Annotated in this window: 36 protein-coding genes and 3 pseudogenes (2 of these 39 running past the window's edge); 23 read left to right on the plus strand and 16 right to left on the minus strand. The window is 71.2% G+C overall.

All coding sequences use genetic code 11. The annotated features are described in order from the left end of the window. The 4 genes from ACIRR8_RS02730 to ACIRR8_RS02745 form a co-directional block, all read left to right on the plus strand. Positions 1-640, plus strand: the 3' portion of a protein-coding gene (locus tag ACIRR8_RS02730; protein ID WP_404058165.1) for a type 2 lanthipeptide synthetase LanM family protein. Its footprint begins 2420 nt before the window's first position; only the last 640 of its 3060 coding nucleotides appear in the window; its start codon lies off the left edge, out of view; its stop codon occupies positions 638-640. Positions 641-807: 167 nt separating this feature from the next. Then, entirely contained in the window at positions 808-1002 is a 195-nt protein-coding gene (locus ACIRR8_RS02735; protein ID WP_404058167.1) for a hypothetical protein, read from the plus strand. A 71-nt stretch (positions 1003-1073) separates the two neighbouring features. Further along, complete coding sequence (locus ACIRR8_RS02740) at positions 1074-3989, plus strand: AAA family ATPase (RefSeq protein ID WP_404058169.1); 2916 nt, start codon at positions 1074-1076, stop codon at positions 3987-3989. A 165-nt stretch (positions 3990-4154) separates the two neighbouring features. Further along, complete coding sequence (locus ACIRR8_RS02745; protein WP_404058171.1) at positions 4155-6038, plus strand: BTAD domain-containing putative transcriptional regulator; 1884 nt, start codon at positions 4155-4157, stop codon at positions 6036-6038. 72 nt (positions 6039-6110) lie between these two features. Here the strand turns inward: ACIRR8_RS02745 and lanKC are convergent, their stop codons facing one another. The 3 genes from lanKC to ACIRR8_RS02760 form a co-directional block, all read right to left on the minus strand. Continuing rightward, positions 6111-8672, minus strand: coding sequence for a class III lanthionine synthetase LanKC (gene lanKC, locus ACIRR8_RS02750; protein WP_404058173.1), 2562 nt, complete (start codon positions 8670-8672; stop codon positions 6111-6113). Positions 8673-8683: 11 nt separating this feature from the next. Then, on the minus strand, positions 8684-10009 hold the full coding sequence (locus ACIRR8_RS02755; protein ID WP_404058175.1) for an MFS transporter: 1326 nt from the start codon (positions 10007-10009) through the stop codon (positions 8684-8686). Between the two features lie 212 nt (positions 10010-10221). After that, positions 10222-10383, minus strand: coding sequence for a hypothetical protein (locus ACIRR8_RS02760; RefSeq protein ID WP_404058177.1), 162 nt, complete (start codon positions 10381-10383; stop codon positions 10222-10224). Between the two features lie 325 nt (positions 10384-10708). On the opposite strand from ACIRR8_RS02760, the gene ACIRR8_RS02765 reads away from it, so the two are divergent. From ACIRR8_RS02765 to ACIRR8_RS02810, 10 genes are all read left to right on the plus strand, one after another. Next, the gene (locus ACIRR8_RS02765) at positions 10709-11776 is read left to right on the plus strand and encodes a radical SAM protein (protein ID WP_404058179.1); all 1068 of its coding nucleotides are present in this window, start codon (positions 10709-10711) and stop codon (positions 11774-11776) included. After that, on the plus strand, positions 11773-12519 hold the full coding sequence (locus tag ACIRR8_RS02770; RefSeq protein WP_404058181.1) for an iron-containing redox enzyme family protein: 747 nt from the start codon (positions 11773-11775) through the stop codon (positions 12517-12519). The genes ACIRR8_RS02765 and ACIRR8_RS02770 overlap by 4 nt, the downstream gene beginning before the upstream one ends. 47 nt (positions 12520-12566) lie before the next feature. After that, positions 12567-12749 carry an aroma-sacti cluster domain-containing protein gene (locus ACIRR8_RS02775; RefSeq protein WP_404058701.1) on the plus strand — a complete coding sequence of 61 codons (183 nt, stop codon included), beginning with the start codon at positions 12567-12569 and terminating at the stop codon, positions 12747-12749. 167 nt (positions 12750-12916) lie between these two features. Beyond that, a complete protein-coding gene (locus ACIRR8_RS02780; protein ID WP_404058183.1) occupies positions 12917-16081 on the plus strand; it encodes an adenylate/guanylate cyclase domain-containing protein in 3165 nt (1054 codons plus the stop codon). Between the two features lie 3 nt (positions 16082-16084). Then, a complete protein-coding gene (locus ACIRR8_RS02785) occupies positions 16085-16993 on the plus strand; it encodes a S8 family peptidase (protein WP_404058185.1) in 909 nt (302 codons plus the stop codon). Next, a complete protein-coding gene (locus ACIRR8_RS02790) occupies positions 16977-17570 on the plus strand; it encodes a GAF domain-containing protein (protein ID WP_404058703.1) in 594 nt (197 codons plus the stop codon). The genes ACIRR8_RS02785 and ACIRR8_RS02790 overlap by 17 nt, the downstream gene beginning before the upstream one ends. Positions 17571-17754: 184 nt before the next feature. Next, a complete protein-coding gene (locus tag ACIRR8_RS02795) occupies positions 17755-18543 on the plus strand; it encodes a sugar phosphate isomerase/epimerase family protein (protein WP_404058187.1) in 789 nt (262 codons plus the stop codon). A gap of 375 nt (positions 18544-18918) precedes the next feature. After that, positions 18919-23007 (plus strand): LamG-like jellyroll fold domain-containing protein, encoded by a 4089-nt coding sequence (locus tag ACIRR8_RS02800; protein WP_404058705.1) that lies wholly within the window; start codon positions 18919-18921, stop codon positions 23005-23007. A gap of 486 nt (positions 23008-23493) precedes the next feature. Next, positions 23494-29973: a polymorphic toxin-type HINT domain-containing protein gene (locus ACIRR8_RS02805; protein ID WP_404058707.1), complete on the plus strand. Its 6480-nt coding sequence runs from the start codon at positions 23494-23496 to the stop codon at positions 29971-29973. Between the two features lie 6 nt (positions 29974-29979). Further along, positions 29980-30369, plus strand: coding sequence for a hypothetical protein (locus ACIRR8_RS02810; protein WP_404058189.1), 390 nt, complete (start codon positions 29980-29982; stop codon positions 30367-30369). 229 nt (positions 30370-30598) lie between these two features. On the opposite strand, the pseudogene ACIRR8_RS02815 reads toward ACIRR8_RS02810, so the two are convergent. The 4 genes and pseudogenes from ACIRR8_RS02815 to ACIRR8_RS02830 form a co-directional block, all read right to left on the minus strand. After that, positions 30599-31787, minus strand: a pseudogene (locus tag ACIRR8_RS02815) (tyrosine-type recombinase/integrase). Positions 31788-31796: 9 nt separating this feature from the next. After that, a pseudogene (locus ACIRR8_RS02820) lies at positions 31797-31970 on the minus strand (helix-turn-helix domain-containing protein); the annotation flags it as partial. Next, on the minus strand, positions 31963-32295 hold the full coding sequence (locus tag ACIRR8_RS02825) for a replication initiator (protein ID WP_404058191.1): 333 nt from the start codon (positions 32293-32295) through the stop codon (positions 31963-31965). The gene ACIRR8_RS02825 and the pseudogene ACIRR8_RS02820, both read right to left, overlap by 8 nt. A 52-nt stretch (positions 32296-32347) precedes the next feature. Continuing rightward, positions 32348-33117, minus strand: a pseudogene (locus tag ACIRR8_RS02830) (transposase). Between the two features lie 379 nt (positions 33118-33496). Here ACIRR8_RS02830 and ACIRR8_RS02835 point away from each other — a divergent pair. Next, positions 33497-35329, plus strand: coding sequence for a glycoside hydrolase family 3 protein (locus ACIRR8_RS02835; protein WP_404058193.1), 1833 nt, complete (start codon positions 33497-33499; stop codon positions 35327-35329). Between the two features lie 60 nt (positions 35330-35389). Here the strand turns inward: ACIRR8_RS02835 and ACIRR8_RS02840 are convergent, their stop codons facing one another. The 3 genes from ACIRR8_RS02840 to ACIRR8_RS02850 all read right to left on the minus strand — a co-directional run bounded on the left by ACIRR8_RS02840 (position 35390) and on the right by ACIRR8_RS02850 (position 41356). Then, positions 35390-36877, minus strand: coding sequence for an aminopeptidase (locus ACIRR8_RS02840; protein ID WP_404058195.1), 1488 nt, complete (start codon positions 36875-36877; stop codon positions 35390-35392). A gap of 113 nt (positions 36878-36990) precedes the next feature. Then, positions 36991-37359 (minus strand): hypothetical protein, encoded by a 369-nt coding sequence (locus ACIRR8_RS02845; RefSeq protein WP_404058709.1) that lies wholly within the window; start codon positions 37357-37359, stop codon positions 36991-36993. Positions 37360-37603: 244 nt separating this feature from the next. Further along, positions 37604-41356, minus strand: a complete 3753-nt coding sequence (locus tag ACIRR8_RS02850; RefSeq protein ID WP_404058197.1) for an ABC transporter ATP-binding protein — start codon at positions 41354-41356, stop codon at positions 37604-37606. 109 nt (positions 41357-41465) lie between these two features. Between ACIRR8_RS02850 and ACIRR8_RS02855 the strand changes: the two genes are divergently transcribed. Next, positions 41466-41846, plus strand: a complete 381-nt coding sequence (locus tag ACIRR8_RS02855; RefSeq protein ID WP_404058711.1) for a helix-turn-helix domain-containing protein — start codon at positions 41466-41468, stop codon at positions 41844-41846. Positions 41847-41879: 33 nt separating this feature from the next. Here ACIRR8_RS02855 and ACIRR8_RS02860 read toward each other — a convergent pair whose 3' ends face one another. From ACIRR8_RS02860 to ACIRR8_RS02870, 3 genes are all read right to left on the minus strand, one after another. Then, entirely contained in the window at positions 41880-43562 is a 1683-nt protein-coding gene (locus ACIRR8_RS02860) for a thiamine pyrophosphate-binding protein (protein WP_404058199.1), read from the minus strand. Beyond that, positions 43559-44542, minus strand: a complete 984-nt coding sequence (gene speB, locus ACIRR8_RS02865) for an agmatinase (RefSeq protein WP_404058201.1) — start codon at positions 44540-44542, stop codon at positions 43559-43561. The genes ACIRR8_RS02860 and speB overlap by 4 nt, the downstream gene beginning before the upstream one ends. A gap of 129 nt (positions 44543-44671) precedes the next feature. Continuing rightward, a complete protein-coding gene (locus tag ACIRR8_RS02870; RefSeq protein ID WP_404058203.1) occupies positions 44672-46168 on the minus strand; it encodes a sodium:solute symporter in 1497 nt (498 codons plus the stop codon). 141 nt (positions 46169-46309) lie between these two features. Here ACIRR8_RS02870 and ACIRR8_RS02875 point away from each other — a divergent pair, with 141 nt between their 5' ends. Both ACIRR8_RS02875 and ACIRR8_RS02880 read left to right on the plus strand, forming a co-directional pair. After that, a complete protein-coding gene (locus tag ACIRR8_RS02875; RefSeq protein ID WP_404058205.1) occupies positions 46310-47869 on the plus strand; it encodes a PucR family transcriptional regulator in 1560 nt (519 codons plus the stop codon). 753 nt (positions 47870-48622) lie between these two features. Then, positions 48623-50827: an acyltransferase family protein gene (locus tag ACIRR8_RS02880; RefSeq protein ID WP_404058207.1), complete on the plus strand. Its 2205-nt coding sequence runs from the start codon at positions 48623-48625 to the stop codon at positions 50825-50827. Positions 50828-50927: 100 nt separating this feature from the next. On the opposite strand, the gene ACIRR8_RS02885 is transcribed toward ACIRR8_RS02880, so the two are convergent. Further along, on the minus strand, positions 50928-51281 hold the full coding sequence (locus tag ACIRR8_RS02885) for a PRC-barrel domain-containing protein (RefSeq protein WP_404058209.1): 354 nt from the start codon (positions 51279-51281) through the stop codon (positions 50928-50930). 329 nt (positions 51282-51610) lie between these two features. On the opposite strand from ACIRR8_RS02885, the gene ACIRR8_RS02890 reads away from it, so the two are divergent. The 4 genes from ACIRR8_RS02890 (at position 51611) to ACIRR8_RS02905 (ending at position 55420) form a co-directional block, all read left to right on the plus strand. After that, the gene (locus ACIRR8_RS02890) at positions 51611-52180 is read left to right on the plus strand and encodes a MarR family winged helix-turn-helix transcriptional regulator (protein WP_404058211.1); all 570 of its coding nucleotides are present in this window, start codon (positions 51611-51613) and stop codon (positions 52178-52180) included. A 144-nt stretch (positions 52181-52324) separates the two neighbouring features. After that, entirely contained in the window at positions 52325-53482 is a 1158-nt protein-coding gene (locus ACIRR8_RS02895; protein ID WP_356836139.1) for an acyl-CoA dehydrogenase family protein, read from the plus strand. A gap of 34 nt (positions 53483-53516) precedes the next feature. Further along, on the plus strand, positions 53517-54404 hold the full coding sequence (locus tag ACIRR8_RS02900; RefSeq protein ID WP_404058213.1) for an acyl-CoA thioesterase: 888 nt from the start codon (positions 53517-53519) through the stop codon (positions 54402-54404). 47 nt (positions 54405-54451) lie between these two features. Then, positions 54452-55420: a cation diffusion facilitator family transporter gene (locus tag ACIRR8_RS02905; RefSeq protein WP_404058713.1), complete on the plus strand. Its 969-nt coding sequence runs from the start codon at positions 54452-54454 to the stop codon at positions 55418-55420. A gap of 3 nt (positions 55421-55423) precedes the next feature. Here the strand turns inward: ACIRR8_RS02905 and ACIRR8_RS02910 are convergent, their stop codons facing one another. Then, on the minus strand, positions 55424-55858 hold the full coding sequence (locus ACIRR8_RS02910) for a YdeI/OmpD-associated family protein (RefSeq protein ID WP_404058215.1): 435 nt from the start codon (positions 55856-55858) through the stop codon (positions 55424-55426). Positions 55859-55963: 105 nt separating this feature from the next. Next, positions 55964-56788, minus strand: coding sequence for a phosphatase (locus tag ACIRR8_RS02915; protein WP_404058217.1), 825 nt, complete (start codon positions 56786-56788; stop codon positions 55964-55966). A gap of 352 nt (positions 56789-57140) precedes the next feature. Between ACIRR8_RS02915 and ACIRR8_RS02920 the strand changes: the two genes are divergently transcribed. Further along, positions 57141-57671 carry the start of a glycosyltransferase family 2 protein gene (locus ACIRR8_RS02920; RefSeq protein ID WP_404058219.1) on the plus strand. It continues 1188 nt past the right edge of the window, so the window shows 531 of its 1719 coding nt (coding positions 1-531); it begins with the start codon at positions 57141-57143; the stop codon falls past the right edge of the window.

The raw sequence follows: 57671 nt of genomic DNA on the forward strand, positions 1-57671 counted from the left end.
ACTGGTCTCCCTGCTCGCGGTCCACCGCACCACCGGCCGGGCCGAGGCCTGGCGCGGAGCGGAGCGGTGTGCCGAGCGGATCTCCGTGGCGCCGCTCCCGGAGGCCGGAGGTTTCGCGGAGGGGGCCGCGGGCATCGGCTGGGCGCTGCTGCGCTTCGCCGCGGCGGGGGGCGGTGAGCAGTACCGTACGGCGGGACTGCGGGCCCTGCGCCGGGCGGCCGTGCAGGTGACGGGGGGCCGGGCCTGGTGCGAGGGCGGCGTCGGCGTGGGCCTCGCCGTCGCGGACAGCCCGGACGCGCTCACCGACCCGGATCTGTCCGGCTGGCTGGCGGAGCGGACCGGCGAGCTGGCGGACTGCGCCCCGCTCGCCGACGACAGCCTCTGCCACGGCGAGCTCGGCCTGCTCGAACTGCTCGGCCACCCGGCCCTGACCGGCGACCGCACCCCGTGGGTGCGCCGTTCCGGGACGCTGCTGGCCGCCGCCGACCGGGAGGGCCCGCGCTGCGGGACGCCCGGACACGTACCGCACCCGGGTCTGCTCACCGGCCTCTCGGGTATCGGGCACGGACTGCTGCGGGCGGGATTCCCCGACCGGATCGGCTCCGCGCTGCTGCTCAACCCGTCTGCGGTGACCGCGTGATCCTCCGGCCCACGGACAGCTCCACTCGTATCACCCGGCCTGCCGACCCACCGTCAGAAACCTCACCTACCAAGTTCCCTCCGTACAGCGCCACTTCGGTACAGCGCTCCTTCCGTACAGCGCCCCTTCCGTTCAGGATTCAGCACCCAGCAGAGAATGAGGCAGAGATGACGCACATCAGCGAATCGGCGATGCGGGGATCCGGCGAGCTCGCCCACGAGGGCGCGTACGACCACCCGGCCGGGCAGATCTCCCTCGGCATCGGCGGCGGGCTGGGGATGCGCAGCCGGCTCCTCAGCGCCTCGGAGGGCGAGACCGGCAACACGATCGACCTGCCGTGGACCACCATGATTCCGCTTTAGGCACACCTCCGCCCGGATTGTGGCGCATTGGGGCACTGCCGCATGAGTTACGACTCAAGTAGCCTGCGCCCATGCGCGCCACTTCGCCGGTCATCGTCGGGCGGGACGAGGAGATCGGCCTGCTGAGCAGCGCCCTGGACGCCGTGCGACGGCGTTCGGGGCGCGCTCTGTTCTTCCTCGGCGAGGCGGGGATCGGCAAGTCCCGGCTGGTGGGTGAAGCCGCCTACCGGGCCTACGGGCTCGGTATGCCGGTGCTGCGCGGCCGGGCCACGTCGACCGGTCTCGTCGTCCCTTTCCGGCCACTCGTGGAGGCGCTCTCCTCCCGTTTCCGGGCCGCCGGCACACCGACCGATCCCGAGCTGGCGCCGTACCATCCCGCACTGGCCCGGCTGGTTCCGGAGTGGCGCCAGGAGGCCTCTCCCGGCTATCCGGAGACCGTCGTCGAGCTGGCGGAGGCGCTCCTGCGGCTGCTGTCCGTGCTGGGCCGGGAGTCGGGCTGCGCGATCCTGCTGGAGGACCTCCACGACAGCGACACGGAGACCGTCGCGGTCGTCGAGTACGTCATCGACAACCTCGCCGATCTGCCGATCCTGCTGCTGGGCACCCTGCGCCCGGAGCCGGGCGCCGCGCTCGACCTCGTACGGTCCGCGGAGCGCCGGCAGGCAGCCGTCGTCCGGGAGTTGAAGCCGCTGGCCGATGAGCAGATGCGGGCTCTGACCGGCGCGTGTCTGGAGGCGGCGCCCGAGGAGATACCGCCGGTGGTGCACCACCGACTGGCCGAACGGGCGGGCGGAAACCCGTACTTGGTGGAAGTGCTGCTCGCGGATCTGCTGGACACCGGCCAGTTACGCAAGGCGGAGAGCGGCTGGGTGGCGGCCGAGCATCCCGGCGGACCGGTGCCTTCCGGCATCGTGCGGACCTGGACCCGGCGGCTCGACCGGCTGGACGAGCCGGTCCGGGACCTCTTACTGGCGGCGGCCACGCTGGGCGGCCAGTTCTCGGTCTCCGTCCTCCAGACCGTCACCGGTTTCGAGGACCGGGCCCTCTTCACCCATCTGCGCTCCGCCGTCGAGGCGGGCGTGATCGCGCCCGACGGCGCCGCGCCCGACCGGTACGCCTTCCGGCACTCGCTCACCGCCGAGGCCCTGATCTCCTCGCTCGCCCCGGCCGAGCGCGCCTCGCTCGCCCGCCGGGCCGCCGGAGCCATCGAGCACTCCGGGCAGCCGCTCGACGAGGACGGCCAGCAGTTGGTGGCCTCACTGCATCTGGCGGCCGGCAACCGGTCGGGCGCGGCCCTGAGATTCGCGGAGGCCGGAAGACGGATGCTCGCCTCAGGAGCCCACGGTTCGGCCGTGGTGCTGCTGGAGCGGGCCTGCCCCCTGGCCGCCGACGCCGACCGGGCCGCCATCTCCGAGTCCCTGGCGGTGGCCCGGGCCGAGGGCGGGGACCTGGACGCGGCACTGGAGCTGGCCGAGGCGCTGCCACCGGTTCCGGCGCGGACCGAGGCCGCCGACCGGCGCGGCGAGGTCCACATCAAGATCGCCTGGGTGGCGGTGATGGCCGAGCGCGCGGCCGACGCGGCCCGCCAGATCGACGCCGCCCGCACGCTGCTCGGCCATGAGCCGGTCCCGGGCCGCCGGGCCGCGCTCGCCGTCGCCGACGCCCACCTCGCCCTGCTGCCCGGCCAGGAGCACCGGCGCCCCGGCGAGACCGAACGGGCCGCGCGCGAGGCCGCGGAGATCGCGGAGGCGGAAGGTCTGCCCGTAGTCGCCTGCCAGGCCTGGCAGTTGCTCGCGCTGCTGCTGCGCGAGAAGGGGTTCGACGCGGCGGACGGCTGCCTGGAGCGGATGCTCGCGCTCTCCACCGATCACGATCTGCCCGTCTGGCGGGTGGAGGCGCTGGTGCGGCTCGGCGCGAACGCCTTCATGCGGACCGGCGACGCCTCCCGGCTGCGCTCGGCGCGGGCCGCGGCCATCGAGCTCGGCGCGCTGCTGCTGACGCAGACGGTGGACGGGCTGCTCGCCATGAACGCGGTGCTGTGCGGGCGTTGGGACGAGGCGCAGGAGATCATCGACCGTTCGCTGGAGGCCAGCGCCCGGGTCGGCAACCACTCGGCCCACCGCTATCTGCTCCTCTCCACCGCCACGATGGCCGCGCATCGGGGGCGGCGGCGGGACATGGACCGTGCGCTGGCGGCGTTCCGGCGGGCCGGCGGTGAGCAGTCTCTGCTCGTGCCACACCAGTTGGGGCTGTGCAAGGCGATCGGCGCGCTTCTCGAGGAGGACCGGGAGCGGGCGCTGGAGGGCCTGGACGCGGTGCTGGCCTGGGAGCGGGACCACCCCAGCTACTTCTACCTGAGCGGGAGTTACGGGCTGCGGCCCTTCCTGCGGGTGCTGGCGGGAGCGGGCGACCGGGCCGAGTACGAGACCGTACGCGCCTCTCCCGGCGCCCAACTCGCCTGGAACGGGCAGTTCCTGGAGCTGGCGGAGGCGGTGCTGCTGGGCCGGTCCGGCGACCGGTCCGCAGCCGCCCGCCTGGTGGCCTCCTTCGACGCCCGGTCCGAGCCGTTCCCGGTCGCCCGCCATCTCGGGCTGCGCCTGGTCGCGGACGCTGCCGCCGCCGACGGCTGGGGCGAGCCGGTGGCGTGGCTGCGGCGGGCCGAGGAGTTCTTCTACGGGGTCGGCGTGCAGCCGGTCGCCTCCGCGTGCCGAGCCGCGCTGCGGCAGGCCGGAGCGAGCGTCACCCAGCACCGGGGCGGCTGGGACCGGATCCCGCTCTCGCTGCGGACCAGCGGCGTGACCCCGCGCGAGTACGAGGTGTTCGTGCTGCTCCCGGAGCGGCCCGGCAACCAGCAGATCGCCCGACGGCTCTCCATCTCGCCGCGCACGGTGGAGAAGCACATGGCCAGCCTGCTCTCCAAGACCGGGCGCGCGGACCGCTCGGCGCTCTGCGAGTTCGCGGCGGAGTGCGCGGTGGAGCCGGCCTGAGCCGCGTCCGGCGCCCCCACAACATGGGGGCACCGGACGCTTTCGGTCGGGTGTGCGGGCGGAACATACGCGCAGTGCCCCGATGTGCGCGGGGCGTGACCCCGACAGGATCGGAAACGTGCGTACGGCAGTCTGCCGCCCGTCCCCGCTTCCGGAGGCCCGCTGATGATCCGACCTCCCGCCCGTCCGGCCGCAGCCGGTGCGGTGTACTTCTCGCTCCTCGGCCCGCTCACCGCCGTACGGGACGGCCGCCCGCTCCCGCTCGGCCCGCGCAAACAGCGCCTCGTCCTGGCCACGCTGCTCTCGCGCCCCAACACCCCGGTTCCGGTGGACGTGTTGACGGACGCGGTCTGGCCCGACGACCCGCCGCGCACCGCGCGCAAGAACCTCCAGGTGTACGTGAGCGCCGCCCGCGCCCTGCTCGGCTCCTCCGGCGACGACGGCCGGGACCGGGTCGTGCACGGCTGCGGCGGCTACCGGCTCACCATCGACGAGGGCGAGCTGGACACGCTGCGCTTCCGCTCCCTGGCCCGCGCCGGCCGGGCCGCCGGCGAGCGCGGCGACCTGCGCACCGCCGCCCGGCTGCTGCGCGAGGCGCTGGACCTGTGGGAGGGGCCGCCGCTGAACGACCTGCGGGACTCCACCGGCGTGGCGGAGGAGGCCGATCGGCTGGAGGCCCGCTGCCTGACCGTGTACGAGGAGTGGGCCGAGACCGAGATCGATCTCGGCCGCGCCGCCGTCGCGGTGGACGGCCTGCGCGATCTGGTGGAGCGTCACCCGCTGCGGGAGCGGCTCCGGGTGGCCTGGATGAACTCGCTGCACCAGTCCGGGCGGCAGGCCGAGGCGCTGGCGGTCTACGACGACTACCGGCAGCTTCTGGCAAGGGAGTTGGGGCTGGAGCCGAGCCCGGCGATGGCAGCCCTGTACCGGGCGATGCTCGGTCGCGGCCGCACCGCCAGGACCGCCGCGGGCACCCGGGAGGGCGCGCACGGTACGGCGCTGCCCGCCGCGCCGAAGGACTTCACCGGCCGCCGGGAGGAGCTGCGGGAGCTGCTGGCGCTGCTGGGCTCGCCGGACGAGCGGGTGGTGGTCGTCTCGGGTCCCGCGGGCTCCGGAAAGTCGGCGCTGGCCCTGCGGGCGGCGCATCTGCTCGACGACGGCTTCCCGGACGGGCGGTTCCACGTGCAGGTGCGGCGGGAGGACGGCTCGGCCCGTACGCCGGCCGAAGTGCTGGGCGAGCTGGGGCGGTTGTGCGGGGTCCGCGTGCCGGTGGTTCCGGCGGACCCGGTGGATCCGGCGGTGCACGCCGGTTCAGCTGTACGGGCCGAGGCGGAGAGCGGTCCGGCGGAGAGCGGTCCGGCGGAGGAGGCCTGGCAGAGGTGGCTGGCGCTGCACCGGGCGTTGATCGTCCTCGACGACGTACCGGACGAGGCCTCCGTACGCGGGCTGCTGCCCCGCTCCGGGCCGTCCTCGGTGGTGCTCACCGCGCGCGGACAGCTGGCCGGGCTGGCTCCCGTACACCGGATCGCGATGGCGGCGCTGGCGGACGGCGAGGCGCTGGAGCTGCTCGGCAGGCTGATCGGGACCGGGCGGCTGCGGACCGATCCGGGGGCGGCGCTGCGGATCGTCCGGGCCTGTGGCGCGCTGCCGTTGGCGGTCGGCGTGAGCGGGATGCGGCTGGCGGTGCTGCGCCATCTGCCGCTGGCGGAGTACGCGGACCGGCTCGGCGATCCGTCGGCGGCGCTGGACGAACTGGTCGCCGGGGACATCTCCGTACGGCTGCGGATGGCATCCGGCTGGCAGGACCTGTCGGCGGACGACCGGCGGGCGCTGGGACGGCTGGCCGGGACCGCGCAGGACGGCGGCTTCACGCTGGACGGCGCGATGGAGGCACTGGGGTGCGGGGAGCGGGCCGCGATCCGTACCGTCGAGTCGCTGATCGACGCGGGAGCGGTGACCTCGCCGACCGGAGAGGTCACCGCCCATGCCGCGCTGTACGAGGTGCCGCGGCTGCTCTGTCTGTACGCGCGCGAGCAGGAGGAGGGCTGACCCAGCCTGTACGCGGGCGAGCGCGAGAAGGGCTGACCAGGCTGTACGCGCGCGAGCGCGAGGGGGGCCGGGTCAGCCCAGGGTGAGCAGCTCCAGCAGGCCGGGGCCGGGGGCCTCCGACAGGAAGTGCAGGGCGAGCAGCAGTCCCGCCGCTCCCGTCGCCAGGTCGGCCGAGCAGCGGCGCAGCCGTGATCCCGGGACCAGCAGCCGGTCCTCCTGGGCGATCAGGTGCCAGGAGAGATTCCGTACGGAGGCCAGGACGTCGGGTTCCCTGCGGCTCCTCGGCGACAGCTGGCCCGCCGTGGCCACGAGTCCCGCGCGGCCGGTGAACAGGCCCGGCTCGCGGACGAATTCGAGGACGCAGCCCTGCCGTACACCGGGCAGCAGAGCGGCGAGTTCCGGTGCGGCTCCGCGCGCCAGATACGCCTGGGCCACCAGCGCGACGCCGCCGCTGCCCTGGTCCAGGTAGAGGAAGTGGCGCCGCCCGTCCTTCACCTGGACCGTGCCGCCCGGCATCGTCACACAGTGCCCGGCCTCCCGCTCCAGGGCCCGGCCGGCGGCCCGCAGGAACCGTTCCTCGCCGGTGAGGGCGTGCAGTTCGAGGTGGAGCAGGGCCGCACCGCTCAGCCCGCGCAGCAGCCCGGCCGATGCGGGTGCGGCCAGGCCCGGTACGGAGTCGCCACGCACCAGGCGGTCCAGGTCGCCGGCGGTCCGTACGGCCAGCTCCAGCAGGTCCTGGTCCTTCGCGTCGGGCCCGGCCAGCCGCAACGCGGCGAGCGCGAGGCCCGCGCGGCCGGTCAGCAGGTCGGCCGAGGCGGACGGCGGCGCGGCGGCGGCCCGCTCGAAGAGTTCGCGGCCCTCCTCCGGCCGGCCCAGCAGCGAGAGCACGACCGCCGTGCCCGGCAGTCCGTCGTACAGGCCACCCGGTGCGCCCGGGTCGCGGCGCCCGGCGGCGGAGGCGAGCCACTCGGTCCAGGCGGGGTCCACCGGCGCGCCGACGCGGTGCAGCGCGTACAGGACTCCGGCCGCGCCGTGAGCCACGTCGGCCCCTCCGGTCGTGAAGGCCTGCGGGTCGCCGGGGAAGAGGCGGTCGGTGCGCTCCGGAGTCGCTCCGGCGCGGATGCCCGCGAGCAGCCGCGTCCGCAGCTCCGCCCAGTCGGGCTCCGGACCCTCCAGCAGCGCGGCGACCTCGCTCTCACCGCCGAGGCGGCTCTCCGCCGCCCGCAGCGCGGCGGGACGCGGCGGGCCCGCGTCGGCCGCCAGGCCGTACCTGCGGCGGGCCCACCGCTCCAGGGTCAGCGCCTTGGTCCGGTCGTGCCCGGCCATTTCCATGAGCGGCATCAGCATGGAGAGCCAGGTCGCCCAGAGCGCGTACGCGTCGGCCTCGGCGCCCGGAGTCCCGGTCGGCGCCTGGAGACCCGGCGCGCCCGCCACCGGGGTGTCCCGGTCGTCGAGCGCGGTGGCGTACTCGAAGTCGACGAGGACCAGGCGGCCGTCGGGCCGGATGACGACGTTGGACGGGTGGAGGTCGCCGAAGCGCAGACCGCGCGCGTGGATCGCCGCCAGCGCCTGCGTGAGCCGCTCGGTCACGGAGTCCACCCAGGCGACGTACGTGGCGAGTTCGGCGTCCGTGCCCGAGCCGTGGAGGAGGGCGAAGCGGGCGACGATCTCCTCCAGGAGCGTGGCTCCCTCGATGTGCTCCTCGATCAGGAAGTGGTGCTCCCAGACGCTTCGTACGCCGTACACCTCCGGTACGCAGTCGAGCCCGGCCAGCACGGTCAGCGCCCGGTGCTCGCGGTGCAGCCGGGTCACCGCGTCGTGGCCCACCGCGTCAAGACCGCAGTGCGGCCGGGCCTCGCGGAGCACCACCTGCCGGCCGGTCCCGCGGTGCCGGGCCCGGTAGATGCCGCCCGCGTTGGAGAACTGGAGCGACTCCGTGACGGCGTAGGGGAAGGTGCTGTCTCCGGCGGCCGCCCGCGCGGCGAGATGCGGACGCAGCGCCTCCGGGACGGTGACCCACGGCGGCACCCGGAACACCACACCGCGCTCGTCGGGCACCAGCTCGCCCGACGGATGCCGCAGCGCGTGCACCCGCTCGCCGTCGGCGTCCAGGCACCAGCGGGCGACGAAGGCTCCGTACCGTACGTAGACGGGCGCGTCGCCGATCCGCAGATCGCTGAGGATGTACGGGCCGCGGCGGCCGGCGAGGGCCTCGGCCAGCTCGTCCACCACCCGCAGGAAGACGGTCTCGTCCGGCGGGTAGAGCGTGAGGAACTTGCCCGCGCCGGAGCGGGCCATGTACTTGTCGGACATCAGCAGCAGCGCCTGCTCGCTGCGGAGGAACTTGAACGGCACGTCGTGCGCGTGGCAGATCCGGGCGGTGTCGCGCAGGGTCGCCTCGGCCTCCTCCGGGACGGTGGAGACGTGGATCTTCCAGCCCTGCTCGGCGAGTTCGCGGCCTTCCGGGAGCAGCGAGGTCCACAGGCCGCCGCGGACCCGGCGCCAGCCGTCGGGCGGCAAAGCGGAGTCGAGCGGGTAGCGCGTCCTCGCGTCCGGGAGGCGGGCCGGGGTCTCGTAGTAGACGGGGTCGGCGAGGCAGTGGAGCTGGGTCTGCTGGATACCGGAGACGGACACGGTGGGCCTCCTCAGAGTGCGCCGGGACCGGCGGCGTCGTGGGCGGTTCGGGCGGGGGCGGGCCGGGCCCCTTCGGGAACGGCCGGCTCGAAGGGCACGTCCGGCTCGAAGGGGGCGTCCGGCTCCTGCTCCGGTACGGCCGCTCCGGACCGGACGGACGGCGCGAGGGTCACGATGACCGCCGAGACGGCCAGCACACCGCCGATGATGCCGAAGGCGGAGCGGGTGCCGAGCAGCGTGAGCAGCGCGCCGCCCGCGAGCGGCCCGAACGGCTGGACGACCGACGACAGGAAGCCCGCCGCGCTCTGCACCCGTCCGATCCGGTCCTCCGGAGTGACGATCAGCAGCGTCGAGAGGAAGCCGATGCTGGCGGTCATGGAGAGGCACATGCAGAGCGCGCAGAGCACTCCGGCGAGCAGCGCGCTGCTCAGCCAGGACAGCGCGCCGGCCGTCAGGACACAGCTCCAGCAGGTGGCGATGATGAGGGCGCGGGCATGGCGGTCCGGGGAGATCCGGGGGGCGAGCAGCGCACCGGCGAGCGATCCGGCCGAGACACAGGTGATGACGAAGCCGCTGCCGAGACCGGAGGTCCCGTTGTCGGAGAAAACGGCGAGCGCGGTGAAGGTGAGCGCGCCGAACGCGAAGTTCATGCCGAGGCCGAAGACGAGCAACACCGTACGGAGGTAAGGCAGTTGCCAGAGGAAGGTGAGGCCTGCGGTGAGTTCCCGGCGGCTGAGGACCGAGCCGGCCCGGGTCCTGGCCTCGGAGCGGGTGCGGACGAGCGCGATGCAGATGGTGGAGAGCAGCAGCCCGAGGAACTGGGCCGCGAAAGGCAGCGCCTCATGGATGCCGAAGAGCGCGCCGCCGACCAGCGGGCCGGCCATCTTGACCGTGGCGGTACGGGCCTGGAGCCGTGCGGTGGCCGTGCCCATCTGGTCCGGTGGCACGACCGCGCGTATCAGGCCGAAGGCGGCGGGAGCGTAGACGCTGCTCAGGACGGCGCCCGAGGTCGCGACCAGCAGGACGAGCACCATGGGGGCGTGCCCGTACCAAACCGCGACGGTCAGAGCGGTGATCGCGGCCAGACTCCCCGCGTCGCACAGCCGCATCAGCCGGCGGCGCTCGACCCGGTCGGCCATGACCCCGCCCGGCAGCATCGTCACCAGCAGCGCGCAGACGGAGACCGTGCCGACGGCACCGGCCTGCACGGCGGAGCCGGTCGTCTTCAGGATCAGCAGCGGCAGGGCGAGGGCGCCCATCTGGCTGCCCAGAACGGCGAAGAGGCCACTCAGCCAGAGCAGCCGGAAGTCCCGGTTGGAGCGGAGCGGCGTTGCCATCAAGGTCTCCTGTCTCTTCCTGCGCGAGCTCTTCCGCGCGGGTCTCTTCCTGCGCGGGTCCCTTCCTGCGCGGGTCCCTTCCTGCGCGGGGGCACACGACGGGCGGGGCGGCCTCCGTGGTACTCGGAGGCCGCCCCGGCTCCGGCCGGGCGCCACGGCGGCGGGGCACAAGGCCCGGCCGGTCATGGCGCACGACCCGGTGGTCCGGCAGGTCAGCCCAGGACGAGGCTCACGGTGCTGACGCAGTTGCCGGGCACGATCTCGCGGTCGACGACACCCGGCGTCTCCTGGAGGTCCAGCACGGAGTGCGCCTCGACCTCGGGGGTCTCGGCCTCGTTGTTGTCGTCGGCCGCGGGCTTGGTGTTCTCGGACATGGTGGTCTCCGTCCACTCGTCGTGAGCCGGCCCGGCCTCCGTGGCGTGTGCCGCGGCCCGGTACCTGCCGTTGCCGAGAAAGCTAGGAGTGGCCGCCTGCGGGACGGTTCGGCGCCGGTATGGGTCCGGTATGGGGCCAGGACGGCACGGCCGGACGGCCGCCGCGGCAGGGCTCCGGGAGGGCTGCGGACCTCGCTCACCTGCGGACATACCGGTTCCGAGGCGGTGGCAGACCGCCGGTGAACCGGTACGGCACAGGCTGTGCGGGTGCGCACCGGCCCCTGAAGCTCCGGCCGCGCCCCAGCCACCGAAGGAGGCGGCCCGTATGGAACTCGCCGAACTCGTCGGACTCCGGCCCTTCCCGGCCGCCGGTCTGCTGCTCGGCCTCACCCGCCGCTGCCCCCTGCGGTGCTGGCACTGCTCCACCGGATCGGACCTGACCGTGCGCGAGGAGCCGGACGCCGCTCAACTGCTGCGTTTTGTTGGCTCGTTCACCGCCGAGAACCGTCCGGACGTGGTCATGCTGACGGGCGGCGAGCCGCTGCTCCTGCCGACGCTCGCCGGCGAGCTGAGCTTCCTGGCGCGCCGCGCCGGATCGCGTACGGCGGTGCTGAGCGGGATGTTCTTCGCCCGCTCGAAGGAGATCCCGCCCGCGATCCTGCGGGCGATCGCGCAGGTCGACCACTTCTCCGCGAGCCTGGACGTCCACCATGAGCGGGAGGTGGCGCGCGCGGACGTGTTCCGGGCGCTGCACCGCATCCGCGACTCGGGCGTCTCCGTCAGCTTCCACCTCACCGGGACCGGTGCGGACGACCCGTATCTGGCCGACATCACGCGCGCCATCGACAAGGAGTTCGGTGGCCGGGTGCCGTCGCTGGTCAACGAGGTGCGGCCGTTCGGCCGGGCCGCCTCGTGGGCGCGGCCCGCGCGGACCGGCCCGGACCCGTCGGCGGCGGCGCCGTGCTCGATGGCCGCCTGGCCGGTGGTCGCCTTCGACGGTACGGTGCTGGCCTGCTGCAACCAGGACACGGTGGACCGCCGCCCGGCCCCGGCCCATCTGGACCTCGGGCACATCGGCACCGATGACTGGGAAACCGTACGCCGACGGGCCCTGGAATCACCGGTGTTGCGGATGATCCGGACGGTCGGGCCGACGCATCTGGCGGCCCGCTCCGGCGCCGCGCCGCACCCGGGCTCGTACTGCGACGGGTGCCGGGCGCTCGGGGGCGACGAGGCGGTGGCGGCCGGGGCGCGCGCGGTGGCGGCGGGTCCGGCGGGTGCTCTGCTGGACCTGGCCGCCGCGCAGCGCGGTGCGCGGGGCGGGCCGGAAGGCGTCGTCCGGCGGCACGGCTGCTCGGCGTACGCACCGCTGGTGGCGGGGAGCGCTCGGTGAGCATCACGTGGACGAGCACCACCGCCCCCGGGAAGGCTTCGACGCGCCTGCGCACCAAACTCCTGCTGCTGGAGCCGGAGTTCAGAGGAGCGACCACGCACATGTGGCGCCCCGACGACCTGTTGCCGCGCTACCGGACGTATCTCTGCACCATGCACGCCGTGATCCGGGCCTCCGTTCCGCTGATGGAGCTGGCGCTGCGGCGGATGGCGGACCGGCCCGGCGATCCGCTGTCCGAGCCGCTGACCGCGTATCTGGCGGAGCACATCCTGGAGGAGGCCGGGCACGACGCCTGGCTGCTGGAGGATCTGCGCGCGGCGGGCGCGGAACCCGAGGACGCGCTCGGCCCGCAGCCGCCGCCGGACGTGGCCGCGCTGGTGGGCCCTCAGTACTACTGGATCGAGCACCACCACCCGGTGGTCCTGCTCGGCTACATCGCGGTGCTGGAGGGGTACGCGCCGGCGCCCGGCCTGACCGACCGGATCGCCAGGCTGACCGCGCTGCCGGCCGCCGCGCTGCGGACCGTACGCGAGCACGCGGCACTCGACACGGACCATCTGGACGAGCTGTACGCGCTGCTGGACCGGCTGCCGCTGACCCGGGACCAGGAAGCGGCCGTGGCGGTCGGCGCGCTGCACTCCCTCGACGCGCTCACCCGGCTGTTCGTCCGGCTCGGGCGCTCCGCACCGGCGCCGTCGCTGCGGGGAGCCGGACCCACCTCACCGACGGGAGTCACCCGATGACCGGACCACCAACGCCACCGAACCCGAGCGGCCCCGAACAGCGGCCGATGGAGGCCGTGTTGCACGAAGCGGGCTTCCCGGTGGACCTGCTCACCCAGGAACAGCGCCTGGTGCTCAGCGAGTTGACGCCACAGGAGCTGACCCTGCTGCTCGACGTCAAGAGCCGGCTCGACGCGGTGGGCCCCGAGGTCCAGGCCCACGGCGAGATCGCGGGCGGCGCGCTGTTCTAGGCCTGTCGGCAGTTCGACGACACACCCTAGGGCCCCTTCCGGCCTTTCGGGAGCGCTCGCGCCAGGACGGGGGTCCGGCGCGGGCGGTCCCGGGACCGGATCAGCCGCTGTACCGCCACCGTCCCGTCTCCCAAGGCGAGTTGGACCAGAAGAGTTGAGGACCCGCCATGACCTGCCCCTCGTGCCGACAGGAGCTTCCTGCCACGGCCCGGTTCTGCTCGTCCTGCGGGACGCCGTGCGCCGGTCCTCCGCCGGCCCCGGAGCCGCCGCCGGAGGACGAACGCAAGCCGGTGACCGTGCTGTTCTGCGATCTGGTGGGCTCGACCGCGCTGTCGGGCGTGCTGGACCCGGAGACGCTGCGCACGGTGACCCTGCGGTACTTCGAGGCGATGAGCGCGCAGATCGTGGCGCGCGGCGGCACTCCGGAGAAGTTCATCGGGGACGCGGTCATGGCGGTGTTCGGCGTACCGGTGGTCCGGGAGGACGACGCCCGGCGCGCCCTGGCGGCGGCGCTCGGGATGCGCCGCGCGCTGGACGCCCTCAACGAGGAGCTGGACACCGCGCTCGGAATCCGGCTGACCACCAGGGTCGGCGTCAACACCGGCCAGGTGGTGGCCGGTTCGGACGCCACGGCCCGGCAGGCCCTCGTCTCCGGCGAAGTGGTCAACATCGCCGCACGACTTGAGCAGAACGCCGGCCCGGGCGAGATCCTCATCGGCCCGCAGACCCTCCTGGCCGCCGGCCCCACGGTCCAGGCCGAGCCCACCGGACCGCTCCACCTCAAGGGCAAGCGCGAGAGCGTGGAGGCGTACCGGCTGCTCGCCCTGGGAGCGGACGACCCGGAGCTGCTGCGCCGCTTCGACGCGCCGTTCGTCGGCCGCACCACCGAACTGGGCTCGCTGGAAAGTGCGTTGGCGGCGACCGTACGGGATGACCGGCCCGGACTCCTGCGGGTGACCGGTGAGGCGGGCATCGGCAAGACCCGGTTGGTACGGGAGTGGCTGATGCGGGGCGGTGAGGCCTTCGCGTACGGGGCGGGGCGCTGCCGCAGCTACGGGGACCACGGCACGCTGGCGCCGCTCGCCGACGCCGTACGCCCGCTGCTCCCGCCCGCCCTCTCCCCGGTGGACGACGCGACCGCCGACGCGATGGCCCTGCTCTCCGGCGGCCTCCTGCACGATGGCACGCCGAACGCGCCGTTCGAGGACATGTGCGCCGCACTGACCGTGGTCCTGAAGCGGACGGCCCGGGACCGGCCGGTGGTCCTGGTGCTCGACGACTGGCACGCCGCGGCGCCGCTGCTCATCCGGACGGTGGACCGGCTGGCGGGCGCGGGCGGTCCTGGGCGCACGCTGGTGATCTGCGCGGGCCGTCCGGAGGTCACCGGCGCAGCGCAGGAAGCGCGGGACCACCTCCAGCTCACCGGTCTCCCGCGCGCGGAGGCGGCCCGCCTCGCCGCCGGACTTGCCCGGCTCGACGGCCGCCCGGCACCGGCCGACGAACGGCTGCTGGCCCGCTCCGAAGGCAATCCGCTCTACCTGGAACAGCTCCTGGTCGGCGACGCCACCGCCACCACGTCCGTCCCGGAAGGCGAGCTGCCGCCCACCCTCCAGGCCCTGCTCGGCGCCCGGATCGGCGCGCTGGCCCGGGCCGAGCGCGGGGTGGTGGACCTGGCGGCGGTGATCGGCAGGGAGTTCGCGGCGGCGGAGCTGGTGCGGCTGGAGCTGGCGGTCCGGACGGCGGAGCGGCCCGGCGCCACCGACCCCCAAGGCCTCCGCCGCGTGGACGAGGCGCTCGCCGCGCTGGCCCGGCGGCGGCTGGTGGAGCCGGCGCCGTCCGGGGCCGGGGACCCGTCGGCATACCGGTTCAGCAGCGGCCTGGTCCACGAGGTCGCCTACGCCTCGCTCTCCAAGCGGGCCAAGGCGGAGCGCCACGCGTGGGCGGCCGAGCTGCCGAGTGTGGCGCGGACCGGCGACGGCGCGGTCGGCGGCCATCTGGAGCGCGCCTACCGCTACCGCACCGAGCTCGGCCTGCTGGACGACCGGGCCCGGTCGCTGCGGGACCGCGCCGCCGCCGCGCTCGGCCGCGCCGGGGCGCAGGCCGCCGCCCGCTCCGACCTGCACTGGGCGCACGGGCTGCTGGAGCGGGCGGTGGAGCTGCGGCCGGACGCGGCGGGCGCGGTGCTGAGGCTCGGCGAGGTACGGGTGGCGCTCGGCCAGGTCGCGGAGGGCGCCGAACTGCTGCGCACGGTAAGGGACTTGCCCACCGCACCGGTGGAGTCCGCGCACGCCCGCCTCGCACTGGCGGTGCTGGATCCGGCGGCGAGCCCCGGTCCCGCCGCCACGGCGCGCGCGGTGCTGCCGGTCTTCGAGGCGGCCGGAGACGCGGTCGGCCGGGCCCGCGCCCACCTCCGCCTCGCTCAGCAGCTCCAGCAGTCGGGCCGCCACGAGGAGGCGGAGCGCGACCACGCGCGGGCCCTGGAGCACGCGGTGGCGGCCGGAGCCGAACCGGAGCGGGCCGGGGCACTGGGCGCGATCGGCATCTCGCTCTGGCGCGGGCCCGTCCCGGTACCGGAGGCGGTGGAGCGCTGCCGCACCCTGCTGGCGGCCCACGGTTCGGGCCGGCCGACGGTGCGGGTGACGCTCAACTGCCCGCTGGCCGTGCTGTACGCGCTCCAGGACCGGCCCGGCGAGGCGTACGCGTGCCTGGCGGAGGCGGAACGGCTGGCCGGGAAGCTGGGGTTCGCCGAGGCGGAGGTGTTCCTTCCGGTGTTCCGGGCGACGGTGGAGGGGCTGCTCGGCCGGGACGCGGAGGCGCTGGAACTGCTGGACCGGGCGGACGCGGCGGCCCGGCGGATGGGAGCGGCGGGCATGCGGACGGCCGTGGCGCTGGACGCGGCCCGGCTGGAGCTGGACGCGGGGAGCGCGGAGCGGGCGGCGAGGTGGCTGGCGGGCATCGGCGACGGATCGGGGCTGAGCCGAGCGGACGCCGTCGACCTGGAAGGGCTGCGTGCCCGGCTGGCGGCCCGGGCCCGTCCGGACGAGGCGCTCCACCACGCCGAGCGGGCCGTACGCGCGTCGCTGCTCACCGACTCACCGCTCGTCCAGGCATCCGCCGAGCTGGACCGGGCCCGCACGCTCGCCGCGCTGGACCTCCCGGCGGCCGCGGAGGCGGCGGCCCGGAGCGCCGGGGCGTACTTCGCGGGCAAGGGGCACCTGCCGGGGGCCCGCCGGGTCGCGGCTTTCCTCACGGCACACCGGGACCGCCCGGTGACCGCCATGGTCACGACGAGTGCGGCGAGTTCGACACGTTTCACGAGGGAAGGGAGCTGACCGATGGGCACCGCGGCAGAGATGACGCCCCCGGGGCTGGGCCTGACCTGGAGCCTGCGCGGACGCGGCCCGGAGGACGTCCCCGTGCTGGGCGATCCGGGACCGCCGGACGGACGCCCCACAGGTCCCGCCACCGGTCGCGGCGTACGCGTCTGCGTCGTGGATTCCGGCGTGGAACGGGACCATCCGCTGGTCGGCGACCTGGCCGCGTCCTGGGTGGTCGTCAAGGACGGGGAGAGCGGCGCGATCACGGTCGAGCCGACGACCACCGGCGACACCTGCGGCCACGGCACCGCGTGCGCGGGCATCATCCGCCGGACCGCGCCGGAGTGCGAGATCCACAGCGTCCGGGTGCTGGGCGAACGGTTCTCCGGCACCGGAGACGTGCTGATGGCCGGGCTGCGCTGGGCCGTCGAGCAGCGCTTCGACGTGGTGAACCTGAGCCTGTCGACCACCCGTACCCGCTTCGCGCAGGAGCTGCACGCCCTCGCGGACAGCGCCTACTTCGCCCGTACGGTGATCGTCGCCTCGGCCCACAACACGCCGGTGGAGAGCTTCCCCTGGCGGTTCGCCTCGGTGATCTCCGTCGGCAGCCACCAGGAGGACGACCCGGACCTGCACCTCTACAACCCGCGGCCGCCGGTGGAGTTCTTCGGCCCCGGCCAGAACGTCTCCGTACCGTGGCTGGGCGGACGGACGATCCGCACCACCGGCAACAGCTTCGCCACGCCGTACGTCGCCGGGCTCTGCGCGCGCATCCTGTCGGCGCACCCGCGCATGACGGCCTTCCAGCTCAAGAACGCCCTCTATCTGTCGGCGGCCAATGTGCGCCACGAGCCGAGCCCTTCACGCCCGCGTCCCGCGACAGCGCCAGGAGACACAGGAGATGACCACCATGGTTCCGAGAACTGAATCCGCTCCCCTGTCCGCCCCCGCTCCTGCCGACGCACCGCGCGAGGAGCTGCTCCAGTCGATCGTCGACGTGGCCCGGGCCATCTTCGGCGCGGCGGCCGGCTCGGTCCTGCTGCTCGACGAGGAGAGCGACGAACTGGTCTTCCGGGCGGTCTCCGGCGAGGGCCAGGAGTTCCTGGTGGGCCGCCGGTTCCCGGCCGGGCGCGGTATCGCGGGCTGGGTGGCGACCTCGGGCGAGCCGATGGTGGTGGACGACCTGACGAACGACCCGTCCTTCGACCGCTCGCTGGCGGAGTCCACCGAGTACGTCCCGAACTCCTTGATGGCGGCCCCGCTGATCAGCGACTCGCGCGTGCTCGGCGTCCTGGAGGTGCTGGACGCCTCGCCGCAGGCCCGGAGCAGCGTGCGGGAGCTGGACCTGCTGGCGATGTTCGCCCGGCAGGCGGCGGCGGCGCTGCGCGTGATCACTCCGGAGCCGGTGACCGCGCCCGTCGGGCGGGCGCTGGAGGGAGCGGAGCGGGCGGACGCGCTGCGGCTGCTCGGTAGCCTGGAACAGGTGCTGCGGGGCACCGGCTGACCCGCTTGCGGTACGGATCCACGTACGGGACCGGGTACGAGTACGGGACCGCGTACGAGCCCGGGCCCGGTACGGGTACGAGCTCGGGCTCCGGCTCGGCCGTGCGTAGCGGCTCCGGCTTCGGGAAGGAGCCGGGGACAGGCGCCGGACACGTCCCGCGCGGTCACGATGGAAGGACACGCACGTGAAGCTCGCTTTCTCCACGCTCGGGGTGCCGGGAATGCCGGTGGCCGAGGTCGTCCGGCTCGCCACCGAGCACGGTTACGAGGGCGTGGAACTGCGCGCCCACCCCGACGAGCCGGTACACCTGACCCTCTCCTCCGTCGAACGGGCGGACTTGGTCGAGGAGTTCAAGGCGGCCGGGGTGGAGATCCTGGCGGTGGCCGGGTACGTCCAGGTGGCCTCCGACGAGGACGACGAGGAGATCTCCACGGAGCTGGCCGAGCTGGTGAAGCTCGCACGGGACCTGGGCGCGCGGTACGTCCGGGTCTTCCCCGGCGGCGGCGACCAGGACGAGGCGGACGCGGACGCGACGGCCGCCCGCCGCCTGGGCGCGGCCGCGCCGGCCGCCGCCGACATGGGCGTCAGCATCCTGCTGGAGACCCATGACACGCACAGCGCCGGCGCCGACGTGGCCCGGATCGTGGGCACGGTCGGCCACCCGAGGATCGGCGCCATCTGGGACGTCCTGCACACCTGGCGATCCGGCGAGGACCCGGCCGCCACCCACGCGGTACTGGCCCCGCACCTCGGCTACGTCCAGGTGAAGGACGTCGCCTCGGCCACCGACCTCACCCCGCTCCCCCTGGGCACGGGCGTCCTCCCGCTGGCCGCCTGCCTGGAGCCGCTGGCCACGGAGACCTGGGTGTGCTGGGAGTACGAGAAGCGGTGGTACCCGGGCGCGGCGGACCTTCCGGGCCTGCTCGGCGCGGGGCGGGAGCATCTGCTGCGGCTGGGGGCGCCGAAGGGGTGACAGGCGCCCCAAAGCAGGTGAAGTGACATAGCCCACAGACCGGATGCCCGGTTTTGGCTGCTTGGTATCCACATAAGTCCCTGGTCATTCACACAGCATCTTCATAGAGTCCCGCACAGCTCCTCACATACGAGGGGGGCATCACGGGTGGGCGGGGTGGGCATGGTGTGGTGGCGGCTGCGTGGCCGTAGGGCAACCGGACTGGTCGCGGGGGGTGTGGGGCTTGCCGTACTGGCCACCCTCGCACCCCAGGCAGCCGCCACGCCGGCGGCCCCGCCGGTCGCTTCGGTGGGAGAGGCCGGGGAGTCGCGCACCGGCGCCGACGCCGCACTGACCGAGGCGAAACGAACCGGGCGGTCCGTTGAGATCGCCTCGATGCGCGGTGAGCGCAGCGAGGTCTTCGCGACGCCTGAGGGCAATTTGGAGGCGCGGGAGTATCTGCGTCCGGTGCGGGCGCGGGTGAAGGGCGCATGGCAGCCCATCGATACCGGCCTGACCCGTTCGGTCGACGGCAGTGTCGCGCCGAAGGTGACCACGGTGGGCCTGGCGTTCTCCGGGGGCGGCACCACACCGCTCGTACGGATGCGGAAGGCCGGTCGTGAGCTGGCCCTGTCGTGGCCGGAGAAGTTGCCCGCCCCCGTGCTGGAAGGCCCCAGGGCCACGTACCGGGAGGTGCTTCCGGATGTGGACCTGCGGATGGAGGCGCAGGAGGACGGGTTCACGCAGCTGCTGGTGGTCAAGTCGGCTGAGGCAGCGGAGAACGAGAAGCTGTCGGAGCTGCGCCTGAAGCTGGCCGCGGACGGCATGGACGTACGCGAGATATCCGGCGGCGGTCTGGAAGCGGTCGACAAGGGCGCCCAGGGGGCCGTGTTCGAGGCGCCACGGCCCATGATGTGGGACTCCAGCACGCCGACCGAAGGCACATCGGCCGCGGGTGCCAAGGCCACGGTGGCCCGAGCGGGTGCTGGCTTGGAAGCGTCGGGCCCGGACGGTTCCGGTGAGCCTGCGCCGACGGAGTCGGGGAAGCTCGCTCCGGTCGGTGTGACGCTCCCGGCGGGTGGCAAGGAGCTGGTGCTGACCCCGGACGTGGACGTGCTGCGGGGCACGGACACCACATATCCCGTCTTCATCGATCCGCAGTGGTATTCGCCGGATGCTACGGCGTGGACGATGGCGTCGAAGTACTGGGCGTCCTCCCCGCAGTGGAAGTTCAACGGCGAGTCCGATGCGGGTATGGGTTTCTGCAACTGGAACTACTGCCAGCCGAACGACACCAAGCGGTTGTTCTACCGCATCTCGACCGCCGCGTTCGCGGGAAAGTCGATCCTGTCCGCCGAGTTCGTAGTGCCGAACACCTGGTCGGCATCCTGTACGGCCCGCGGTGTGGAGCTGTGGCGGACGAAGGACATCTCGTCCTCGACGACGTGGAACTCGCAGAACGCCTCCGGATTCTGGATCAAGCAGCTCGCCTCGAAGTCGTTCGCCTACGGCTACAACGGTTGTTCAGCCAAGGACGCCGAGTTCGACGTGAAGTCGGCGGTGCAGGAGGCGGCGAACGGCAAGTGGTCCACGATGACGTTCGGCCTGCGGGCGTCGAGCGAGTCGGACGGGCTGGGCTGGAAGCGGTTCTCGGACAAGGCGTTCCTGCGCGTGGAGTACAACCGGCCGCCCCCGCAGCTGAAGATGTCGCAGCTGTCGATGCAGTACGGCGGTGTGTGCAAGGGCCCCGACAGCGCTCCGCGGGTGCGTACGCTGGGCACGATCAACATCAACGATGTCACCGACCCCGACGGTGACAACATCGCGATCCAGATCCAGGCGACGTGGGACGCGGGCGACGGCAAGGGGTCGATCGTCCGGTGGAAGCCGCCGCTGACCTCATACAAGAAGTCGGGGCGCGCCAGCTGGACTCTGAGCCTGCCCACGTCGATCCCGCAGAACAGGACCGTGGCCTGGCACGTCCGTTCCTACGACAGCGCCCAGTACTCCCCGTGGTCCTCGGCCGGTGATCCCACGGCGTGCTACTTCGTGTACGACAGGACCGTCCCGGCGGCGCCGTCGATCGTCTCCGATCAGTACCCGGAGTCCCAGCCGGAGGATCCGAACGACCCGTGGCTGGACGGGGTGGGCCAGTACGGCACGTTCACCCTCGACACGGCGTCGAGTGATGTGACGCGCTACTGGTACGGCATCAACAGCGATCCGTCCTCGGCCCGCCAGCTGACCACGAGCGCCGGCGCCCCCAAGAGCATCCCGTTCCTGCCCTCCAAGCCCGGGCTGAACTTCATCACCGCTCAGGCTTTCGACGCGGCCGGGAACGGTTCGGAGATCCGCACGTACCAGTTCCGGGTCAAGGCCGGACAGCCCGAACGCGCCACCTGGCAGCTCAACGAGGAGTCGGGAGCCACCGAGGCACAGGGCTCCACACCACCCCGCACCCTCGCACTGCACGGAGGTGCGACCACCGGCGCGGCCGGGACGAAGGGCACCGCCCTCGAACTCAACGGCACCGACGGCTACGCATCCTCAGACCTCTCGGTGGTCGACACCACGCAGGGCTTCACGGTCTCGGCATGGGTGAAGCTGTCGAAGATGCCCACCAGCGCGGCGATCATCGCGGCCCAGCCGGGCAACCACAGCCCGAGCTTCGAGCTGTACTACTCGGCAGCACTGGACCGGTGGGTGTTCAACCAGTACGAGACGGACACACCGGGTGCGAACGTCATCCGTGCAATGGCGGCACAGCCGGGCGGTGTGAGCGCGAACGCGTGGACGCACCTGACCGGTTCGTACGACAGCGGCGCCAAGAAGCTGCGTCTCTATGTCAACCGTCAGCTCGTCGGTGAGACGGCGCTGCCGAACGCGTGGAACGCACGTCGCGGTCTTCAGATCGGTGCCGGCTCCTACAGCGGCGTCACGAAGGCGTTCTTTCCCGGGGCCATCGACGAGGTGCAGATCTTCGACAAGGTGATCACCCAGGGAGAGGTCGACAAGCTGTACGCCATGCAGGCTGTCGGCGACCCCGGCCGTCCGGCCATCGCCGTCTTCCCGCTCGACGAGGAGGCGGGCTCCACGGAGATCCGGGGACACGGCGACGTACTGCCGGCGAAGTACAACGGCGGCGTCACCACCGGCGTCCCCGGCGTGGCCGGGAAGGCCGCTCAGTTCAACGGAACCACCGGGTACGCGAAGATCGGCCAGACCAGCGGCCCGCATGTGAACACCTCGCGCAGCTTCACCGTCAGCGCCTGGGCGAAGATGGACACGGCCAAGCCGAAGGCCGGGGCCGTCATCACGTCCCAGAACGGCAGCTTCGCTCCGGGATTCGAGCTGTACTACTCGGCCACCTATGACCGGTGGGCGTTCAGCCAGTACTCCGCCGACACGGCCGACGCCACGCCCGTACGGGCCATGCAGCCGGACGGAACGACGGCCCGCGCCGGTGAATGGGCCCACCTCGTCGGCGTGCACGACACGGTCGCGAAGACCCTCACGCTGTACGTCAACGGCGCGAAGGCAGGTTCGGTGACCTTGGCCGACGCCTTCTACGCCGACCAGTCCATGCTGATCGGAGCGAGCGCCTCCGGACAGAGGATCAGGAGCTTCTTCCCCGGCGCGATCGATGACGTGCGGCTGTTCTCGCGGCCTGTCTCCGGCGAGGAGGTCCAGCAGATGTTCCGCCAGCGCCCCATCGTCAAGAGCAGGTGGAAGTTCGAGACGGCCGGCGCGACAACTCCGCCCACCACGCCGGACGCTTCCCCGACCGGCGCCGACCTGAGCCTGCACAACGGGGCCAAGGTGGGATCAGGCTGGGTCGACGGCGGGCTGGAGCTGGACGGTGTCAACGACTACGCCGCAACGGTGAGCGCCACGCCCCCCGTCGACACCTCCGGAAGCTTCACCGTCAGCGCCTTCGCACAGGCCGCGGCAGTGCCGACCAGACCGGCCGTTCTGATCAGCGCCCCCGGAACCAACAAGAACGCCTTCGAAGTGCGGTACGTCCCGAGCGCCACACCCCAGACCGACGGGGGCCGCTGGCGCATCAGCACCAGTCAGGCCGACACCGCATCAGCATCCGGCAGCAACGCGGCGTACGGACCGTTCTCCGGTGTGGACGAGTGGCATCACATCGCCTTGGTCTACGACGGATTCGCCCGGGAGCTGCGGCTCTACGTCAATGGGGCGCTGGAGGAGACGACGTGCACCGACGCCGACGGCGATGGTGAGGCGGACGAGCCGACCTGTGAGGAAAGGATCTCTCGCGCCGAAAACGTGATCACGTTCAAGGCCGCGCAGGGGCTCAACATCGGCCGGACCAAGACCGGCGCGAGCACGTGGGGCGAGTACTGGCCGGGTGCGGTGTCGGACCTGTGGGTCTTCCAGGGGGCGCTGAGCGAGACCGCCATCGCCCACCTGTCCCAGGGCGTCCCCGGCACAGACACCACCCTCCCGGGCAACGACTGACCGTGTGGGGGTTCGACCGCGTCGTCGGGCCCCCACGCCCCACCCCACCTATGCGGTACGGATCTCGTGCGGCCAGCTGTTCCCCACGCCATTTATGCCAGATGTGCACGACGAAGGATGAGGATGAACGGTAGACAACGGACCCGGGTCCGTTCCCTGCGCCGCCGGATAGCACTGGCCTCGGCCGTGGTCATGCTGGGGACTCTGCTCCAGGCAGCGACTCAGCCAGTCGCCTCGGCTGTCAGTTCTGATACAGGTCGCCCCGACCTCCCCGCCTCGGAGAAGCCGGTCCCGGTCACACCGGTCCCCTTCATCCCCCGCGATGCCACGCAGCCAAGCTCTCCCGTGAAGGTCCCAAGAGCCGTGTGGCCGGCGGCGGGCACGGTGACCGTGGACGTACCGAAGAGCGGCTCGTCCGTCGTCCGCGCGGGGAAGCTGCCCCTTGCTCTGGGCAACTCCCAGACATCCGGGTCCGTACGAACCAGGATGTTCGACCGCCAGGCGGCCCGGCTGGCGGGATCGAACGGGCCTGTGTTCAGTCTGGAGGCCGCCGGAACGACCACGTCGAAGACATCCGTCCGTGCCCGTCTCGACTACTCCTCCTTCGCCGGAGTGTTCGGTGGCGGCTATGCCGGCCGGCTGAAGCTGGTCGAGCTGCCGGCTTGCGCACTGTCCACGCCGGAAAAGACCGAGTGCCGTTCCGCCAAGCCGGTCGACACCGTCAACGACACCGAGAAGCAGACCCTCACCGCCCCGCGTGTCTCCCTCGCGTCCTCCGGCGCCACGGTGCTGGCCGCGGTCGCGGCCGACGCCGGTATGGGCGGCGACTACAAGGCGACCCCGCTCTCACCCTCTGCGCAGTGGAGCACGAGCCTCAACACCGGTGACTTCTCCTGGTCGTACGCCATGAATGTGCCGGAGGTTCCCGGTGGACTGGCGCCCAGCGTCGGTCTGTCCTACTCCTCAGGGTCCATCGACGGGCGCACCGGCAACAGCAACAACCAGGCATCGTGGGCCGGGGACGGGTTCGACCTGTGGCCCGGATCCATCGAGCGCCGCTACAAGTCGTGTGCCGATGACGGGGTCGAGCGCCCTGACGGAGGCAAGCCTGCCGACCTGTGCTGGGCCTACGACAACGCGTTCATCTCCTTCAACGGCAAGGGCGGCGAACTCGTACCGACCGGCACCGACACCTTCCGGTTGCGTGAGGACGACGGCACAAAGATCGAGCGCAAGCGAGGAACAAGCACGGACGTACGGGCGAACGGCGCCCGTGACGATGAGTACTGGCAGGTCACCACACCTGACGGGGTGCGGTACTTCTTCGGGTACAACCGTCTGCCCGGCTGGGCAACCGGCAAGGAAACCACCGACTCCACCTGGACCGCCCCGGTCTTCGGTGACGACGCGAACGAGCCCTGCCACGCCTCCACGTTCGCCAACTCCTGGTGTCAGCAAGGCTGGAGCTGGAACTTGGACTATGTCGTCGACCCGCACGGCAACGCGATCGCCTACTACTACGACAAAGAGTCGAACTCCTACGGCCGCAACCTGGACGAGAAGGCCAACACCCGCTACGTCCGCGGCGGCTCCCTCGACCGCATCGAGTACGGGCTGCGCTCCGACAGCATGTACTCGGCCAAGGCCCTGGCGAAGGTCGACTTCACCAACGGCAAGCGATGCCTGCCCTCGGGCAGTACCACCTGCCCCGAGGTGGAGACGGACGCCTTCCACTGGAAGGACACCCCGTGGGACCTGAACTGCGACACCGGTGCGACCTGTGATCGGGGCCGACTCGCACCCGTCTTCTTCACCACCAAGCGGCTCGCTTCCGTCGCCACCCAAGTCCTGCGGAACGGCACCTACGCGGACGTCGACTCGTGGACGCTCGGCCACCGCTGGGGAATGGCCGACACCGATTACCAACTGCTGCTGGAGTCCATACAGCGCACGGGCAGGAGCGCCACCCCGGCCATCACCCTGCCGAAGACCACCCTCGGATACACCCAGCTCGTCAACCGCCTCGACAGGCCCGACGACGGCTACGCCCCCTTCGTGAAGGAACGCCTCAGCTCTGTCTCGGACGAAGCCGGCGGCCAGATCAACGCCAACTACTCGGCTGCCGCGTGCAACGCGGAAGCGCTGCCCACCCCTCAGACCAACACCACCCGGTGCTTCCCTCAGACCATCGGAGCCACCAGCACCGACGACGGCGAGCTGCATTGGTTCAACAAGTACGTCACCTCGACCGTCACGCTGACCGACCGCACCGGTGGCTCGCCCGACCAGGTCACGATGTACGACTACCTGGGTGACGCCGCATGGCACTACGACGACGATGACGGGCTGACCAAGGAGAAGACCAAGACCTGGTCGCAGTGGCGCGGCTATGGTCACGTCCGCGTCAGGACGGGTGGACAGGGCGGCGCCGCCGCGATGAGGTCTCAGGCAGACAGCTACTTCCTGCGCGGAATGAACGGTGACCGCAAGGCGCCGTCCGGCGGCACCAAATCCGTCACCGTCGCGCTCGGTACCGGAGAGGGCGACGCTCTCACCGACCACGAGTCGGCCGCGGGCTTCGAGTACAAGACCGTGCAGTACTCAGGCCCTCAGGGCCGCATCCTCGGCAAGACCGTGAGCCGCCCCTGGCACCACGAGACCGCGAGCAAGGTCCGCTCCTGGGGCACAGTGACGGCCAACTTCACCGGCACTGCACAGACCCGGTCCTGGACCTCGCTCGATGACGGCGCCGGCAGCCGGTGGCGGACCACCACGACCTCCAACACGTTCGACACCGTCGCTGGACGCATCACCCAGATCGACGACCGCGGCGACGACTCCACCACCAGCGACGACAAGTGCACCCGCACCTCCTACCCGACGGCGGGCACGATCCTCGCGCTCCCTTCCCGGGCGGAGGCGGTCTCCACAGCATGCACCACCACCCCCGCACGTCCCGGCGACGTCATATCCGACATCCGCACCGCGTATGACGGCCTCGGCTACGGAGCCACGCCTACCAAGGGCACCGCCACGGCAACGGCGATGCTGAAGACGCACGACGGCACCACGGCCACCTACACCGAGGCAGCGGCCACCTACGACAGCTACGGCCGCAAGCTCACCACCAAGGACCTGAGCGGCACCGTCACCGTCAAGAACGACACGATGACCCGGACCCCGCGCAGCGACGGCCTCGTCACCACCACGGCCTACACACCGAGCTCCGGCTTCCCGGCCTCGGCCAAGGTCACCACTCCGCCGGTCAAGGGCACGGACAGCGCCACCGCTCATACGACCACCACCGTCCGGGACCCGCTGCGCGGCATGCAACTGAGCATCACGGACACCAACGACAAGGTCACCAACTTCGCCTACGACGCACTCGGGCGGAAGACCAAGGTCTGGCTCGCCGACCGCCTCACCGGCGAGACCCCCACGTACGAGTACAGCTACACCGTCGCGGAGAACCAGGCGATCGCCGTCGGTACCAAGACGCTCGGCAACAACAGCGGCCAGGACACCTCCTACGTCTTCTACGACGGCTTCCTTCGCCCGCGCCAGACGCAGGCCCCCGGCCCGGAGGGCGGAAAGCTGCTCACCGACGTCTTCTACGACGAACGCGGCCTGTCGACCAAGGAGTTCCTGCCCTATTACGCCACCGGCAAGCCCTCCACCACCCTCGTCAAGCCACAGGACGCCTTCGGCGTGGAGACTCAGAACCGCTACACCCACGACGGACTCGGCCGGCAGACGGAACACCGGCAGATCTTCGGCAACGGCGACGGCGGCCAGGTCCTCGGCATCACCCGGAACATCTACGGCGGCGACCGTGTCACCGTCATCCCGCCCGTCGGCGGAACCGCCACCACCACCCTGACCGACGCTCGCGGCCAGACCACTGAACTGCGCCAGCACCACCAGCGCACGGTCGACGCCTCGTTCGACGCCACGAAGTACGACTTCACCCCAACAGGGGTTTTGGCCAAGGCCACCGACCCCGCAGGCAACCAGTGGACCTACAAGTACGACCTTCTCGGGCAGCTCAAGGAGACCACGGACCCCGACAAAGGCATTTTCACGTACTCCTACGACGACCGGGGGCGCCTCACCTCCACCGAGGACGCCCGCAAGACCAAGCTCGCCTACACCTACGACGGACTCGGCCGCCGGACCGAGATCCGCTCCGACTCGTCGAGCGGCTCCCTGCGAGCCACGTGGACGTACGACACCATCAGCGGTGCCAAGGGCCATCTCTCCGAATCCACACGGTACGCGGACGATGGCGAGGCCTATGTCAACAAGGTGGTCGCCTACGACAAGCTCTACCGGCCACTGCGCACCTCCGTGACGATCCCGGCCACCACCGCCAACGCCGGACTCTCCGGCACTCACCTGTCGAGCGTGACCTACAAGCCCTCCGGAGTGGTCAGCGGGGTCGGCCTGCCCAAGGCGGGCAGCCTGGCCGCCTCGTCCGTCGTATTCGTCCACGAGGACGCGACGCTGCGGCCGATCGCCGTAGACGGCCGGGAGGGCATCAAAGCCACGACCTCCTACAGCCTGACCGGCAAGCCTCTGCAGCACGAACTCTCCAACGCGGGAAGCAAGAAGACCTGGGTGACCAATGGGTACGAGGCCGGTACCCAGCGGCTTTCGTCCACCCGGGTCGACCGCCAGGACGTCGCGGGCGTCGATCAGGCGTCCTCCTTCCGCTACGACGAGGCCGGCAACGTCCTCTCCGTCTCGGACACCTCACGCGCCGGTACTGACAACCAGTGCTTCACCTACGACCACCTGCGCCGCCTGACGAAGGCGTGGACCCAGCCCACCCAGACCTGCGCGGACGCGCCGAGTGCCGCCGTCATCGGCGGCCCCGCCCCGTACTGGTCCTCCTACGGCTACGACAAGACCGGCAACCGCACCGCCGAGACGGAGCACAACACTGCCGGTGACACAACGAAGAACATCACCAGCACCTACGACTACCCCGCCCCCGGAGCCAACACGATTCGTCCGCACGGCTTGACCTCCGTCACCCGCAAGGGTCCAGGCGTCACCCAGGGCGACTTCTACACCTACGACGCCACCGGCAACACCGAAACCCGCACCTTGGGCGGTGGCACCAGCCAAACGCTCAAGTGGGACGCCGAAGGCAAGCTCGTCAAGGTCACCGAACCCGTGGAGGGCGGCTCACCGAAGGTCACCGACTACCTCTACGACGCTGACGGCAACCGTCTGATCGCCCGTACCCCGACCGAGTCCACGCTCTACCTCGACAACACCGAGATCACCGTCGCCAAGGGCACCACCACACCCAAGGGCACCCGGTACATCGACCTCGGCGGTGGCCACCAGGCCGTCCAGGAAGACAACGGCAAGGTCTCCTTCACCACCGCCGACCACCACGGCACCGCACTGCTCTCCATCGACGCCGCCACCCAGCAGCTCAGCCAGCGCCGAAGCCTGCCCTTCGGCGGAACCCGCGGCTCGAAACCGACCACCTGGCCCGGTACCAAGGGCTTCGTCGGCGGCACCATCGAAAAGTCCACCGGCCTGACTCAAGTCGGTGCCCGCTCCTACGACTCGGCAACCGGACGCTTCCTCTCGGTCGACCCGATCATGGACCTGACCGACCCCCAGCAGATCAACGGCTACGCCTACGCCAACAACAACCCCCTCACCTTCTCCGACCCCACGGGCCTCTACTGCGACGGGTGCAGCTACGGCAACCCCGACTCCGCCTGGGCTCCTGACAAGGGCAACGGGACGGGCTGCAGCACTTACGGCTGCAGCAAGCCTCAGGCGAAGTCCAAATCATCAGGGAGCGGCGGAAGTTCAGGTAAGGGCAAGGGGTCGCAAGGCGGCCCGGCAGTGGTGATCAACGTCAGCCAGAAGAACGGGCAGACCAAGATCGAGGACATGGTCATTCCCACAGCCCGCGAATTGGAGGGCATGTACCCCCAGTACGCCGAGGAAGAGCGCATCGAAGCCTGGGCGGAAGGCAAGTGCCGCAACGGGGACAGCCAAACCAAGGCGTTCTGCGGAGCTGCTGAGGCGCTGGGGATCATCGACCACACACCCAACCTCTTCGATCAGATCATCTCTGCGCTCATCGTCCCCGACGTCGACGCCTGGAAGAGCTGCCTCTCGGGCCAGAGCGCTACCGCATGCGGAACTGCCGCTCTTGACCTGCCCTGGGCGCGCGCCCTGAAGGGCATCAAAGTCCTGAAGGCCGCAAAGAGCTGCAACAGCTTCGTTCCGGGTACCGAAGTCCTCATGGCCGACGGCACGACGAAGCCCATCGAGGACGTCCGTATCGGCGACAAGGTTCTGGCCACCGATCCCCAGACCGGCGAGACCTCGGTCAAAACGGTCACAGCGGAGATGACCGGCGCCGGACTGAAGAATCTGGTGACGATCACCCTCGCCATCGCAGGCAAAGAAGTGAGCATCACCGCGACCGACGGCCATCCGTTCTGGGTACCCGCCCTCAACTCCTGGATCACCGCCGGCAACCTGACCGCAGGGCAAGCGCTCAAGGCCGCCAGCGGTAAGACCTTCCAGATCACGAGCGTCAGGCACACGAAGCAGCAGGCCGACGTTCACAACCTCACCATCGCGGACCTGCACACGTACTATGTGCTGGCAGGGAGTACGCCGGTCCTCGTACACAATTCCGGGTCCTGTGGAATCTCGGCGCGTAACGAGAAAGCTGGCGATATCGGTAATTACACCGATTCAGAGAAGACTCGAGATCCAGCGTCGCAGTGGTATCACGAGGAACTGAGCAATAAGGAACTTCTGGACGGGATCAACAACCCTGGCGCAGGAGATGGAATTCTTGTCTCGCGTGATGGCAAGATCCTGGGAGGCCACCACCGCAAGGACGAACTCCTGGCGAGAATCAGGGACGGGCGCATCGACCCAGATACTGAAATCCGCATTGACGTCTACGACGGGGAGTAGTGCCCGATGCCGCTGATCCATTCGACCGATCCTGACTTCCGCGTGTGTCAAATCAGCTTCGATACGCTACTCGCGATCCAATTGGAGGCGGAAGAGCGAGGCTGGGCGACTCGGTGGTCCTCGGTTCACGCACTCCGCAGCCAGGTCAAGGAAGGAAGCGTCGTCCTTCAGTCGCTGATGCGTGAAGAGAGAGGGGGAGTTGTGCGGGCCTACCGATGCCTTCTCCTCTTCTCGGCCGCGGAGGACGACGGTTCGGGGGGAGTTGCCACGATCGATCTTGATCCGGCGAGGTTCGAATCGTTGGAGCGGCTTGATCGAGATCCAGATGTCCGGAAAGCGCTGGCCCGAACGTTCTCCCTTGCGATGGGCGGGATTTCAATGGTCTCGAAGAATTAGTGAAGTCTGCTGATCCGCGGTCCGATTTACGGGAGTGGCGATTGGAATGACGGCCTCTTGGTAACTGCTCAAGAGGCTGTCGTTCGGAGAAAGAATTCGCGTCCTGTCGAGGTGTGCAGGATCGGACTAATTCGCACATAGACGAGATCGGTAATCGCAGCCCAATGAACAAAGAAGGGTCTGCCGGAGATACTTCCGGCAGACCCTTCTGGGTTGGTTGACGACAACGTCAGCGGACGACGCCGTTGGGGTCGTCGGTCAGGCCGAGTGCATCGCCCAGGGTGTCGATGACTTGGCGTTGGAGGCGGAGGCGTACGTGGACGTAGATGCCGGCGGTGACACCGATGTGGGCGTGGCCGAGGAGTTCCTTGATGACGACGAGGTCCACGCCCTGTTCCAGGAGCAGGGTGGCGGTTGAGTAGCGGAGGTCGTGGAAGCGGATGCGGCGGGTGAGGTTGGCCGGGTCGAGCGGCCGTCCTGAGGGCGTGGTGAAGACGACACTGTTGTCTCTCCAGTCCGGCCCTGCGGTCTCGCGCTCCCTGTCCTGCCGCTCTTGGTACTTCTTGAGGGAGTGGATACATTCGATTGGGAGCGCGATACGACGCTCGGGCGCCCGGGTCTTGGTGGGCAGATGCGTGAGGCCGCCGGTGCGAGTGGGCTGGAGCGAGCGCCGGATGCTGGCCGTTCCGGTGGTGAGGTCGAGGTCTTCCCAGTGGAGGCCGAGGAGTTCGCACTTACGGAGGTCGGTGCGCAGGGCGAGTTCGTGCAGCGCGTGGAGCCGGTCGGCGCAGGCCGCGTCGAGGAATTGGCGGGTCTCGGCCGCGGTGAGCGGACGGAAACGCCTGGGCTGGTGCGTGGTGGTCTTGACGTTTCGGGGCAGCTCATCTTCGCGGACGGCGTTTTCCAGTGCCGCCTTGAGCACCGAGTGCACGTAGGTCACGGTCAAAGCGGACAGCCGCTCCTGGCGGCACTCGCCGATGGTGCAGCACCGATTTCGTTCGGTGTCCAGGCCCTGGGTGCAGCACTGGCAGGTGGTACGGAGCCCGTCGAGGAAGGTAGGTACGTCCTTGGCGGTGAGACGTGCGACCTTCTTGGTGCCGGGTCCGGGGATGAGGTGGAGGCGGACGCAGACGGCGTATCGGGGGTGGGTGTTCTCGCGGAGCCGGTGAACGGCGACACTGCTGAGCCAGTACGTCAGGTAGGCACCGAGCGTGCTGTCAGCAGTTGCGACGGGAAGTCCGCGGTTGCTGTCGGCGAGCTTTTCGGCCGCATTCATGCGGGTGGTGCCGTAGACGCGCACGCGTTTGCGGATGTTTGGCGGCGAGGACGTAGCCGGCTGCTTCCCAGCGGCCGTCCTTGCGCTGGTCGATGGTGCCTTCGCCGTTGGCGCGAGCCTTCTTGCGCTTGGGGGCGGTCATCGGGTGTCTTTCTTCCAAGTGGCGCTGGACGTAGTCGTCCAGGGCGTGGGTGGGGATGCGGCGGGCGCGGCCGATGGTCAGCGAGGCCAGGCGCCGGGTGCGCGGGAGGTCATAGAGGGCGGAGCGGCCGATCTTGAGTCGGGCCATCGCTTTGGGAACGGTGAGCAGTTCGTCGTCACGCACCGGCTGTCACTCCCTGTTCGCGTGTCGGGCTGCCGCCGATGAGGGCGGCGAGGCATTCGAGGTCGGAGGTGAGGCCGGTGCCGTCGTAGGCCCAGTGGGCGAGGACGAGAGTGGTCGGGGAGGCCAGAGGGGTGTGGCGGCGATGCCGGGCGGCTCGGGCGGTCCGGAGCGCGCCGAGAGTGGTGGAGTAGCTGCGGGACTTGGTGGAGAAGTGGCCCCGGAAGCCGAGCATCTGGGCCCACTTGCCCAGGTTCAGGTGCTTGAGGTCGTCGCGGGCACCGAGGGCCCAGGCGGTGCGAATCATGCGGGCGGCGTGCTCGGGCACGGACTCAAAGGGTGGGTGTGGGCAGGCCCGGGGTGGTGTTTGACCTGCTGGTTCAGCCGGTGCTGGCGAGGTTGTGCAGGGTGGCGGCGGCTTGGACGGCGTGGTGGAGGCCGTCTCCTTTCTGGCGGCAGTCGCGGAGGATTTTCCAGTTCTTCATGCGGGCGCAGGTGTGCTCGACGCGGGCGCGGACGCGTCGGTATTCGGCGTTGCCCTCCTCCTGGCCGCGCAGGAGCGGGCGTCCGGCTCCTCTGCGGTGCGGGACGATCAGCCCGGTTCCCAGATAGCCGCCGTCCGCGATGACCGCTGTCCCGGCCGCGATGGCGGGCAGGTCCGATTCCTGCCAGGCATGGGCGTCGGCCTTGTTCCCGGGGACGGGGCGGGCCGAGGCGATCACCAAGCGGCTGTCCGCATCGATGATGACCTGCACGTTCGCCGAGAACCGATAGTTGCGGGAGGACGCGGCGACCGTACGGTCGCGGACCGGGACGAGGGTTCCGTCCACCATCCCCAGCCGTTCGACGTCCGCAACGGGCCGCGGTGCCGGCTCCAGCGCAAGATGCGGCTCCAGGCGACGGATGACCCGGCAGACGGTGGCCGGGGAACAGCCGAAAAGCGGGGGCAAGCTGGCGCATCGTGAGGTTGGTCCGGTAGAAGTCGGCCAACAGGAGGACCCGGTCCGCCAGCGGCAGGAACCATGGCCGACCGCCACCGGGACCATCCTTCCCGCTCCCGTACCGCCTTCACCAACTTCTCGAACCGGCCCATCCGCAGACCGGTAAACGTTCCCACCCACAACGGCTCAGCCCGCAACACCCCACCCATACAGGAACAATGCCCTATCCCAGATTTTCTGCAACAACCTGTAGCGCAACCGCGGAGCGGCAGGCCGGTCGACGGCGCCCCGCCCGTGCCGACCCAACCCACACGGGAACACGCCCCGCACGGCCGACTGCACGGTCTCGCGCGCTGACACGGTGAGCTTCGGCTTCGTTCGTAACCGCCCGTCGGCACTCAGTCACCTCCTGGGGTTCGGCGGACACGACACAGTCATGGCATTCACGGCAGCCTCACCCCTCCGACGGCCGGACCACCCCAACGCGCGCGTGTCGCTGCCGGGCCGCTCCCGCCCCCTTGACCGAAAGTTACTTTCCCTATATCCGTATCATCTTGGAAGTTTCTTTCAGCCAAGGAAGGAGCTCACGTGCCCCACCGCACCTCACGACGCACCCTCCTCACCGCCACCGCCGCCGCCACGGCGGCCGCGGCCACCGGTGTCCTCTCCGCCGCAGGTCCCGCTTCCGCGCATGTCACAGACGCCTCCACCGACCGCAGGCTGCGGCGGATCATCGCCGGGATGAGCCTGGAGGAGAAGGTCGGCCAGCTCTTCGTGATGCGGGTGTACGGGCACTCCGCCACCGAACCCGACCAGGCCGACATCGACGCCAACCTCCGTGAGATCGGGGTGCGTACCGCCGCCGAGCTGGTCTCCACGTACCACGTCGGCGGGATCATCTACTTCTCCTGGGCGCACAACACCCGCGACCCGCACCAGATCGCCGACCTCTCCAACGGCATCCAGCAGGCCGCACTCGGTGAGCGCTCGCGCGTGCCGCTGCTCATCTCCACCGACCAGGAGCACGGCATCGTCTGCCGCGTCGGTGAGCCCGCCACGCTGCTGCCGGGCGCGATGGCGCTCGGTGCGGGCGGGTCGCGGTCCGACACGCGGCGGGCGGCGTGGATCGCGGGGGCCGAGCTGGCCGCGCTCGGGATCAACCAGAACTACGCGCCCGACGCCGACGTCAACGTCAATCCGGCCAACCCGGTCATCGGCGTCCGCTCCTTCGGCTCCGACCCGCAGGCGGTGGCCGAGCTGGTGGCGGCGCAGGTGAAGGGGTACCAGGGGGCCGGGGTGGCGGCCACCGCCAAGCACTTCCCCGGGCACGGCGACACCAACACCGACAGCCACACCGGGCTGCCCGTCATCGAGCACACCCGGCGGGAGTGGGAGGAGCTGGACGCGCCGCCGTTCCGGGCCGCGATCCGGGCCCGTATCGACTCGGTCATGACCGCGCACATCGTGGTCCCGGCGCTCGACCCGTCCGAGGACCCGGCCACGCTCTCCCGGCCGATCCTCACCGGCATCCTCCGTGAGGAGCTGGGCTACGACGGGGTGGTGGTCACGGACTCGCTGGGCATGGAGGGCGTGCGCACGAAGTACGGCGACGACCGCGTGCCGGTCCTCGCGCTGCTGGCCGGCGTGGACCAGCTGCTCAACCCGCCGAACCTGTCGGTCGCGTGGAACGCCGTACTGGAAGCGGTCCGTGGCGGCGAGATCAGTACGGCGAGGATCGAGGAGTCCGTCCTGCGGATCCTGCGGCTGAAGACGAAACTGGGGCTGTTCCGCGACCCGTTCGTCAGCCGTGCGGGCGTCGACCGTACCGTCGGCATCCGCAAGCACCGCGCCGACGCCGACCGGATCGCCGAGCGCACCACGACCCTGCTCGCCGATCCCGGCGCCCTGCTCCCGCTCTCCCGCCGCACCCACCGCCGGCTGCTCGTGGTCGGCGCCGATCCGGCATCACCGTCCGGTACGACGGGCCCGCCGACCACCACTCTGGCGGGCGCCTTCGTCGAACTGGGCTTCTCCGCCACGGCGTTGTCCACCGGTACGGCTCCGAGCCAGGCGAAGACCGCCGAAGCCGTCGCCGCCGCGCAGGGCAGGGACGCGGTGGTCGTGGCCACGTACAACGTGACGGCGAACAGCGCCCAACTCGCCCTTGTCCAGGCCTTGGTGGCGACCGGCGTGCCGGTCGTCGCCGTCGCGATCCGCAACCCGTACGACGCCGCGCACCTCACCGGCCGCGGGGTGGCCGCGATCCTGGCGTCCTACTCCTGGACGGACGTCGAACTCCGGGCCGCCGCACAGGTGATGGCGGGCCGCGCCCGTCCGGAGGGCCGGCTCCCGGTGCCGGTCCAGCGGGCCGACGACCCGGCGCGGGTGCTGTACCCGGTGGGCCACGGGCTGTCGTACTAGAGCGCGCGTCCGCCGGCTCCTCTGCGTACGGTACGGAGAGGAGCCGGCGGGCACGAGCCGCTAGGGGCGGAGTACGCCCTCCTCGCGCTCGATCTCACCGTTCAGCTGGTCCAGCCTGGTGTCGAACTTCGCCAGCGGCTTCGCCTTCGCCGGGTCCGCCTGGACGGCCGCCGGGGCGACGCCCGCCCAGCGCTGGATCGCGGCGGTGGCCTTCGCCTTCCGGTCGTCCGGCAGGCCGGAGATCCGAGCGCCGTGGTTGGCGCCCGGCACGGTGTAGACGTAACTGTCCTTGGCACCGCGCCCGAGGTGGAAGGGCTCCGCACGCCAGGGGTCGTTCTCGCCGTACACGTACAGCATCTGGTGTGCGTTGTTCCGGACCCAGCTGTCCACGTCCCGCATCGCGCCCCGGTCGAACTTCATGGGGATGGAGCGCGGCACGAAGTTGCGCGGAGGCTGGTAGCCGTAGCGGCTCAGGTTGCCGAGCCAGGGCTGCTTGATGTCGGGCGAGCCGAGCTGGGTGCCCGCCTGGTAGTAGTACGGGGTGGACGTCTCCAGCTCCTGGTCCGAGTAGAAGCCGAACCCGGAGATCGCGTCGATGGCGTCCCAGATCGACTCGTCGTCGGCGTTCTTGGCGTCGGGCAGGATCTCGGCGCAGTCGGCGAGCGTGCTGTACTGCCAGAACGCCCAGATGTAGTCCATGACGGCGGCCTCGTAGGCGCGGTCGAAGGAGCCGAGAGTGGTGTAGGTGAGGTCGTTGGCGGCGGCGTGCTCCTTGAACTTCTTCAGGAGCGGGGCCCGGCGGATCAGCCCCTCGCGCTGTACGGCCTGCAGCTTGTCGCGGCACTCCTTGGTGCCGACGTTCCGGAAGAACCGGTCGTAGGCGGAGTCCTCGCGGTCGACGACGTCGTTGGGCGTGACGTACGCGACGACGGCGTCCATGTCCTTCGGGTAGAACCGCTCGAAGTACGTGGCGGTCATCCCGCCCTTGGAGCCGCCGGTGGCCAGCCACTTCTTCGGGTAGATCTTCTTCAGCGCCGTGAAGACCCGGTGCTGGTCGGTGGCCCCCTGCCAGATGTCGAGCTTGGTCCAGTCGGCGGGCGCCGGGCGGGACGGCGTGAAGAAGCGGTACTCCAGGGAGACCTGGTTGCCGTCGATGATCTGCGTCGGCTCGCTGCGGCCGGGGTTGGTGGAGACGTGGTAGCCGCTGGTGGAGAACACCGTCGGGCGGGCGGTGTCCTTGTGCAGCACGGTGATCCGCTGCTGGAACGTTCCCTTGGACGGGCGCCGGTGGTCGACCGGCTGGGTGTAGTTGAGGACGAAGTAGCGGTAGCCGAAGTACGGCTTCTCCTCGATCAGGCTCATCCCCGGGATCGCCAGGATGCGGTCCTTGATGTCCTCGTCGCTCGCTTCACCACCGCGTACGGCGGCGGTGCCCATGCTCTGCGTGTCCGGTTCCGCGGCGGTGGCCGCACCGGCCGAGGCTCCCGCCGCGCTGACCGTGCCGATGAGCACCGCGAGCGACAGAACCCCAGTGAGCGCCTTGCGCATGCACCCTCCCCTTGATTCACAACAGTCGCCGTGAACCTAGCGAGGTCAACGTGCCGGGCGCCAGACCCGGTTGGGTGTGTCCTGCTTCCTCACACGTTCTCCCTACGGTGCGCTCAGCACAGGATCCAGCCGGTGGCGGCCGACTTCCCGGCGACCGATCCGGTGGCCCGGACGCAGCGGTTGAGGGCGTTCACCGTCACCGGACCGGCCATCTGCGTGAACGAGCCGCTGTCCTTGACCACACGTCCGCCGCGCGGCTGGAGCGTGACGCTCATCGCCCGCCGCTTGCCCGGATTCTTGGCGACGGTGACCGCACACGCGTGGGTGCGGCTCTTGTAGACGCGCAGCTCGCCGGTGGCGAACGCGATGGTCTTCGCGGGGCGGCCGGAGCAGCCGGGTGCGGCCTCGGCCGCCGTGGGCGGGGCGCCGATGAGGAGGACGAGACCGGCCAGCAGCGGCACGACGAGGAGCCGCACCACCATCCCCTCGGGTCGGGCCCGCCCCTGCGGTGCCCTGGATCCCGCCGCCCTGTCGAACACGTTCGCCCCCACCTGACATCCGTACGCACCTGTGCGTCCCTGGCTACGACGCAGCAGACGGCCGGGAGGTTGCACGGGCGGGTGCGGGGGTGCCTCAAGCGCCCGGCGGCTCGTCTCCCCCCGTCTCGGGACGCCCGCCGGCTCGTCCTCCCCGTCTCAGGGGGCGCCCGCCGGCTCGTCCCCCGCCTCAGACGCCCGCCGGCTCGTCCTCCCCTATGCCCTCGCCGATGTCCTCCCCTATGAACGTGCGCCACAGCCGCGCGTACCGCCCGTCCAGTGCCAGCAGCTCCTCGTGCGTACCGTCCTCGGCGACGCGCCCCTGGTCCATCACCACGACCCGGTCGGCGCGGGCGGCGGTGGTGAGGCGGTGCGCCACCACCAGCGTGGTGCGGCGGCCGGTGAGCCGGTCGGTGGCCTGGTTGACCAGCGCCTCGGAGGCGAGGTCCAGGGCTGCGGTGGCCTCGTCCAGGAGCAGGATGTCCGGGTCGACGAGCTCGGCGCGGGCGAGCGCGATGAGCTGGCGCTGACCGGCGGAGAGGTTACGGCCGCGCTCGGCGACCTCGTGGAGATAGCCGTCCTCCAGCGTGGCGATCATGTCGTGCGCGCCGACCGCGCGGGCGGCGGCCTCCACCCGGGCGTCGGTGGCGTCGGGCAGCCCGTAGGCGATGGCGTCGCGGACCGTACCGGCGAAGAGGTACGCCTCCTGCGGGACGACGCCGAGGCGGTGGCGGTAGGCGGTCATGTCGAGCCGGCGCAGATCGGTGCCGTCGGCGGTGACGCGGCCGCTGGTGGGGTCGTAGAACCGGGCGACCAGCTTGACCAGGGTCGACTTGCCCGCGCCGGTCTCGCCGACGAACGCGACGGTCTGGCCGGCCGGGATGCGCAGGTCGACGCCGGTGAGCGCCTCCTCCGCCTCGTCCTTCTTGTCGTACGCGAAGGAGACGTCCTCGAACGCGATCTCGCCGCGCAGGGAGAGCACGTCCAGCGGTTCGTCCGGCTCGGCGGTGGAGGTGGGCTCGCGCAGCAGCTCCTGGATGCGGCCGAGGGAGACGGTGGCCTGCTGGTAGCCGTCGAAGACCTGGGAGAGCTGCTGGACGGGGGCGAAGAACAGCTCGATGTAGAGGAGGTAGGCGACCAGCGCGCCGACGGTCAGCGTGCCGTTGTCGACCCGGCCCGCGCCGACGATGATCACGGCCGCGGCGGCGACCGAGGCGAGGAGCTGGACGAACGGGAAGTAGACGGAGATCAGCCACTGGCCGCGTACCCGGGCCTGGCGGTAGCTGTCGCTGCGCTCGGCGTAGCGGGCGGCGCCGTCGTGCTCGCGGCCGAAGGCCTGGACGATGCGGAGGCCCGAGACGGACTCCTGGAGGTCGGCGTTGACGCCGCTGATGCGCTCACGGGCCAGTTCGTACGCCTTGACGCTGCTGCGGCGGAAGAAGAAGGTCCCGATGATCAGCACGGGCAGCGTCGCGAAGACGACCAGGGCGAGCTGGATGTCCAGGACGAGCAGCGCGACCATGATGCCGAAGAAGGTGACGACGGAGACGAACGCGGTGACCAGGCCGGTCTGGAGGAAGGTGGAGAGCGCGTCCACGTCCGTGGTCATCCGGGTCATGATGCGGCCGGTCAGCTCGCGCTCGTAGTAGTCGAGGCCGAGGCGCTGGAGCTGGGCGAAGATCTTGAGGCGGAGCGAGTAGAGGATCCGCTCGCCGGTCCGGCCGGTCATCCGGATCTCGCCGGTCTGGGCCGCCCACTGGACGAGCACGACGGCCAGGCCGACCGCGGAGGCCGCCCACACCGCGCCCATCGACACCTGGCTGACGCCCTCGTCGATGCCGTACCGGATGAGGACCGGCAGCAGCAGGCCCATCCCGGCGTCGACGGCGACGAGCGAGAGGGCGAGGAGCAGGGCTCCGCCGAAACCGCGCAGCAGCCGGCGCAGCCCGTACGACTCCTCGGGACGTACGGCGTTCGCCTCGTCGACCTGGGGGGTGTCCGTGGCGGGCGGCAGGGCCTCGACCTGGGCGAGCAGCTCGGGGCTCGCGGGCATGCCGTCGACCGTGGCGTCCCGGTCGTCCTCCTTGCGGATCCACAGCTCGGGCGTGATGCCGCGCTCCGCGTCGAACTCGGCGTCCAGCTCCTGCTGCAGGGCGCGGTCGTCGTCGGGATCCGCTTCGGTGTGCACCGGCCGGTGGCCCGGTGACGTACCGCCGAGTTCGTCGGGGTCGGTGAGGAGGCGGCGGTAGAGCGGAGAGGTGCGCTCCAGCTCGTCGTGGGTGCCGAGCGCGGCGAGCTTGCCGCCGTCCAGGACGGCGATGCGGTCGGCGAGCTGGAGGGTGGAGCGGCGGTGGGCGATGAGGAGGGTGGTGCGGCCCTCCATGACCTGTTTCAGCGCCTCGTGGATCTCGTGCTCGACGCGGGCGTCGACGGCGGAGGTCGCGTCGTCCAGGAGGAGGAGGCGGGGGTCGGTGAGGATGGCGCGGGCGAGGGCGACGCGCTGGCGCTGGCCGCCGGAGAGGGTCAGGCCGTGCTCGCCGACGGTGGTGTCGTAGCCGTCGGGCAGCTCGGAGATGAAGCCGTGGGCCTGGGCGGCGCGGGCGGCCTGTTCGATCTGCTCCTGGGTGGCGTCGGGGAAGCCGTAGGCGATGTTGGCGCGGACGGTGTCGGAGAAGAGGAAGCTGTCCTCGGGGACGAGCCCGATGGCGGCGCGCAGGGACGCCTGGGTCAGCTCGCGGACGTCGTGGCCGCCGATGAGGACCGCGCCGTGCGAGACGTCGTAGAAGCGGGGCAGCAGGAGCGAGACGGTGGACTTGCCGCTGCCGGAGGCGCCGACGATCGCGAGGGTCTCGCCGGGTTCGACGGTGAGCGAGAACCCGTCGAGGACGGGCCGCTCCTCGTCGTATCCGAAGCGCACATCGTCGAACTCGATCCCGGCCGGGGCGTCGGCGGGCAGCTCCTTCGTCCCGTCCGTCATGGAGGGCTCGGTGTCGATGAGCTCCAGTACGCGTTCGACGCCGGCGCGGGCCTGCTGGCCGACGGTGAGGACCATGGCGAGCATCCGGACCGGGCCGACGAGCTGGGCGAGGTAGGTGGAGAAGGCGACGAAGGTGCCGAGCGTGATCTCGCCGCGGGTGGCCAGCCAGCCGCCGAGGGCGAGCATGGCGACCTGGCCGAGCGCGGGCACGGCCTGGAGGGCCGGGGTGTATCGGGAGTTCAGCCGGATGGTGCGCAGCCGCCCGGCGAAGAGCCGCCGCCCGACCTCGCGGAGCTTGCCGGTCTCCTGGTCCTCCTGCCCGAACCCCTTGACGACCCGGACTCCGGAGACGGCCCCGTCGACGACTCCGGCGACGGCGGCGGCCTGGCCCTGGGCGTACCAGGTGGCGGGGAAGAGGCGTTTACGGGAGCGGCGGGCGATGGCCCAGAGGGCGGGGGCGACGGCGAGGGCGACGAGGGTGAGCGGCAGGGAGAGCCACGCCATGATCACCAGGGAGAGCAGGAAGAGCAGGACGTTCCCGATGGTCATCGGGAGCATGAACAGCAGCCCCTGGATGAGCTGGAGGTCGCTGGTGGCCCGGCCGACGACCTGCCCGGTGGAGAGCTCGTCCTGCCGTTTCCCGTCCAGCTTCGTGATCGTCGTGTACATGTCCGTACGCAGGTCGTGCTGGACGTCCAGGGCTAGCCGGCCGCCGTAGTAGCGGCGGATGTAGGTCGCGATGTAGACGAGGACGGCGGCGCCGATGAGGAGGCCGGTCCAGAGGGCGAGCGAGCGGGTGTGGTCGGTGACGACGTCGTCGATGATCACCTTGGTGATCAGTGGGACGAGGGCCATGACGGCCATCCCGGCGAGCGAGGAGCCGAGCGCGAGCACGACGTTGCGCCGGTACCGCCATGCGTACCCGGTCAGCCGTCGGCCCCACCCCTGTTGCTCTGCGCCCGTCACGCGTTGCCTCCTGCTTCAGAACTGTCGGACCTGATCTTCCGGAAGGCACCAACACGGCGGGGGGCGGATTTCATCCCTCCGCAACAAAGGAGGGCGCTTTTGGGGGGCGCTGCGGGACCACGACAACCGCCGCGAGGAGATCTCTCTCGCGTTCGACCTCGGACAGGCCGTGTACGACCGGCGGGTCGCCCTCGGCCTCTCGCAGACCGAGCTGGCCCGGCGCGCCGGTATGACACAGCCGCAGGTCTCGAAGCTGGAGCTCGGCGGCACGGTCCCGACCGTGCCGCTGCTGGCACGGCTGGCCCGTGCCATGGAGGCGGTGTTCCGGATGGAGCTGTTCGGGAGCAGCATCCGCGTGACATTCACCGACCTGGACGGAACCGCACCGGAGAAGGCCGGCACGGAGCCGTCCTCCACGGAACACGCGTCCACCTCCGCCACCGAAGCGGAGACGGACGCGAGCGCGGGGAGGGCGGCGGCCACCGGCTGAAGGACCCGGATCGTCCTACAGATGCGTCGGCGTCTACAGGTGCGTCGGTTCGAACATCCGCAGCAGGGCCGGGAGCACGACCACGGACGGTCCGGGCTCGGCCAGCGCCTTGGCCAGGTCCACCGCGAGCGTCTCCGGTGTCGTACGGACGGCGGGCACGCCGAAGGACTCGGCGAGGGCGACGAAGTCCGGGCGGGACAGCTCGGTGCCGGTGGTCTCGCCGAAGGCGCCCGTCATGTACTCGCGCAGGATGCCGTAGCCGCCGTCGTCGACGATCAGCCACGTCAGTGGCAGGTCGTACTGGCGCGCGGTGGCCAGCTCCGCGATGGAGTACATGGCCCCGCCGTCGCCGGAGACCGCGAGCACCGGGGTCGTCGGGTCGGCCGCGGCGGCACCGATGGCCGCCGGGAAGCCGTAGCCGAGGCCGCCCGCGCCCTGGGCCGAGTGCATGGTGTTCGGCCGCCGCGCGTCGAACGCGGACCACGCCCAGTACGCCAGGATCGTCATGTCCCAGAAGCTCGGCGACGCGTCCGGCAGCGCCTCGCGGACGGCGGCCAGGACCTGCTGCTCCAGGGTCAGCTCCTGGGCGTCGATCCGGACCCGTACCTTCTCCAGCACCGTACGTACGCGTTCGACGGCACCCGTGTCCTCGCGCCGCTCGACCGTCTCCAGCAGGTCGGCCAGCGCCTCGCGGGCGTCGGAGTGGATGCCGAGCGCGGGGTGGTTGGACTCCAGCTTCCCGGCGTCCGCCTCGATCTGGATGACCCGGCCGCGCGGCCGGAAGGTGTGGTAGTTCGAGGAGAGCTCGCCGAGGCCGGAGCCGACGACGAGCAGGACGTCCGCGTCCTCCAGGAAGTCGGTGGTGTGCCGGTCCTCCAGCCAGGAGCGGAGCGACAGCGGGTGCTCCCACGGGAAGGCGCCCTTGCCGCCGAAGGTGGTGACGACGGGCGCGTCGAGCTTCTCGGCCAGTGCGCGCAGCTTGCCGGAGGCGTCGGAGCGTACGACTCCGCCGCCCGCGATGATCACCGGCCGCTCGGCGTTCGACAGCAGGTGGGCGGCGGCGATCGTCAGCTCGGGCCGCGGGTAGAGCTCGCGCGGGGTGGCGTCCATGGCGCTGACGACCGGCAGCGTGGTCTCGGCGAGCAGCACGTCCTGCGGGATCTCCACCCAGACCGGCCCGTGCGGGGCGGTCAGCGCGGACTCCCATGCGGCGGCGATCGCGGACGGGATCTGGGACGCGGCCCGCGCGGTGTGGACCGACTTCACGATGTCCCGTACGGAGGCCTGCTGGTCGCGCAGTTCGTGGAGGTAGCCGTGGCGGCCGCCGCCGAGACCTGCCGTCGGGATCTGGCTGGAGATCGCGAGGACGGGCGCGGAGGCGGCGGCCGCCTCCTGGAGCGCGGCGAGCGAGGTGAGCGCACCGGGCCCGGTGGAGAGGAGGAGCGGCGCGACCTCACCGGTGATCCGGCCGTACGCGTCGGCGGCGAACCCGGCGTTGTTCTCGACGCGGAGTCCGACGTACCGCAGCGAGGAGCGGCGCAGCGCGTCGAACATGCCGAGCGCGTGCTGACCGGGCAGCCCGAAGACGGTGGTCGCGCCGAGCCCCTGGAGCGACTCGACGACGAGGTCACCGCCGTTGCGGCCGGGCGGCGGGGTCAGGACGGCGGCGGCCTGGGCGGCGGTGAGCTGCGGCCGGTCGTCGTGGTCGTGGCTCACTTGGACACGGCCCCCTTCGCCTTCTCGGCCGCGATCTGGCGGGACATGATCGTCGTCAGCTCGTACGCGGTGTGGGAGGCGGCCACGGAGGTGATCTCCGCGTGGTCGTACGCGGGCGCCACCTCGACCAGGTCGGCGGAGACCAGGTGGCAGGAGGAGAGCCCGCGCAGGATCTCCAGCAGCTCGCGCGAGGTGAGGCCGCCGGCCTCCGGGGTGCCGGTGCCGGGGGCGTGCGCCGGGTCCAGGACGTCGATGTCGATGGAGATGTAGAGCGGACGGTTCCCGATGCGCCGGCGGAGCTGGTCGGCGATCTCGTCGACGCCGCGCCGCATGACGTCGGCGGAGGTGACGATGCCGAAGCCCATCTTCTCGTCGTCGGTCAGGTCCTGCTTGCCGTAGAGCGGGCCGCGGGTGCCGACGTGGGAGAGGGCGGAGGTGTCGAGGATGCCCTCCTCGACGGCCCGGCGGAAGGGCGTGCCGTGGGTGTACTCGGCGCCGAAGTAGGTGTCCCAGGTGTCCAGGTGCGCGTCGAAGTGGAGCAGCGCGACGGGCCCGTGCTTCTTGGCGACGGAGCGCAGGAGGGGCAGGGCGATGGTGTGGTCGCCGCCGAGGGTCATGAGGCGGGCGCCGGTGTCCAGCAGGTCGTCGGCGGCGGCCTCGACGGTCTCCACGGCCTCGTTGATGTTGAACGGGTTCGCCGCGATGTCTCCGGCGTCCGCGACCTGCGCGAGGGCGAACGGGGAGGCGTCCTGGGCCGGGTTGTACGGGCGCAGCAGCCGGGACGCCTCACGGATGGCGTTGCCGCCGAAGCGGGCGCCGGGCCGGTAGGAGACCCCGCTGTCGAAGGGCACGCCGACGACGGCGACATCGGCCCGCCCGACCTCGTCGAGCCGGGGCAGCCGGGCGAACGTCGCGGGCCCGGCGTACCGCGGGACGCGGGAGGAGTCGACGGGGCCGCGCGGCGATTCGTTGCTGCTCATGGGGGTGGGGTGCCTTTCCTTCGGTTTCGTACGGTGTCAAGTGTGCGGGGTCGTGAGGGCCTGCCCCAGCCCGTCCGGCGATCGAGGAGGTCTTTGAGGTCGCCCTGATCCGGCCGGAGGGTTCCGTCCTCAGACGCCGGACGGGCTGGTGGTGGAAGCGCCGGACGGGCTGGTGGTGGCGCCGGACGGGCTGGAATCGCGCCCCGCCAGCCGGTCGCGCCAGGCGGAGAGCACGGCCGCGTCCGTGGGCGGCGTGGCCAGCGACACGACCACGTACACGGCCAGCGACGACAGCAGCCCGTAGTAGATCGGCTGGTTGGCGAGGATCCCGTACACCGCCATCAGCCCGATCACCGCCACGCCCCCCACGCACACCGCCGCCAGCGCCCCCGCCGCCGTACCGCGCCGCCACAGCAGCCCGCCGAGGATCGGCACGAGGAGCCCGCCGACCAGCAGGTTGTACGCGACGGTCAGCGCCTCGACGACGTCGTTCAGCGCGATGGCGATCAGAATGACCGCGATCCCCATGATCAGGATGAACGCCCGGTTCCCCTTGACCTCGTCATGCGGCTCCTCGCCGCCTCCGCCCCGGCCGACCGCTCCCCGCAACCGCGACCAGATGTCGTTGTTGGCGACGGTCGCGCAGGCGATCAGCGCACCGGACGAGGTCGACATCACGGCAGCCAGCGCCGCGGCGAGCACCAGCCCGCGCACCCCCATCGGCAACTCGTCCTTGACGATCGTCGCGAAGGCGGAGTCGGCGCTCGCCAGGTCCGGGTACATCACCTTGGCCGCGGTGCCGATGACGGCTCCGGCGATGGCGTACACGAGGCAGTACGTCCCCGCCACCGTCCCGCCCCACCGCGCCGTGCGGTCGCTGCGCGCGGTGAACACGCGCTGCCAGATGTCCTGCCCGATGAGCATGCCGAAGGTGTAGATCAGGACGTACGTGAAGATCGTCTCACCGCCGATGCCGAGCGGGTCGAAGTACTCGGTCGGCAGCTGCGCCTTCATCTCGCTGAAGCCGCCCGCCTTGACGACGGCGATCGGCAGCAGGAGCAGCAGCACCCCGATGGTCTTGACGACGAACTGGACCATGTCCGTCAGCGTGATCGACCACATGCCGCCGAGCGTCGAGTACGCGACGACGATGGTGCCGCCGAGGACGATGGCGACGGTCCGGTTCACGTCGAAGAGGACGTCGAAGATGGTGGCGTACGCGATGGTCGAGGTGACCGCGAGCATCAGGGTGTACGCCCACATGACGACACCGGAGATGATCCCGGCCCGTCCGCCGTAGCGCAGGTCGAGCATCTCGGAGACGGTGTAGACCTTCAGCCGGGCGATGCGCGCGGAGAAGAAGACGGAGAGCGCGAGGAGCCCGAGGCCGATGGTGAGAACCATCCAGGCCCCGGAGAGCCCGTATTTGTAGCCTAGCCCGACGCCGCCGATGGTGGACGCGCCGCCGAGGACGATGGCGGCCATGGTGCCGGAGTACATCGAGGGCCCGAGGCGGCGCCCGGCGACCAGGAACTCACTCTTGGACTTGGCGCGGCGCATGCCCCACCAGCCCATGGCGAGCATGCCGGCCAGGTAGACGACGATCACGGCGTAGTCGACAGCCATGGGCTTCCCTCCGTCTCGCGCAACAGATGCAGTGCGGGTGGTGCGGGTGGTGCGGGTGCGAGGAAGACGGTAGGTGGCTGAAAGGCAGCGTTGAAGTGTACGTTTCCTCCACTCTCACCGCCGAGAACGGACGAACCCTCCATGTCGACGTCTCCTACGGGACCGCAGCCTCCCGCCCCGCCCATCCCGCTCACCGAACTCCTGGCGAGCAAGGACCTGAGCCTGCGCCGGATCGCGGGCCCGGCCGAGGCCGAGCTGTTCTGGGTGCACACGTCGGAGATGGCCGACCCGTATCCGTACCTCCTCGGCGGTGAGCTGCTGCTGAGCGCCGGGGTACTGCTGACGGACCCGGACCGCTATGTGGCGCGGCTGGTGGAGGCGGGGGCGGCGGCGCTGGGCTTCGGGGTCCGGCCGGTGTACGAGGCGGTCCCGGACGCCCTCGTCGAGGCGTGCGACCGGCACGGGCTGCCGCTGCTGGAGGTGGGGCCGGAGACCCCGTTCACGGCGATCGCGCGGGCGGTCTGGCGGCTGATGGCGGAGGCCCGCCACCGGGAGCTGCGCCGGGTGACCCGGGCCCAGCAGGCCCTGGCGACGGCGGCGGCCCGGCCCGACCCCGTACCGGCGGTCCTCCACCAGCTCGCCACGCAGCTCGGCGGCCGGGCGGTGCTGCTGACGGCGCGGGGCGAGGAGGTCCACGCGTCGGGCCGCCGGCCACCTCCGGAGGCGGCAGCAGCACTGACGCGCCTGGCCCGCGTGGTCGCCCGTGAACGCCCCGGCTCCCCCGCCTCGGCCACGGACACCCACGGCTCCACGCACCTGGCGGCGTACGCGCTCGGTGACGGCGAGGGCCTCGTCCTGGCCCTGGCGACCCGGCAGCGGGAGTCGGGCGACCACACGGTGGCCGGCATCGCGGTGGTCCTGCTCTCCCTCCTCGCCGCCCCGCACCAGGGCGCGGACGCGGCGGACCGCTCGGCGGCCCTGGTACGGCTGCTGCTCGGCGCCTCGCCGGAGGAGGTGGCCCCGCTCCTGGCACCCACGGGCCCCTGGACGGTGATCCACGCCCGCCGCACGGACGGCACCACACCGGACGCCCTGACGTCGGGTGCGCTGGGGGCGTCGCTCGGCTCGGCGCTGGTGGACGCGGGCCGGAACGACGACGACACGGTACGGGTGCTGCTCCCGCCGGCCACCGACCAGGCGCCACCGCAGGAGGCCGACGACCAGGCACCCCCGCAGGAAGGCGCCCGCCCGGCATCTTCGCACCCGCGCGCCGGCGAGGAGCCCGACAAGGCCCCCACCGTGTCCCCGCACCCCGGCTGGACCCTCGGCGTCTCGGCCCCCACCCCGCTCTCGGCCCTGGCCTCCGCCGACCTCCGGGCGGCCCGCGCCCTGGCCCACGCCGAGGCCACCCGCACCCCGCTCACGGCGGACACCCCGACCACCGGCCTGGCCGCCCTGATCCCTCCGGACCGGGCCGCCGCCCACGCCCGCGCCCTCCTCGCCCCACTCACCCCTCCCCTGGCCGACACCCTGCGCTGCTGGCTCTCCCTCCACGGCAGCTGGGACCGCACGGCGGTGGCCCTCTCCGTCCACCGCAACACCGTCCGCCAACGCATCGGCCGGTGCGCCCAGTTGCTGGACGTGGACCTCAACGACATGGACGTTCGGACGGAGTTGTGGTTCGCGCTGCGGCAGGAATAGCCGCCGGACGCGAGGGATGTCCCCCTCAACCGACGCTCGGCTCGGTGACCGCTCCTTCATCGCGGACGACCGAACAGCCGGGGCCGACGGCTCTCTGTCTCCGTGTGGCCGAGCAGAATCACCTGTTACCTCTTCAGCCGTGATCCCGTAACCGGAGACGTGGGGGCAGAGTTGGAGCAGGGCCGGGGGCATCCCCTGTTCGAGAGTCGTCATGGCGGATGACGCCAGGTGGGTCCGGCCTCCGAACAGCCGGCCCCGACCCGCCGGTTCAGGCTCCCTGGGCCACCGGCGCCGCCGCAGGTGCCGCGGAGCCCGTTTCAGGCGCCGGGCCGGGCCCTCCGGCCCGGTGGTCGGCCGCTCCCCCGGGGCACTCCGTAAAGATCACGACAACGACCACGGCAAAGAGCGCAGCGAAGACCAAGACATGGGATTGCCATACGGGCATACCAGCGACCTTTCCACGACCGAGGCTCACGGCGCCCTCCTCCCGGCCGCGACGGCGGCCACCGACCCCACACGGTCGGGGAATCGACGCGCCACCGAAAGGCCGGAGCGCCACGACAGCGAGCCACTGCCCGAGACGTCGCTTATGCGGCTTTCAAGGGACATGAGCTTGTCAGTGAGTGTTCCGACATGGTCCACTCTGGCGATATCGCGATGTACTGACAATCGTCATGGATCGCAGGCCGGGCCGAAGTCCACTTCGACCGACCGGCCCCGGAGGCGATCATCGGCGCCGTCCGGTGATGCCTCATGAAGAAGGAGATCCGCACGGTGCCCGTCCGCCGCCTCAAGCATGCCCCGCGGCCCACGTCCGCCGACGTCCCCGACGTCCCGCCCCAGGCCGGCCCCCGCGACGGGGCTCCCGGCGATCACGGGAAGGGAGCCGCAGGGCCGACGGGAGGCGCGGGTCTCCGGCTCGACATCCAGGGTCTGCGGGCGGTGGCCGTCACCCTCGTGGTGCTGGGGCACTCCGGGGTGACCTCCGTGGCCGGCGGATACGTCGGCGTGGACGTGTTCTTCGTCATATCCGGCTTCCTGATCACCTCGCTGCTGCTCCGGGAGTGGAGCCGCGACGGCAAGATCTCCCTGGGCCGCTTCTACTCCCGCCGGGCGCTGCGCCTGCTGCCCGCCTCCACCCTGGTCGTCCTGGCGACGCTGGCGGGCTCCTGGCTCTTCCTGGGGCCGTTGCGCTTCGCCGACTACGCCAAGGACGCCATCGCGTCCGCCTGGTACGTCGTCAACTTCCGGCTCGCCGAGGCCGGGACCGACTACTTCAACACGGATGTGCCGCCCTCCCCGTTCCAGCACTTCTGGTCGCTGGCGGTCGAGGAGCAGTTCTATCTGGTCTGGCCGATCGTGATGATCGTCGCCCTCAAGCTGTTCCGGCGACGGGCCCTGCTCGCGATCCCGCTGATCATCCTGGCCGGCGCCTCCTTCGCGCTGAACCTCCACCTCACCGAGACCGCCCCCTCCTGGGCCTACTTCGGTTCGCAGGGCCGGATCTGGGAGCTGGCGGTCGGCGCTCTGCTGGCTCTGGCGGCGCACCGCCTGAACGACATCCCGCGCCCGGTCGCCGCGGTCCTGAGCTGGGCCGGTCTGGCCGCCATCGCCTACGCCGCCGTGTCCTTCGACGAGGGCACGCCCTTCCCCGGCCACCACGCCGTGATCCCGGTCGCCGGCGCCGCGGCCGTCCTCGCCGGAGGCGCGGCGGCCGGCCGCTACGGCGCGGGCGCCGTCCTCTCGCTGCGGCCCGCCGTCTGGATCGGCGGGCTCTCCTACGCCTGGTACCTGTGGCACTGGCCGCTGATCGTCATCGTGCCGGCCGCCGCCGGTTTCGGTGCGCACGACGGTCCGCTGCGGCTGATCGCCGCGCTCAGCGGCATCCTGCTCGCCTGGGGAACGCTGCACTTGGTCGAGGACCCGATGCGCTTCCACCGCGCGTTCAAGGCCCACGCCGTCCGAGGGCTCACACTGGGTCTGGGCCTGTCGGCCGTCACGGCCCTGGTCGCGGTGCTCACCCTCCAGTACCCGCCGGTCCTGGACCAGGGCGCCGCGCGGCAGAACACCGCCAAGGCGATCGCCACCGCCTCCTACCCCAGTGCCGCCCTCACCGAGTTGCTGGCACAGCCGGTGGAGAAGCTCCCGTCCAACCTCGAACCGAGCCTGCGCGAGACCGCGGACGAACGGTCCGCGGTCTACACCGACAACTGCGCCCTCACCATGACCGGCACCAAACAGACCCAGCCCTGTCTGTACGGTGACGAGGACGCCGACCGCAGTGTGGTCCTCTTCGGGGACTCGCATGTCGCGCAGTGGTTCCCGGCGCTCGACGCGATCGCCCGCAAGCACAACTGGCGGCTCTACTCCTTCACCAAGAACGCCTGCAAGGTCTCCCAGGTCACCATCGAGTGGCAGAACGGCCCGTACTCCACCTGCGACGACTGGCGGGCGGAGACCATCAAGAAGATCCAGAAGCTGGAGCCCGAACTCGTCATCACGTCGAGCTCCAACTCCGCCAAGCTGTACGGCGAGGGCGACCTGGGCAAGGAATGGGGCAAGGGCCAGGCCGAGACGTACCGGATGCTCCAGCGCGGGCGCACCCAGGTGCTCACCCTGCTGGACAACCCGTGGCCGAAGAACAACGCGGTGGACTGCGTGGCGGTGAACCCCGACGACCTGGCGTCCTGTGCGCGCCCCCGCTCGGAGGCCGACCCGAAGCCCGAGGTCACCAAGGCGATCCGGGCCGCCGCCGCCGCCGAGGACGTCGCGCTCATCGACCCGTACAAGTGGGTCTGCGCGCCGTCGGGCACCTGCCCGGTCGTGGTCGGGAACACCCTGGTCTACCGGGACTACGGCCACCTCGCGGACGGCTACATCGAGGCCCTCACCCCGGTGGTGGAGGACGAACTGCTGCGCCTGTTCGGCGAGGACCTGACCAAGCGCCCGGGGAACTGACACCCGCGCCGCACCCGACAGGAGCGCACAGGCGGGGCGGGGCGGGACGCGATGTTCCGCGTCCCGCCCCGCCCCGCCTGCTGCGTGTCCGGCCTTCAGGTCAGACGCGACGGTGGCGGCCGTAGTACTCGCCGGTCGTCCGGTGGAAGTCCGCGTCGCCGACGTGCTTGTCCTTGTCGAACTCCGGGGCGTCCTTGATCTGGTCCTTCGTGAGGTCGATGTAGACCTTCTTGTCGTCCGTGTCGATCCGGCTCACCGTGCCCGCCGGAAGCAGGACGTGCTTGCCGAAGATCCATACGCCGGTGTCGACCACCAGGTACGAGGACGTGACGTCGTCGGAGTGCTTGTCGACCTTGCCGATGCTGCCGTCGGTCGCCTCGACCTTGTAACCGATCAGGTCGGTACCGGCGGTGTGACCGGCGGCCGGCTGGTAGCCCCACAGGTTCTCAGACATCAGAAAACTCCTTCGATCGCACGTGAATGAATATGGGTGCGGCAGGCCGCCCACCTGGTAAAAGGTCTGCATTCCGCCCTGCTCACTTCCTGAGCAACCGCTGCCAGCCTCGTGCCCCGCACCACCGGCGCCATGTCTGCGAACTCGTGCGTTTTTCGATCCATTTCGCGGGAATTCGATGTCGCCGCTCCGGCCCCGCCACGCCCCCGCGCCGCACTCGCGGGCCCCGGGAAAGAATCATGGGTTTCGGATCGGCTGGGGCGTCAACGCTATGAAGGACCGGCCCGTACGCGCGGACGGGCCCGCAGCACGACCAAGGGTGTTCCAGCATGGGCGTAGAGCGGTACGGCCCTGATCACAGGCTGCGCGATGTGGCGCGCGCGATGCGTGGGGTCATCGAGCTTCTGGAGGTCTACTGGGCGCGGGTCCCGGACGGTTCCTCACCCATCTCCGCGCCGCAGCTGCGGGCCATGTACGTGCTCGAACGCCGTGAGGGCATCAACCTGCGGCAGCTCGGTGCGGAGCTGGAGGCGGCGCCGTCGTCGGTGAGCCGGCTGTGCGACCGGCTGGAGGCCCTCGGTTTCGTACGGCGGTCCTTGAGCACGGCCAGCCGGCGCGAGGTCGAGCTGCGGCTGACCGTTCAGGGCCGGGTGCACCTGGACCGGCTGCGGGCCCGGCGTGAGGAGCGGCTGGCGGCCGTCCTGGCCCGGGCGTCACCGTCCTCGTGGGCCCGGCTGACGGAGGGCGTGGAGGCCATCCGCGCCGCGCTCACCACCGTACGGACGGAGCTGTCGGACAACGTGGCTCCGCCGCCCCCAGGCCCGGCAGGCGCGGAGCGGCACCCGAGCCCGGGAGCGGAACAGCCACCCGACGACCGGGCACAACGACCTACGGGATGAGCGCCGGACGCGTGCTCAGCATCACCCTGGACAGCTCCGTGACCGACCGGTAACTTCGAAGGGGAATGAGCAAGCGCTTAGCCATGCCCGGTGAGCGCAGGCGCGTCCGCCGACGAACACTTCAGCCGATCAAGGAGGCACCCCGTGCGCCGTACGGTATTCAACGAGGACCACGAGGCGTTCCGGGAGACCATCCGCGCCTTCATCGCCGCCGAGGTCGTGCCGGTGTACGACGAGTGGTTCGCCGCGGGTCAGGTGCCGCGCGAGTTCTACCTCAAGCTGGGCGAGCTGGGCATCTTCGGCATCGAGGTGGACGAGGAGTACGGCGGCGCGGGCATCGACTCGCACAAGTACGAGGCCGTCATCTACGAGGAGACCGCCCGCGCCGGTGTCTCCTTCGGCGGCTCCGGCGTACACACGCTGCTCGGCCTCCCGTACGTCAAGATGCTCGCCACCGACGAGCAGAAGAAGCGCTGGCTGCCGAAGTTCGCGACCGGCGAGGAGATGTGGGCGCTGGCGATGACCGAGCCGGGCACCGGCTCCGACGTCGCGGGCATGAAGACCACCGCCAAGCTCTCCGAGGACGGCACGCACTACGTCCTCAACGGCGCCAAGACGTTCATCACCGGTGGCGTCCACGCCGACCGCGTGATCGTCTGCGCCCGTACCGCCGCCCCGCGCGAGGACGACCGCCGCTTCGGCATCTCCCTCTTCGCCGTCGACACCAAGTCCGCGGGCTACTCGGTCGGCCGCAAGCTCGACAAGCTCGGCCTGAAGACCTCCGACACCGCCGAGCTGGCGTTCGTCGACGTCAAGGTCCCGGCCGAGGACCTCCTCGGCGAGGAGAACAAGGGCTTCGGCTACCTCGGCACCAACCTGGCCTCCGAGCGCTGGGGCATCGCCTTCGGTGCGTACGCGCAGGCCGCGGCGGCCGTCCGGTTCGCCAAGGAGTACGTGCAGGAGCGCACGGTCTTCGGCAAGACCGTCGCCTCGTTCCAGAACACGAAGTTCGAGCTGGCCGCCTGCCAGGCCGAGGTGGACGCGGCCCAGGCCGTCGCCGACCGCGCGCTGGAGGCTCTGGACGCCGGTGAGCTCACCGCAGCCGAGGCCGCCTCCGCGAAGCTGTTCTGCACCGAGGTCGCGCACCGCGTGATCGACCGCTGCCTCCAGCTGCACGGCGGCTACGGCTTCATGAACGAGTACCCGATCGCCCGCCTGTACGCGGACAACCGCGTCAACCGCATCTACGGCGGCACCAGCGAGGTCATGAAGTCGATCATCGCCAAGTCCATGGGCCTCTGAGCGGACTCAAGGCTGTAAGGACGACTCTCTCTCCATGAGCGCAGCACTCGATTCCCTGCTCGATCTGCTCGACCTGGAGCAGATCGAGCGGGACATCTTCCGGGGCACGAGCCGCAGCGCGGTCGTGCCCCGGGTGTTCGGCGGGCAGGTCGCGGCGCAGGCGCTGGTCGCCGCCGGCCGGACGGTCCCGGCCGACCGGGCCGCCCACTCCCTGCACGCGTACTTCCTGCGGGCCGGCGACCCGGGCGCGCCCATCGTCTACAGCGTCGACCGCATCCGCGACGGCCGGTCCTTCACCACCCGCCGGGTCGTCGCCGTGCAGCACGGACAGCCGGTCTTCCACCTCTCCGCGTCCTTCCAGACGTACGAGGACGGGCTGGAGCACCAGGCGGACATGCCCGCCTCGCCCGATCCGGAGACGCTGCCCACGGCCGCCGAGATGCTGCCCCGGTACGCGGACCGCTTCAGCGACCCGGGGATGGTGGACCGGCTGATCGAGGCGCGGGCCGCCGTCGACCTGCGGTATGTGGACGCGCCGCCGTTCGGCACGGTGGGCGAGGCACGCGAGCCGCGCTCGCAGGTCTGGTTCCGGACCAACGGCAAGCTCGCGGACGACCCGCTGCTGCACGTCTGCATGGCCACGTACGTCTCCGACATGACCCTGCTGGACTCGGTGCTCCTGGCCCACGGGCGCGGCGGCTGGGCGGTCGGGGACGTGGTCGGGGCCAGCCTGGACCACGCGATGTGGTTCCACCGGCCGTTCCGGGCGGACGAGTGGCTGCTGTACGACCAGGAGTCGCCGTCGGCCTCCGGCGGGCGGGGCCTGGGCCAGGCCCGGATCTACACCGCCGACGGCCGCCTCGCGATCACCGTCATCCAGGAAGGCGTCGTCCGGGTTCCGCGTGGGCCGGTGGCGGGATGAGCCCCGCCTGAGGTGCCATTTCGGACATACTCCCCTCCATGAGCTCCATGAGTGACGCGAAAGCCACGAGCGAAGCCGACGGCGGGGAGTCCACCTTCACCGTGATCGTCGCGGCGCTCGCCAACCTCGGCATCGCCGTCGCGAAAGCCGTCGCCGGGCTGATCAGCGGATCGAGCGCGATGCTCTCCGAGGCCGCCCACTCGGTCGCGGACACCGTCACCGAGGTCATGCTCCTCACCGCGCTCAAGCGGAGCGGGAAGCCGGCCGACGAGGACCACCCGCTCGGTTACGGCCCCGAGCGGTACATCTGGGCCATGCTCGCCTCCATCGCCACCTTCGTCGGCGGTGCGGTCTTCTCGATCTACGACGGCGTGCACACCCTGATCGCGGGCGAGGAGCTGGGCGACCCGCTCGTCTCGTACGTCGTGCTCGGCACCGCCTTCCTGCTGGAGGGCTACTCGCTGCGCACCGGCGTCAAACAGGTGCGGCGCGAGGCGGCACGGCTGCGGGTGCCGGACACGTACTACCTGCGCCACACGCCCGACACCGCCGTGAAGGCCGTCGTCATGGAGGACTCGGCGGCCCTGATCGGCCTGCTGCTGGCGGCGGGCGGGCTGCTCGGCGGGCAGCTGACCGGGTCCGGGGTCTGGGACGGGGTCGCGTCCTGCCTGATCGGCCTGCTCCTCGTGTACGTGGCCTGGGTGCTCGGCCGGTCCAACGCGCAGCTGCTCATCGGGCGGCCGCTGCCCCCGGCGATGCGGGCCGGGGTGCGGGAGGAGCTGACATCCGTACCGCACATCGTCGACGTACTGGAGCTGACCACGCTCATCCAGGGCCCGTCCGAGATCATGATCGCCGCGAAGGTCGACTTCCGGGACATGGCGACGGCCGAGGAGGTCGAGTGGGCCTGCGAGGAGGCGGAGGCGCAGCTGCGGGAGCGGTTTCCGTCCGTGCGGCGGGTGTATCTGGACCCGACGCCGGGGCGTGGGCAGCGGGAGCGGCGCGCCGGTCTCTGATGCCTACGGTGTCAGCTCCGCCACCGCCTTCGCGATCCGCCGCTCCCGCGTGGCGTCCGTCTTCGCGCCCTCGACCGACGTGACGTGCGCCTTCTGGCGGCTGGGCGAGAGGGCCGCGAACGCCTCGGCCGCACCGGGAGCCGCGGCGAGCGCCGCCGCGAGGTCCTCGGGCGGCTCGACCGTGCGGGGCGCGGTGTCCAGGGTCAGCTCCACCTCGATGGCGTCGCCGCCCGCGATCCCGGTCTCCTTGCGCTTGTCGGAGCTGAACGGAATGAGGTAGCGGCCGCCCATGGGGGCGACGGTCGAGCGGTACGCGTAACCGTTCACGGTCACGTTCACCGGCGGGCGCTTTCCGGCGCCGAGCGCCTCGACCACGTCCTCCGGCACCTCGATCCCCGTGTTGTTGCCGCTCAGGAACATCGTCGTGCTGAACTTCATGGCTCCGGCCCTTCGTGTACGCCGGCCGCCTCCCGCAAAGGCGGCCGCTGCTGTCTGTCAGGGAAGACGCCCGCCGGGCCGGAAACTCATCGGAGCCCGCGGTCTCTACGCCGCCGGCTCCCGTGCGGGCTCGGGCTCCCCCGGCTCGTCCTCCAGCAGGCCCGCCGCGTGCAGCAGGTAGTCGGTCATCGGGTCGTAGAAGCGCGGGTCGGTGACGTGGTCGTCCAGCGGGACGGTGACCTGGAGGGTGCCCTCCGACTCGCCGAGGAAGAGGGCCGGGTCGTTGCAGTCCGCGTAACCGATCGCGTCCAGCCCGCGCTGCCCCGCGCATCCCGCCCAGCCGTGGTCCGCGACGACGAGGTCGGGCAGCGGGCGGCCCAGGTGCGCCATGGCGTCCAGGATGGCCGCCATCGGGGCCGGGGAGTGGGTGTGCCAGAGCGTGGCGCCACGCTCCAGCATCGCGACGTCGGCGAACTGGAACACCATGCCCTCGTCCGCCATCAGGCCCGACGGGATGCGGACGATCTCGCAGCCGGCCCGGCGCAGCGCGTCCGCCGTCTGCCGGTGCACGTCCAGCAGGCCCCCGGGGTGGCCGGTGGCGAAGAGGACCCGCTCGCGGCCGTCCGCCGCCTTGCGCAGGCGGGCCGCCATGCGCTCCAGGGCGTCCACCGTCAGCTCGGGGTCGATGGTGTCCTGGCCGATCCGGTGCGCGGGGTCGTCGTTCACTCCGCAGCGCTCGGCCATCACCGCGAGGACGTCCTGCTCGTCGGTCCAGCGGTCGCCCAACTCCAGGCCCAGCCAGTAGTGGCGGTCACCGTTGGCGAGCTTGCGGTAGTGGGAGAGGTTGTTGTCGCGAGGCGTGGCGACATCCCCCGCGATACGCGAACGGACGAGGTGATCGACGAGAGCGGCGCGGCTGGGTATCGGCATGCACCCATTGTGCCGTCCGGGGTGCGGCGCGCGCCTGGCGTCCCGTACGCCGGACGGATCGTCCCCTGGCCCGTGAATCTTCCCGGACCACGGACCCGCACCGGCCCCGTAAGTCTTCCGGGACTGTTCACCCTCGTGTGACCTGCGTCTTCCTCCTCCGGACGGGCACGGCGGCTCGAATGGCACCACCAAGAGGTCTGGACCAATCGAAGTGCGCCAATCCCCTGTCCGAATTCCCGCGCCGGCCCGGTCTCGCGCAAGTGGTCTATACCTTTGGCGCTAGGGTGAGGCCACCCGAAGCGAGTGCTGAAACAGCCATGCAAACGGGTACATACACAGCCGTGGGGGCTTTATGACCGTGCAGCACCTTCCGCAACCACCGTCCGACGACGAGCTGTACTGGTACTTCGGACCGCAGCGCCGCTGGGTCCTGGTGAGCAGTTCGCTCGCCTTCGTCTTCACGGCGGCCACGATGTTCGCCTTCGCCTTACGCACCCCGGCGCTCTGGGCGTTCCTCGCGATCCTCGGCCTCAACGTCGTGGCCCTGGCGCTCTCCTCGGTCAACAGCCTCCGTCGGCGCCGGCTGACCCGGCCCTCGCACGAGGTCCTCGTCCGCGCCTGGCAGCCCGCCGAACTGCCCTCCGTCGACCTGTACTTGCCGACCTGCGGCGAACCACTCCCGGTCCTCGAGAACGCCTACCGCGCCGTTTCCGCCGTCGACTGGCCCGGCGCGCTGACCGTCTGGGTCCTGGACGACGGCGACCGGCCCGAGGTCGCGGCGCTGGCCGCCCGTCACGGCTACGCGTACGTCGTACGGCCCGACCGCGGGCACCTGAAGAAGGCGGGCAACCTCAACCACGCGCTGACGCTGAGCGGTTCGGAG

Origin of the sequence: Streptomyces sp. NPDC101178 (genome assembly GCF_044767965.1) — a bacterium.
Taxonomy (GTDB): domain Bacteria; phylum Actinomycetota; class Actinomycetes; order Streptomycetales; family Streptomycetaceae; genus Streptomyces.

Excerpts from the sequence above, each read along its gene's own strand:
- ACIRR8_RS02870 (WP_404058203.1), bottom strand. The coding sequence starts at position 46,168 with ATGGCTGTCGACTACGCCGTGATCGTCGTCTACCTGGCCGGCATGCTC.
- ACIRR8_RS02905 (WP_404058713.1), top strand. The coding sequence starts at position 54,452 with ATGAGTGACGCGAAAGCCACGAGCGAAGCCGACGGCGGGGAGTCCACC.
- ACIRR8_RS02880 (WP_404058207.1), top strand. The coding sequence starts at position 48,623 with ATGAAGAAGGAGATCCGCACGGTGCCCGTCCGCCGCCTCAAGCATGCC.
- ACIRR8_RS02780 (WP_404058183.1), top strand. The coding sequence starts at position 12,917 with ATGACCTGCCCCTCGTGCCGACAGGAGCTTCCTGCCACGGCCCGGTTC.
- ACIRR8_RS02840 (WP_404058195.1), bottom strand. The coding sequence starts at position 36,877 with ATGCGCAAGGCGCTCACTGGGGTTCTGTCGCTCGCGGTGCTCATCGGC.
- ACIRR8_RS02775 (WP_404058701.1), top strand. The coding sequence starts at position 12,567 with ATGGAGGCCGTGTTGCACGAAGCGGGCTTCCCGGTGGACCTGCTCACC.
- ACIRR8_RS02915 (WP_404058217.1), bottom strand. The coding sequence starts at position 56,788 with ATGCCGATACCCAGCCGCGCCGCTCTCGTCGATCACCTCGTCCGTTCG.
- ACIRR8_RS02810 (WP_404058189.1), top strand. The coding sequence starts at position 29,980 with ATGCCGCTGATCCATTCGACCGATCCTGACTTCCGCGTGTGTCAAATC.
- ACIRR8_RS02755 (WP_404058175.1), bottom strand. The coding sequence starts at position 10,009 with ATGGCAACGCCGCTCCGCTCCAACCGGGACTTCCGGCTGCTCTGGCTG.
- ACIRR8_RS02760 (WP_404058177.1), bottom strand. The coding sequence starts at position 10,383 with ATGTCCGAGAACACCAAGCCCGCGGCCGACGACAACAACGAGGCCGAG.
- ACIRR8_RS02805 (WP_404058707.1), top strand. The coding sequence starts at position 23,494 with ATGTTCGACCGCCAGGCGGCCCGGCTGGCGGGATCGAACGGGCCTGTG.
- ACIRR8_RS02875 (WP_404058205.1), top strand. The coding sequence starts at position 46,310 with ATGTCGACGTCTCCTACGGGACCGCAGCCTCCCGCCCCGCCCATCCCG.
- ACIRR8_RS02745 (WP_404058171.1), top strand. The coding sequence starts at position 4,155 with ATGATCCGACCTCCCGCCCGTCCGGCCGCAGCCGGTGCGGTGTACTTC.
- ACIRR8_RS02765 (WP_404058179.1), top strand. The coding sequence starts at position 10,709 with ATGGAACTCGCCGAACTCGTCGGACTCCGGCCCTTCCCGGCCGCCGGT.
- ACIRR8_RS02910 (WP_404058215.1), bottom strand. The coding sequence starts at position 55,858 with ATGAAGTTCAGCACGACGATGTTCCTGAGCGGCAACAACACGGGGATC.
- speB (WP_404058201.1), bottom strand. The coding sequence starts at position 44,542 with ATGAGCAGCAACGAATCGCCGCGCGGCCCCGTCGACTCCTCCCGCGTC.
- ACIRR8_RS02885 (WP_404058209.1), bottom strand. The coding sequence starts at position 51,281 with ATGTCTGAGAACCTGTGGGGCTACCAGCCGGCCGCCGGTCACACCGCC.
- ACIRR8_RS02800 (WP_404058705.1), top strand. The coding sequence starts at position 18,919 with ATGCGCGGTGAGCGCAGCGAGGTCTTCGCGACGCCTGAGGGCAATTTG.
- ACIRR8_RS02845 (WP_404058709.1), bottom strand. The coding sequence starts at position 37,359 with ATGGTGGTGCGGCTCCTCGTCGTGCCGCTGCTGGCCGGTCTCGTCCTC.
- ACIRR8_RS02735 (WP_404058167.1), top strand. The coding sequence starts at position 808 with ATGACGCACATCAGCGAATCGGCGATGCGGGGATCCGGCGAGCTCGCC.
- ACIRR8_RS02785 (WP_404058185.1), top strand. The coding sequence starts at position 16,085 with ATGGGCACCGCGGCAGAGATGACGCCCCCGGGGCTGGGCCTGACCTGG.
- ACIRR8_RS02790 (WP_404058703.1), top strand. The coding sequence starts at position 16,977 with ATGGTTCCGAGAACTGAATCCGCTCCCCTGTCCGCCCCCGCTCCTGCC.
- ACIRR8_RS02890 (WP_404058211.1), top strand. The coding sequence starts at position 51,611 with ATGGGCGTAGAGCGGTACGGCCCTGATCACAGGCTGCGCGATGTGGCG.
- ACIRR8_RS02900 (WP_404058213.1), top strand. The coding sequence starts at position 53,517 with ATGAGCGCAGCACTCGATTCCCTGCTCGATCTGCTCGACCTGGAGCAG.
- ACIRR8_RS02740 (WP_404058169.1), top strand. The coding sequence starts at position 1,074 with ATGCGCGCCACTTCGCCGGTCATCGTCGGGCGGGACGAGGAGATCGGC.